The following is a 56965-nucleotide window of genomic DNA, read 5'->3' on the forward strand; positions in this document are numbered from 1 at the left end:
ACCGACGTGCGCCTGATCGCGGCGACCAATCGCGACCCCGAACAGGCCGTGGCCGACGGCAAGCTGCGTCTGGACCTTTACCACCGCCTGAACGTGTTTCCGATCAGCCTGCCGCCGCTGCGCGAGCGCGGCAAGGACGTCGAGCTGTTGGCCCAGGCGTTTCTCGACGAACTGAACGAGCGCCACGGCACGAAAAAGCAGTTTCCGGCCGCCGTGCGCGAGATGCTGGCGGCCTACCCGTGGCCCGGCAACGTGCGCGAGCTCAAGAACTACGTACAGCGCGCGCATATCATGTCGGGCAACGACGGCGATTTCGCAGCGAAGGTGCCGCTGCAGATCTCGCTCACCAAACCCATTGTGGGAACGGCGGTGACGATCCCCTTTGGCACCTCGCTTGCCGACGCCGAACGCCAATTGATCCTTGCGACTCTTGACGAATGTAAAGGAGCGAAGACGCGCGCGGCGGAAATACTTGGCATTAGCCTCAAGACGCTTTACAACCGGCTCGTTGAATACGGCAACGAAGCGACGGCTTGATGTGGGTCAGACGGAACCCCCGGCATTCAGGATTTCGCCCCGGCGACGCTCAGCGAGGTGGCCATTAATGCGAGGAGTGGCGTCACAATGGGCAAACGAATGCCGCCGTCGAGGCCCTGCGAGTGATGACGCACCATTGACTTGATACCGGAGTGTCAAAAACTGCATCGTCGCCGACGAGTCGTAACGGAAGTCACATTTCCTTCGTTGAAGTGTCGCGCGAAGAGCGAACATCGGCCGGCCGATGTCCTAAGAGGAATTGCAGTTACTGCCACGCCTTGGATCTCCGTGCTGTGGGCCTCGAAATGCCCCTCCAGCTCTACTGGCGAGATTTCGCACATCACGTCCACCAGCGCACGGAGCAGTGATGCCTGTTGTTATGCAAGTCGCTAGTTGCCCGGGAAAATGAACTTCGATGTCTTCGCTCCAGTTCGAACGATAGACGTCTCTTCTGTTCTGGGTTCGTCGGTGCTCTGCAAATGCCCAGCCCACTGACATGGCAAACCCGCGCGATTTTAGGCGGGCTTGCGCGTCAACAATCTCCCCTGACTCTCGATTGCATTGGCGAAGTCAACCGACCGCTTGAATTCGAAAACTTCAACGTAAAAAGGCAAGCCGTATCGCCTAGCGGATTGCCCACCGGCGGGCAGCGTCACGGTCGCGAGAGGCAACCCGCCGCCCGCCCGTGGACGACCGCGACTCAAAACTCAACGGAGGTTGCCCCGGTTTGACGGGCGCATTTGCAGCCAGGCGATTTGATGCGATCTGATGCCGTGTGTCATACGCGCCCGGTGATCGGCGGAATGCGGCGGATTCGGGAGAGCCCGATTGCGCGTGCAGAACCGGCGTGCAATGCTCTTTAGCAATCGTAATCAGACACGCTGGATTGCAAACATGGGAGAAGATAACCGGTTTCGTGGGCCGCCGTGGACAAACCGGCGGCTTATCGCCGCGGAAATGCTTGACAGGGGACAAAGCATCCAGCAGGTTGCGGCGGCACTTGGACTTGGGCCGGCAACTGCTCGCCGTTATGGTGCGTTGTTCAAGGCCGGTGGTAAGCAATCGCTTTTGCAGGTAAACGACGTCGGACGCCGCAGTCACCTCCCGGCAGATGGGCTAACCCGGCTGGTCGCTGCCATAAGACATAAGCCGGTGCTCTATGGATTTCCTGGTGACTGCTGGACGAGAGCTGCGGTTGGCGAACTCGTCCAGCGGGAATTCGGTGTCCATTACTCGCGTTCGCATATCAACCGGTTGATTCGAGATTACGGGTTACAAGGCTACTTTCGTTGATGAGATGCATCGCTGCTGCGTGACCTAGATCTCGGCCTGAGCGGTAACGGCCGTGCCTCACGGCCGATCGATCGCAACGATATGAGAGAAGCCGCCGCGTCTGCTGGAATGCGGCGGCCATCTGATGCGGGAGCCGTTGTCATGGCGTCCGGCGGCGGCCGCATCGGCTGCGCGCCTGCTGACCGCTTTGAGTTGCAGAGTCGACGTTCGAGTGTCATTGCGAAGATACGACGCGATGACGGAAGCTGGCCGACCGCTGCCTGATGCGGTCAGCTGTAATCAAATAGTTCGAGCCATTCATCGGAATACCGCGAGAATGGCTGTAATGACACACACATAAGGCATCGGGAAGCACGTTGCCGAACACGCGATTCCGTCAGCCTACCTCCGGGGCGACTGTCATCGCGATGTGGAACCGGTTGAACGCGTCCTTTCCACAACTACCGGGTTCTATGTCTCGAGAGCACATATGGATTTGCGGCCAATGATCTGAGCAAATCGCGTGGCGTCATGAACGCGCGCCCGTACGGACGCGTCGAAAAAAGCCGGCCAGACGCGGGACGCGATGGGTATATCCATTGTGATATTCTGACCCGACTGTCGCATAACTGTTGACAGGGTGCCATGAGAAGCGCGACTGCCCCGACCGACACCACGCTTGCCACGCCCCACCCGGGGCTATTCCTGCGCGCGCACGTTCTGCCTGCGATGAATCTGTCAGTGAGCCAGGCCGCCCGCGATCTGCGGATCTCGCGGCAAACGCTGCACCGCATCCTCGAAGGCGCGACGGCGATCACGCCGGCCATGGCGGTGCGGCTGGAAAGATTGTCAGGTCTGCCCTCCATGTTCTGGTTGTGCCGTCAATGCGAGTACGATCTTTGCACTGCACGAGCCGCACTAGCCGAAGTTTTGACGCAGATCCCGCTCCGAACGCTTTCACCAAAACTATTGAAACAGTTAGGAGTACATGATGGACGTTGAGACGAACGCCCCGCCGATCGTACGCACTGGCGTTCCCGGGCTGGACGATGTCCTTGCGGGAGGTCTCACGCAGGGAAACCTTTTCCTTCTCGAGGGCAGCCCTGGCACCGGGAAAACCACAATTGCCCTCCGGTTTCTGCTCGAAGGCGCCAAGGTGGGCGATCAGGGCCTGTACATCACCTTGTCCGAAACAGAGCAAGAATTGCGCGAAGGAGCTGCCTCGCACGGCTGGCAACTGGGTGATCGCGTGGCCGTGTTTGAAGTGGTGCCCCCGGAGAGTCTCCTCGACGCTGATCAGCAGCAAAGCCTGCTGTATTCATCTGACCTCGAACTCGGTGAGACGACGCGGCTGATCTTTAGTGCCTTTGAACGGGTCCGGCCCAGCCGCGTCGTACTCGACAGCCTGTCGGAAATCCGTCTGCTCGCGCAGAGCTCGCTGCGTTACCGCCGCCAGGTACTTGCCATCAAACATTACTTCTCGCGGCAGGGAGCAACCGTCCTCCTGCTTGACGACCTGACCGCAGATGCTGCGGACAAAACCGTACATAGCGTTGCCCACGGCGTGATCAAACTCGAGGAACTCGCTCCCGACTATGGCGCCGAGCGGCGCAGGCTGAGGATTTCCAAATACCGGGGACAGGCATTTCGCGGCGGATACCACGATTTCTCAATCAAGCGGGGAGGGGTCTCCGTGTTTCCCCGGCTCGTTGCAGCGGAACATCGCACCCGATTTACGCGCGCGCAGACCAGGAGCGATGTTCCGGAACTGGATGCACTCCTCGGCGGCGGTATCGAACAGGGATCAAGTACCCTGGTGCTCGGACCAGCAGGCACTGGCAAAAGCATATTTGTTCTTCAGTTCATTGCGGCGGCGGTCGCTCGGGGCGAGAAAGCAGCCCTGTTCGCGTTTGATGAAGAGCTTGGACTACTCTTCGACAGGACCCGGGCGTTGGGCTTCGACCTCGAGGCCATGCGTGACGCCGGAAAGTTGTATGTTGAGCAGGTCGATGCCGCCGAGCTCTCGCCTGGCGAATTCGCCCAGCGCGTGCGCAATTGCGTTGACCATGCCCAGGCAAAAACGGTCGCCATCGACAGCCTCAACGGCTACCAGGCGGCCATGCCGCAAGAAAATGCGCTGGTGCTTCACATCCACGAACTGCTGCAGTACCTCAACAGACAGGGTGCGACGACGTTCCTGACCGTGGCGCAGCATGGTCTTGTGGGCGACATGAAGGCGCCCGTTGACGTCACGTACCTTGCCGACACTGTCATCCTGCTGCGCTATTTCGAGGCACTTGGAAGCGTTCGACGTGCGGTGTCGATCATCAAGAAGCGCACCGGGTATCACGAGGAGACCATCCGTGAGTTTCGCATCGGGCGGTCCGGCCTGAGTGTTGGCGCACCGCTCGACAGTTTCCAGGGCATCCTGCGCGGCGTTCCCACGTTTGTGGGTAACAAGGGACCGCTCATGTCGACAGGCGCCGCGGATGATGAAAGTGCCTGATTTCAGCCGTTGCCCTGCGCTGGTTTTTACACCGATGGGGCGGGATGCCGCGGTTGCCGTGGCTCTCCTGAAGGAGACGGGTGCCCTCGCGCACGTCTGTCGGGATGTCGTGCATTTCGTTGCAATGCTGGGCGAGGGAATCTGCTGTGCGATCGTGACCGATGAGGGGTTACGGGATGCCGACCTGAAGCCACTGGAAAACTGGGTTTCGGCGCAGCCCACATGGTCCGACTTTCCGTTCATCATCCTTACGCAGCGTGGTGGGGCGCCCGACCGGGATCCGGAGCTGGCCCGACTGGCTGCGACGCTGGGAAACGTGACGTTCCTTGAGCGCCCGTTTCATCCGCGCACGTTCATCAGCGCGGTCGGGACAGCGCTTCGTGGTCGGGCACGCCAGTTTGAAGCACGTCTGCGTATCGATGAACTGCATGAAGGCGAGGCGCGCCTGCAAACCGCCCTGACGGCCGGAAAGCTGGGGACCTGGGAACTGGAGCTTTCGGCATTGGCGCTCAAGGCTTCGCCTGCGTGTCCGCCAGTTTTCGGGTATGCGCCGGGCGAGTCCTTCACCTACACCGATCTCATTGCCAGCATCAGTCCAGGTGACCGGTCCCGGATGGCAGATGCGATTAGTCGCAGCCATGAAACCGGCTGCGATCTCGCCATCGAACTGTGTACGATCTGGCCAGACGGGACGTTTCACTGGGCCGACATGCACGCGCGGCTGCTTCGTGACCACGCACAGAAGACAGCACGACTGGTCGGGGTGGCGTCCGATATCACCTTGCGCAGGATGACCGAGGATAGCATGCAGCGCGACTACGACTTGCTCGAAGCACGGGTCGCCCAGCGCACTGCGGAGCTCGAGCGTACCCACCAGCTGGTGCTGGAGGAGATCCGGCAGCGGCAGCGAGCGGAAGAACTGCTACGTCAGGCCCATAAGATGGAAATGATAGGACAACTGACGGGTGGTGTCGCCCACGATTTCAACAACCTGCTGATGGCCATCATGGCCAATCTCGAACTGCTGCGCAAGGAGCCGCAGGACGGAGTCCGGGCAACCCGGCTGATCGACGGCGCGCTTCGGGGAGCGCAGCGCGGCGCCGCACTTACACAGCGGCTTCTGGCGTTCGCGCGGCAGCAGGATCTCAAGGTCGAGCCAACACACCTTCCGGCACTGGTCCGGGGCATGACCGATCTCCTTGAGCGGTCAGTCGGCCCGCGGGTAGCACTGGAGCTGAATTTGCCGGACGATATTCCGCTTACCCTCGCCGATGGCAACCAGGTTGAACTCGCGCTCCTGAATCTCGCGGTCAATGCCCGAGATGCGATGCCAGAGGGCGGGGCGCTATCAATAGCGGTCGAGGAGGTTCACTCATGCGGCGAGGATGGACTGGCTGCTGGCAGTTATGTACGCCTTATCGTCCGCGATACCGGGAAGGGTATGGATCTGGATACCCTCGCGAAAGCTACCGAACCCTTCTTTACAACGAAGGAGCCTGGCAAGGGAACCGGCCTTGGTCTTTCGATGATTCACGGACTGGCGCTGCAGCTGAACGGTGCTCTGCGCCTCCAGAGTGAGCCGGGACGTGGTACGCGGGCAGAATTATCGCTTCCGGTGACCGCGCAACGCTTGACTCCCGAGAGCCCAAAGGAAGACGAGCAGGCAGAGGGCATTGCAAACGGTCCGACCCAGGCGAGCATTCTTCTCGTCGATGACGACGCCCTGATCGCAACAAGCACCGCCTATCTTTTACAGGATATGGGACATGAGGTGATCGAAGTCGACTCGGGCGCCGCCGCACTGGAGATCCTCAAGGGAGGACAGTGGATTGACCTCATGATCACGGACTATTCCATGCCTCAGATGACGGGACTGGAGCTGGCTTTGGCCGCGCGGGAACTGCGGCCTGGACTTCCCGTTATCCTAGCGACTGGTTACGCGGAGCTTCCGCAGGGAACCGGCATCGAAATCCTGAGACTACGCAAACCCTATCGGCAGCACCAGCTTGCCGCGGAGATAACGAGAGCCCTTCGCTACGCTCGCCCGACTCATCGTTCTCCGTGATGCGATTCACGTCGCGCTGCGAGATCCCGCCTACCACCTGGGGATGGTCAACCGAAGCTCCAGTTCCTGTAGAACCTGATCTCGATGTTTAGCCGTCGGCAGCGCCGACGAACTGGACAAGTGGAAACCATCTGATCCGTGCGTGCGTGTGGCTCCTCATATGCTTTATGCACATTCTTTACTTTTTCAAAACGCGAACGCACTCAGATCGACTCGCGGCGCACCGAACTTTACGGGTTGGCCATTGCTCTGCACGTCGGTTTCCTGCGAATGACCAGTCGGCCGCTTGATTCATACAGGCAGATCCCAACCATTCTTTGGCGACACCTTGGCCGGCAGCTTGATGTCCAGCCGCCGGACGTTGGGACGCTGCGCTCGATCTACGATGGTAACTTCAAGACGCTGTCGGACCACCAGGGCTTCGCAAAAGCCATCGTAAATTTCCGGTCGCGCAGCCTGAAGACGTCGAAACCGATTGACTGCGACGCTCCATTTTTGAAGCCCATCCGTGCGGCCAGCTACCAGAGATCATCCTCGAAATTGACAGCGCAACGCGCTTCAGCTGGATCCTGCCTGGGCGCGAACGTCGATCGCGGATCGAACTGCTCATGGTGTATTCGGCTGTACTGGCGCACGGCACCTCGCTCTCGGCATCGGATATCTCCCGGATGGTCCCTGAGATTTCGCCGACCGCCATCCGCCAGATGATGAACCGACTTGAGGATGAGAGAGTGCTTCGGCTTTCGGCTTGCAGCTGGTGTACAGTAGCTGCGGCCACCTGGTTGGTTTACAGGAACTGGGCAGGTGGGTAAATTGACCGGAGAGGAGGAGCTGAATGAACAAGCTAGAACTGATTGATGCCGTGGCGTCCGTAACGGGCGCGAGCAAGGCTGCCACCGCAGAGGCTCTTGATGCTGTCGTCGATGCAATCACGAATGCGGTGATCAAGGGCGATACGGTGCAGCTCATTGGATTCGGCTCCTTCAGTCGGGGCGATCGCGCAGCGCGCACAGGACGCAATCCGGCGACTGGCGCGGAGATCCAGATTGCGGCGGCAAAAACCGTCAAATTCACAGCAGGCAAGGCGTTTAAGGACGCGGTCAACGGCAGTCACAAGTGAGCGACCGTGCGTTCGTTCGCGACGAGCACAATGAGCGCCGCGGCGAGCCACGGACGCTCTGGAGTGCCTGTGTGCTGTGACCCGTCTAAGCTTGCGGCCATCAGTGAAGGTCACCGGAGGTGCGTAATGGCCGCGCGCGTCCCGCGTGTCACCGAACTTGAATAATGGCGGAGAGGATATACAACGTTTATTCGGTTTATCCATGTATGGTGCCGATGCAGGTTACAAATGGGGAATAGCCTTGCAGTCCGATTGCCTGCGAGTGTCGTCGACGCACCGGGTTTGAAGGAGGACGACGACACCGAGATCCATGCCGATCAAGCCGACGCGTTCTAGCAAAAAGCCCCCACCGCGAAACGCTCGCGGTGAATATCGAACCCTAAGCCCCGAACCTTGGCGAGATTGCTCAAGATTTCCCCGGTCGGATACCGAGGCAATCTCCCGCTCTCGCTCTATGCCTGCCTATACTGGATTTCGTCATTCATCGCTCGAACCAGCGCAGAAGAAGAGGGGTGCCATGTCGATAACAAGCAAATATCTGCTTGGCCGAATTGCATTGATCTGCATTTTGAGCTGTCTCGCCACTGCAGGACGCGCGCAGGTGACGCGAATGGAGGTAATCCCGATTCCGTCCGTAACGCTCACTGACCAGGAATTCCTGAACGGTCGCGAGGATGGCAAACCTATTACGGTTGCAGGCGAACTTCGACTTCCCCGAAACGGCACCGACCAGCTTCCGCTTGTCATCCTGTTGCACGCGTCTGGAGGCATTGGCAGCAGCATTGCCGACTGGGAGGACTACTTTCTCTCACTCGGTGTCGCTACGTTTGTGATCGACAGCTTTTCCGGTCGAGGTATCGCCAACACGATCAACGATCAATCGCAATTGGGCCGCTTGGCGCAAACCGAGGATGCCTATCGAGCGATTGCAATTCTTTCGAAACACCCGAGAATCGACGCGAACAGGATAATCCTTATGGGGTTCTCGCGTGGGGGACAGAATGCGCTTTATGCAAGCTTGAACCGGTTCCAGAGGATGCACGCCCGAGCCGACACCCAGTTCGCGGCATACATCGCGTTCTATCCTGACTGTACCTCCACTTATCTCGAAGACGAGGATGTCGTTGGTAAGCCAGTCCGCATTTTCCAGGGGACGGAGGACAATTACAATCCTGTTGCTCCATGCCGTGCTTATGTGGAACGTCTGAAAACAAAAGCTCACGACCTTCAGTTGATCGAGTACACCGGCGCCAGTCACTTCTTTGACGCGCGTGCACTCAAGCAAGCTCAGCAGCTATCGCAAGCACAGACGACGCGAAACTGCCGGATTGTTGAGGTTGAAAACGGGCTGCTCGTCGATGCCAAAACGAAGCAACCTTTCAGCTACAACGATTCGTGTGTTGAACGCGGAACAACCATCGCATATGACGAGAACGCGGCGACCAAGGCCAAAGAAGCGGTTGGCGAGATCATTAAAGCTGTGCTGAAGCCATAGTTTCACTGTGACGGCAGTGAAGGGCTGCGTCCGCTGAAGCTAGCACGATATAAGGAGGATGCCTGCTGCATCGCAAATCGGCGTGCGGTATCAAGCCGCAAATCTATATTAGGGTCGCACCCTATAAAGTTGATAATTTGATTTATGTTAAATAATTGAGCACCCTCAGAATGTGAAGTTGTCGACAGTCTGAAAATAGTCTATATTCAGTCCTGCCCAACCAGTTGCGGAGCGCATGATGCATCTTGCCGATCACGTGAAGCCGATAAGCTATCTCAAGAGCGAAGCGGCACAAATCGTTAAGGACCTGGCCGACTCGGGAGAGCCGCTTATCATCACGCAGAACGGTGAAGCGAAGCTCGTCGTCCAAGACGTTCGCACCTTCGAATCAACGCAGCAGACAATTGCGCTTCTGAAAATCCTAGCCATCGGCCAGAAACAGATCGAGCGCGAAGATCATGCTGACGGCGAGGCATTCTTTGCTGAGCTCAACGAACTCGACCGCCAAGAAAAGCTCCGTTGATGCCGGTCCCGCTTTTGAAGTATCGCGTCCTGCCAACCGCCCGTATCGGCATCGACGAGCTGCGGAGCTATATTGTCCGCACATTTGGATGGGATACCTGGCGCCAAACGTCAGCACGACTTCAGGAAACGATCGCGCACATTCGGCAGTTTCCTGAGAGCGGTCACGTGCCCGTGGAGCTTGAGGGCTTCTTCGAGGACAGTTTCCGTCAGGTCCTCTCCGGCAACAACAGGATTCTCTACCAGGTACGAGGCGACACCGTTTTCTTGCATCTCGTAGTTGATGTCCGACGCGATCTGCCGTCCCTCCTTCAGAGAATTGTGCTCCGACTCATGTAGGGGACGCGTTACGTTTCGGGGCTAAACCGCAACAGCACCGCCCCATCGGACATGTCGCAATCCCCTCGCGCTGATTTTTCTCCGCCTCGCGGGTAGCCGTCTTAGCGCTCCGCTCTGGCCACGACTGGGTTTCTATTCCTAAGAACTATTCGCTTTTCGTGGGATGTTAATGGCCGACCGGAATGCTGAACCGCTCATGATCATCGAGGTTCAATCAAGGCGGTAGTTGCCGTGTAAGCCGATTGGTCGGCAACCGTGTTCTGGATCCACGTCATCGAAAGCGCACCAAGGCCCCCACGAGGCGGCCGGCCTTCGCGCTCCGGTTCCGGCCCGAGATAGCCAACACATCGTGATCTAGTCCAGCTTGCTTCAAACGCATTGGCGTCATGGCGAGCAGGAACATGATGAATGCGACGATCAGATGAGGAGCTTCAGTCACCGTCGCATTAGGCCCATGACGAGCGTCACAAGGAAAATAACGAGGAAAACCACAAAGAGCACTTTTGCGATACTTGCTGCGCCGACGGCGATGCCCCCAAAGCCGAGCGCAGCGGCAATGATTGCGATGATGAAGAAGACCAAAGCGTAGTAAAGCATGATGTTTCTCCCTCGAACCTTAAACGTTCGTGCCATGCGAACGGCATTGCGATGCGCAAATTTCGTTCCCCCTCCTTTCACGCAGCTTTGTGTGTCATGGCATGGAGAATCCGCGCGGCTCCCTTCCTATGAATGACAACAATGGTAACGCGGGCGAATAGCAACCATCCCTGATGCAAAAATGCCGAGGCGATCGACGCTGAATCTCACGGCCGGATTCGTGCCGCATGCAGCGTATTGCCGAAACGGAGCGAGGATCGAGCGAGCAGCACAACGCGATCGTGCAGGCAGAATCTGACGGCCCTCGACAGGAGTCACCGGCAGCCCCGTATTTCTGCCTCACTCCAAGCGCATACCGCATGATCGTCTGGATAGCCCCTGCGGCGAGCGGCACGTCGCTTGCGGAGGTTTCGTGGCAGCCCGAAATAGTTCGCTACCCGTACCAAAGCGGTCAAAGGAGGAAGCTATGTCACGCATCGTTGCAGCGCGGTTCACGACGTTCGCCGCCGCGGATTCGGCAAAGGAACGGCTTTTGAGTGGCGGCTTCATCGCTGAGGATCTAACGGAGTTCTTCGTAAACCCCAGTGGCCAACATGCACGATTCCCCATCGGCGGCGATGAATATGCTGACCCGCAGGCTCGTGGCGCTGGCATGGGCGCAACAGGTGGTGTGGCAATCGGTGCCGTGGTGGGCGTGCTTCTGGCTGGACTTCTCACGCTGTGGCTTTTTCGTTCGCTGCTGATTCTCACCGTAGCTACTGCGGTGGGCGCTTATGTGGGGTCGCTGGCCGGAGCAGTACTGATGACGCGCGGAGGGGGAAAGACGGGAGCATCCGCGTCTCCGCAGCCACGTGAGCGTGAATCCGGCGTACTAGTCGCTGTCCACGTGAATCCGGAAGTTCAGTCTCATGCGATTGAAGCCCTCCGTCGATCACGAGGTGAAGATATCGAAGTCGCGTCAGGGCACTGGCAGAACGGCCGTTGGGTCGATTTTGACCCGACGCGGGCGGTGAACCTTGTAGACGAACGTTCAATAAGAACAACTGCTAACTAAGCTACCTAGGTTCATAGCTACTCGAAGCGTTGCGCCATCGATTAATCCGCAGGGTACTTTTGCGATTGCCGCCGCGGCGACCCATCAGTGCTCACCGTACATCCGCAGATAGCCGCTATGGAGCGTAATCGAGGCGCCGCCCGTTTCCTGGATGAGCCTAGAGGCGGCTGACTCGATCAGTGGTCTATGTTCGAAAAATGCCTTGCGTAGGTCGGCTTCGCGAGCAGACACCGCACCGTAGTGGTCCTCAAGCGCCTCCGCCGTAATCGCACATTGGACCTGACCCGAATCTGCCAATGCAGGGAAGGTAACCGCAAGTTGATCCGCGTCATATGCGATCGGGCCTTCGGGGAAAGTAATCTTCATAATGCGCTCCAGGATGCTGTGGTACAGGCCGCTTCCGCAACCGCCGTGCCCTATGCATGGCACGCAGTCCGTCCTTGCGGCCGCGAGTGCCATGATGATCCGCGAGACGAAACTCTAGATTCATAGGATCACTAAAAACAGAGCAGCGATACCGTCGACAAACCACCTTGCGCTGCCCGCTCTGTGCATCCATAAGGAAGCGCAACCGCACGCCCGGGCGTCAGCCGTTTGCGATCGCAAGGCATGAATTGACCTTGAGCGGCGGCCCATCGTCGCGATAAGGAGGCTGGGGATCGAAGGCGCGGATTACGCCTGGCTGGAGAACAAGGCAGTAGGTGCTCCCGCCGTACTGAAAGAATCCGATCGCGTCGCCCTTCTCGACGCGCTGCCCAGGCAGCGCGACTATGCGACATGAGGAAACCTCCGCCATGCCGACAAAGATGCAGGCCACGGCACCCAAGGCACTCTCATCGCAATCGATCACGATCACGGCCCGCGCAGCCACAGCCGTCGTGTAGCCCTGCGAGTCGTTGAGCCCCCGCGCGTCAGCGCCCTCCCCCTCTATTTCAGAGAAGTACGTGCCGTCGACGTTATAGGCTTCCCGGATCTGCCCAGACACCGGCGCATGCCAGCGATGGTAGTTGAAAGCGCTTAGGTAGCCCTGGTAAAGCTTACCGCCTGCGAAGCTTTGCGCCGTCTCCACCGCACTGCCCGCAAGCATTTCTCGCAACGAATATGGTTGTGATTTGAGCCAAAAGCGGTCATGCAACTGACAGTTTTCGCTGACGTCATAGGGGGACGCTTCGCACGCGTGGGCGATTACGGACGCGTCTTCCGGCGAGGCGATGGGACGCACCCCCGGACGCAGTCGGCGCGTGAAAAATGCATTCCACGATTCGAAACCTCAATGCGGCGCTGAAGGCTCGCAAACGAATTCCTCAAACGCCATCTTTTCCGTGCGCCCTCGCTGAACCAGCCATGCGGCTCGTCGCTCGTGAGGTGCGTGCGCGAATGCGGGCCGCTGAGGAAAGCGCACCAGGCGTCGAGGACGCGCCGCAACTGTGCATTGAAGGCCGGGTCGCGAAAAGCCGCATAGCCGGATGGCATGCACATCGGCCAGTCGAGAACGAGGTTCAACGGCGTAGCAATGGGTACCGACGCGTTGAAGGGCGGCGCATAACTGACGAGATAGTCGACAATCACCATCAGCTCGTCGATTGAACCTTAGCCAAGTTCGAAGCCAGCCTGCTGCGCCTCGTCGATCGCGCGCGAGAGGTTCATTCGAAGCACTGAATCGCCATGAATGAGGTCCGAGAGTTCCCGCACCACGTTGGTCATTTGTTCTTCGCTCGGTCACGGGCGGCGTGCGCGATCCGCCTGCGAAATTCGACCGCGGTTTCTTCCTGCGTCGGTATCCAGTTGCCCAGCCGGCGTTTCGCCCGAATGCCCGACTCCACCCGGGTGATCGATTTCGTCGCAGCATCCATGCTTCATGCCCTCCTTGCCACGAAGGCGAGCAAATCTCTTGCCGCGCTTCCTTAGCACCGCCAGTTGCGAATCGCCCTCGATTTTCCCCCGCCTATTGTCCACGGCCTGGCCGGTTCCCGGACTGCACCCGCGGCACAGCGCGTGCGGAGGAGGAATGGTCGAACTTCATGGGAGAAACTCGATGAGGATAATCAAACGTATCGCGGCCGCCGCGCTCCTCGCTGCTCCTGTCGTGGTGCTCGCCCAGTCGGCCGCGCCGTCAGACGAAGCGCTCACGCGGGCGCAGGTTAGACAGGACCAGATCCAGGTCGAGCAGCAAGGCTATAACCCGTCGATCGGCGATCAGGCGTCGTATCCGCGCGACGCCCAAGCCGCCGAGGCCCGCGTCGGCGCGCAGCAGGTCGACCAGGCAGCCAACGGCGGGTATGGCGGCGCCATGCCGGGCAGTTCGGCAGCAGGCGAACCGGTTGGCATGGCCCAACCAGCGCAAGCTGCTCATACGGCGAGGGTGCCCGACGAGAAGTCCGTGTATTTTGGACAGTGAATCAGCCGGACACGTCATGAGTTATGTGAATGCGTGTTGAAAGGTCGGACTGAATCGCACGCGTAGATTGATTTAACGGAGGTCATCATGCCACTCAGCAAGGGAAAATCGCGTGAAGCAATATCGAAAAACATCAAGACGGAGGTGAAGCAAGGAAAATCGCAGAAGCAGGCGGTTGCCATTGCGCTGAATCAAGCGCGCAAGTCCGGCGCGAAAATCCCGAAGAAGAACCATAAGTAAGGACGCAAATGCGCGCTGCTCCCGCAGCGCGCACTCGATTCGTCATCCACACAGGTACGCCAGATATGCCGCACCCATCCACCGCTAAAGCTGAACCGCTCACAGAGGCGTACGCCGATTGTGCGGCCTACTGCCCTTTAGTGTCGCTGCTGGCGTCGGCGCCGGGAGTGTTGATCGTATCGTTCATTGTCTTCTTCGCGTGCTTCTTGTGATGAGCACTCGACTTGGACTTCGAACCGGTAACGGCGGGATTCTGTTCGGCTCCCTGAGCCTGCGAAGGATAGACACCACTTGCGCCGCCGGTTGCGTCGCCGGGTCCGGTGCTACTGCTACCTCCGCCTGAGCCTTGAGCGAGCGCAGCGCCAGATGTGGCAAGGGTGACGCTCACGAATGTCGATATCAAGTAGTAGTGTGGCTTCATGATTGAATTTCCTCATCATCGTGTTGAAAGACGCGCGTACGACATCACCGCTCGCTGCGCTCCTCCCGCACACGCCGTGCCACCTATCCTTGGAATGATCGCATTTCGGCATGGAATTTGCGCGCCTGGCATTCATGAACCCTATGCCCCTCGTCATTACCTGGCCAGATTTCACCATGCGGCTGGTCATCGCAGTCGTTGCCGGCACGTTGGTTGGCCTGAATCGCGGCGAGTCGGGCAATGCGGCGGGACTGCGCACTACCTTGCTTGTATGCCTTGCGGCTTGCCTCGCGATGCTGCAAGTGAACGTCCTGCTGGTTCAGCAAGGCAAAACTCAGGATTCCTTCGTGACACTTGACCTGATGCGGCTCCCGCTAGGCATCCTATCTGGTATGGGCTTCATCGGCGCGGGCTCGATTCTGCGAAAGGACGGGCTCGTGCAAGGTGTGACCACGGCGGCAACCATGTGGTACGTCACAGTGATCGGGCTTTGTGCCGGAGGGGGCCAATATGTGCTCGCCCTGGCTGGCACCGTACTTGGCCTCGTGGTATTGCAGTCACTGGAACACGTCGAGAATCGACTGCCGCGCGGTCGCCGCGCCCATGTCACGCTGGGACACGACGCCGGCCACGATGCGTGCAAGCTCATCGATGAGGCATTGCATGGCCGAAAATGCCGCGTGCTGTTGCTCGGCGTAACGCATCACACCGCGGAGACTGCCGCACACCGGCGTCTCGATGCGTCTTTCGAAGTCCGCTGGCAGGCCCGCACGGGCGATGACAGTGTAGAAGCCGCGCTCTCCACACTGGTCGCCAGCCTGCATGAAGAAAGTTCATGGTCGCTCGAGCGCTGAATCCGTCCCGTGCATGAGCTGGCCATAGCGAAATGGAAAGCTGTCGTGGGAGGACCCTTGTGCGGGGGCTCACGGGCACATCAATTGCTATGAGCAAACGCCAGTCTAATCCGAGAGACGCCATCCGGCCGGCATGCTGCTGCCGTTGCCTCACGATTTTGACTGCTTTTCAAGCGAAAGCGCATCCAAGCGGGCGGCGCATGACTTCTCTTCCAATTTCGGCCGATTTGAGCGACGAGCGTGGAGCCCCGCATGGCTGAGCGTGAAGCACCGGAAAGCATTGGCACGTGGTCGCGCGTGCACAGGGGCAAACCGCGTCGCACCGACACGGCAAAAACGCGCGACGGCGCGATGAACGACGCCGCAAAGCAAAGCAAACGCCGTCGCAAGCATCCCGGGAAAAAGCCCCTCATTGTGCTGGGCATCGTTCTGCTGGTGATTGCTGTCGCGGCTCTGCTGTGGTGGTTCGTCACGCGCAACGAGGTCAGTACCGATGACGCCTATACGGACGGTAACGCGGTCACGATCGCGCCCAAAGTGTCGGGCTACGTCACTCGGCTCGCGATCAACGACAACGTTTATGTTCACAAGGGCGACCTGATGGTCGAAATCGACCGGCGCGACTACGAGGCCCAGGTCGATCAGGCGCGCGCGCAGCTAGGTCTGGCGAAGGCACAGCTTCTATCCGCACAGGCACAGCTTGACATCGCGCGCGTACAGTACCCGGCTCAATACGAACAGGCGCGCGCACAGATCGAAACGGCGAGCGCTAACTACGCCCGCGCGCAGGCGGACTATGAGCGCCAGCACGGCGTCGATCCGCGCGCGACGACGCAGCAAAACATCGATACCAGCACCGATCAGCAGCGCGTGACGCACGCCGACGTCATGAGTGCACAGGCGCAATTGAGAACCGCTAGCCTCGTCCCGCAGCAGATCCGCCAGGCGGTCGCGGCCGTGGAGGCTCGCCGCGAGCAGGTTGCACAAGCCGAGGCACAACTGGAAACGGCGCAGCTCAACCTCGCCTGGTGCGATCTGCGCGCGCCCTCCGACGGATGGATCACGCTGCGCAACGTGCAATTCGGCAGCTTCCTTCAAGCGGGCACCGTGCTGTTCACCATCGTTACTCCACAGGAGTGGATCACCGCGAATTTTAAGGAGTCCCAACTCACGCGTATGCGGCCCGGCGACAAGGTCAAGATCAGCGTGGACGCGTACCCGAAGCTGGAACTGCACGGCCATGTGGACAGCATCCAGCTCGGCAGCGGTTCGCGCTTTTCGGCGTTCCCGGCCGAGAACGCGACGGGTAACTTCGTCAAGATCGTTCAGCGTGTACCGGTCAAGATCGTGATCGACGATGGGCTCCCGGCCAATCGGCCGCTGCCGCTCGGCATCTCGGTCGAGCCGACGGTCTACCTGAGCGACTGAGCGCAACGATGAGCGAATCGCAAAGCAACTGGAGGCCCGACGGCAACCCTTGGATGATCGCCATCGCAGTTACGCTTGCGGCATTCATGGAGGTACTCGACACGACCATTGTGAACGTCGCCTTGCCGCACATCGCCGGCACGATGTCCGCGAGCTACGACGAGGCCACCTGGGTGCTCACCTCCTACCTCGTCGCCAACGGCATTGTGCTGCCAATCTCGGCGTTCTTTGGCCGCGTGCTCGGGCGCAAGCGATACTTCATGGTCTGCATTGTCGCGTTCACAGTCTGCTCGTTCCTCTGCGGCGTCGCCACGAGTCTTGGCCAGCTCGTGGTGTTCCGCATCGCACAAGGGTTCTTCGGCGGCGGCCTCCAGCCGAACCAGCAATCGATCATTCTCGACACCTTCGAGCCCAGTCAGCGTGGGCGTGCGTTCTCTATCTCGGCCGTGGCCATTGTCGTGGCGCCCGTACTCGGCCCGACGCTAGGAGGCTGGATCACTGACAACTTTTCGTGGCGCTGGGTATTTCTCCTCAACGTGCCCGTGGGCATCCTGACCACGCTCGCCGTGCTCCAGCTCGTTGAAGATCCGCCGTGGGTCAAGCGCGAAACGCAGCGGCGCATGAACTGGCGCAGCGTCGATTTTCCGGGCATTGCGCTCATTGCAGTAGGGCTGGGCTGCCTTCAGGTCATGCTCGATCGCGGCGAAGACGACGACTGGTTCTCGTCGCCCTTCATCGTCATCTTTGCGGTGCTTGCGGTGCTCGGTATCATTGGCGCGATCTTGCGGCTGGTCTATGCGAAGCATCCCGTGGTGGATCCGCGCTGCCTCGGCGATCGCAACTTCGCGCTCGGCTGCTGCATGATCGCCGCGTTCGCCACTGTGCTCTATGGCAGCGCCGTGATCGTGCCGCAGCTCGCGCAGCAGCAACTCGGCTACACGGCCACACTCGCGGGCCTTGTACTCTCGCCCGGCGCGCTGCTCATCACGCTGGAAATTCCCATCATCAGCCGGCTAATGCCCCACATTCAGACGCGCATGCTTGTCGCGATGGGCTTCATCCTGCTGACTGTGGCGCTCATCTATGCCCGCACGCTTACGCCTGATATCGATTACGAGACGCTCGTGAAACTGCGTAGTGCCCAGTCGCTCGCCATCGGCTTCCTGTTCGTGCCCGTCACGACGCTCGCCTATCTCACGGTGCCAAAGGAGCTGAACAACGACGCGTCCGCGCTCTTCACGATGTTCCGGAACGTAGCCGGTTCGATCGGCATTTCGGTTTCCACGGCGCTGATCCGCGAGCGCTCACAGGCATGGATGGCTCATCTCTCGACGCATATGTCGCCGTTCTCGCAGAACTATCAGGACACGCTTGCCCGCGACGCGCAGACCATCGTGCAGAGCACCGGCGCGCCGCTCGCGCAGGCCATGCAGACTGCCAACGGCCACCTCTACGAGACGCTCGTTTCCCAGGCCACGATCCTTGCCTATATCGACGTGTTCGGAATTCTCGCGTGCTTCTGCGTGATTTTCGCGCCGCTCGCGCTGTTCTTCTCGCCTGTGAAAGCTTCTGGGTCGGGAGGGCATTAAAATGCGCGGTCGTTCTTCACTTAGTGGCACGCGTGTGAGACCCGCGCCGAAGTGGCTCGCGCGAACATCCGCTGCAACGCTCGTAGCCACGTTTTGTGCCTGTACTGTTGGCCCCGACTTCAAGGCGCCGCAGGCGAATGCGCCCACAGACTGGCACGCCATGGACCGAAGCATGGGGGGCGCAAGCGGGCAAATTCCACAGTCAGCGGCCACTTCGGGTTCCACATCGGCGCCAACCGTCGAATCCGATCCCGACCCGCATTGGTGGCGAGGCTTCGGAGACGCAACGCTCAATGCGCTGATCGAGCGCGCATTGCGCGGCAACCCTGACCTGCGCATTGCCGTTGTGCGAATTGCGCAAGCGCGCGAACAGACCCGGCAGGCGGCGGCTCAAGGCTTGCCGGATGTGCGCGCGAGCGCCAGCTATAAGCGCGAGCAACTGGGAGCAAAGGGTTTTCTGGAGTCGGCGGGCGTGTACAACAAGGTCGACGCGCTCGGCGCGCCCAACTCGCCAGTCAACCAGATCGCGCCGGGCGCGGGAGTGAACGTGGAGCGCGGCGTGCAAAGCGCGCTGGACCAGATCACGGCACCCGTGAACCTGTGGCAGGTCGGTTTCGACGCTTCGTGGGAAATCGACCTGTTCGGACGCGTTCGCCGCTCGGTCGAAGCGGCGAATGCGCAAACCGACGTCGCCCTCGAATCGCAACGTGACGCGCAGGTTTCGCTCGAGGCCGAAGTCGCGGAAACCTACCTGCAACTTCGCGGCGCGCAAATGTTACGGGTGACCGCCGCGGACCTCGTCACACAGCAGAAGGACACGGTTGAACTCGCTCGCAGTGCTGCGAAACATGGCCTTGAAAGCGAGCTCGACGTGGAGCGTGCACAAGCCCAGCGCGCGCAAACGGAAGCTCTGCTGCCGCAGTACGATCAGCAGATAGATCAGTCGCTCAATGCACTCGCGGTACTCGCGGGCGAGGCACCGGGCGCGCTCGACGCCGACCTAACGCCGGCGGGCGCGCTGCCGGCCACGCCGCCCACCGTGCCAGTCGGGCTGCCAGCAACGCTCGCGCGTCGCCGGCCCGACATTCGCCGCGCCGAAGCCTCACTACATGCGGCAACGGCCAATGTTGGCGTGGCCGTCGCGCAATTCTTCCCGGACATTTCGCTCACCGGGCAGGCCGGCACGCGCGCGACTTCCCCACACGATCTCACGCACTGGGCGAGCGTATTCTGGTCGTGGGGTCCGAGCGTCTCGCTGCCAGTGTTTCAGGGCGGCGCCCTCGTGGCGAACCTGCGGCTATCGAAGCTCCAGCAGGTCGAAGCCGCGCTCGACTATCGCAAGACCGTGCTTGTTGCGTTGCGCGATGTGAATAATGCCCTCGACGTCTATCGCACCGATCAGGCGCGACTCGTGTCGCTCGACGAAAGCGTCGGCGCACAGCGGCGCGCGGACGAACTCGCGCGCGACAGCTATCGCAAGGGTATTGTGTCGTTCATCGACGTGCTCGATGCCGATCGCCAATTGAGCAGTGCCGCACGGAACGCCCAGCAGGCGGAATTGCAGGTCTGCACCGACCTCGTTTCGCTCTACAAGGCGCTCGGCGGCGGATGGGAGGACGCCGGGCCGCTCGCTGCCTCGCATGCTGTGCCCGCCGCTACACGTTAGCCGAGCAACTCGCGCGCGGCACGACGGCGGCGCTTTCGCTCGCGCTTGAGCGCAGCGAGCGCGGCATCTGCCGTTGCGGCGTCGGCGAACACTTCACGGTGTTGCCCGAGCAGATGTTCCGTAGCCACCGCGTCATTGAGCGCGCCGAATCGATCCTGAAGCCTCCTGAGCGACTTGACGCGCCGGGACTCGCGTCGCCGTAGCACAGGTTGGAAGAATTCAAGCAGATAGCGCAGCCGCTTTGCGCCTTTGCGTACCTCGTGCCAAGGAGCGTAATCGCCGCGATTCGCCCGCTGAGCACGCCTCATCCGCTTGCGTAACGCGCGGCGCGCCGCCCGCACTCGCTCGCGCGCAAGGCATTTGATCGGCGTCCTCCGTGGGGACGTGTTCAACTCGCGGTTCACCCTACGCAGCATCTCGCGTAGTGCGTGTTTGAGATCGGCAGCGGCCAGCGTAGACGATGCTCGTGCACGGGCATCGCGCCGCGCGGTCTGCAAGCGCTCGGTGTCCGGCTTCGTTTGCTCGTCGCCCAGGAGCGAAATCGCAATATCCCAGTCACGCGCCTCGCCGGCGGCCGCTGCCGGGCGCTTGAGATACGCGCGCTCCAGATCCGCGAACTTTCGTCCCAACAGGGGCCGCCATGCCCATATCAATGTACGTAGCCGCCGCAGGGCAACGCGAAGCTTATGAAAATCATCGGGGCTGGGCTCTCCTTGCGCGGCGTGCGCAAGCGCCTCGTCGACAAGGGGCTTCGCAAAGCGGGAGAACTCCGCTTGTGCATTTTTGCACCCACTTTTCGATTGACTCATTTGTCTCTCCACGACTCACGCTTGCGAGCGCCAAGCGGCGCACGTCGCTTGCGCTCCCATCATTACGTTCAGGCCGGAACCGTTTGCGCTTGCGCTGCTCGCGACCACACCCGATGCTGCGCCGTCGATTCGATAAATTCCTTGAGTACGCGCTTGAGATCGCCGTCGTCTCCGGTTACTACGCCGTCGGCCCGATCGGGCAGGTGCGACGCAGCGAGCACGAGCCGGCCCGTGTCGACTGCACCGAGCGCCTTCAGATGCTTGAAAGCCTCGAGCACGAAGTGACGCGCATCGCCCGACTGCGTGAGCGCATCAGCAGCCTTCTCTCCGCCTGGCACGAACACGGCGTCGAACATGACCGACGGCATGCCCGTTATCGTCGCATCGGGGGCAAGGTCCCCGATCAGCGCCAGCGTGGGCGCGATCACGAGCGCCGTCGCGCCTTCCTTCGCGAATGCGTCGCGCAACTGCTTTAGCATGGCGGTGTCGGCACCCGGCGCGGTGAGCAAGGCGATCTTGCGCGTCTTGATGCCGGGCTTCATGCGATTGAGCAGGCTGAGCGCAGGCGATCTGGCCGTTTTTGGCTTACCCGTTTTGCTGCCCGCCTTGGGTTTCGGCAGCCCAAGGGCCTGCGCCACGTTCGCGGCAAGTTCGGCGTCGATGTTCGCGAGAATTTCGCTCACCTCGCGTTCGCGTATTTCGGGCTTTGTGACCTTGCCCAGTTCGAACGTATAGGCGGCCTGGATATGCGCCTTCTCGGGCTCCGACATGCTGTTGTAGAACATCGTCGCCTGCGAAAAGTGGTCCGCGAACGACTCGCTGCGTACGCGGATCTTCACGCCGTCCGTGCGCTCCTGGTAGCTTTCGAAGCCGCCGTCCTTCGGCGCCGTTTCCTTCGGCCAGCCGCCGCTCACGGAATTGGGCTCATACGAAGCTTGCCCAACGTTGATCGTCTGGCGATGCATGGCGTCGCGCTGGTTGTTCTGAAACGGACAGACCGGGCGGTTGATCGGAATCTCGTGAAAGTTCGGACCGCCAAGGCGGCTGATCTGCGTGTCGGTATAGGAGAACAGGCGCCCTTGCAGCAGCGGGTCATTCGTAAAGTCGATGCCCGGCACGAGATGGCCTGGATGGAACGCTACCTGCTCTGTTTCGGCGAAGAAGTTGTCCGGGTTACGGTTGAGCGTCATTTTGCCGATGATCTTCACCGGTACGACTTCTTCGGGAATCAGCTTGGTTGGATCGAGCAGATCGAAGTCGAAAGCGTGCTCGTCGCTCTCTTCTACCACTTGCACGCCCAGTTCGAACTCGGGAAAGTCGCCGCGCTCGATCGCCTCCCACAGGTCACGCCTGTGAAAATCGGGGTCCTTGCCGGCAATCTTCTGTGCCTCGTCCCAAACCAGCGAATACGAGCCGAGCACCGGCCGCCAGTGCCATTTGATGAAGCGCGCGCGGCCCTCGGCATTGATGAGGCGGAACGTATGCACTCCGAATCCTTCCATCGTGCGCAGGCTGCGCGGAATGGCACGATCGGACATGGCCCACATCACCATGTGCGCGCTTTCGGGCACGAGCGAAACAAAGTCCCAGAACGTGTCGTGCGCACTGCCGCCCGTAGGCATTTCGTCAGGCGCTTCGGGTTTTACGGCGTGCACGAAATCGGGAAACTTGATGGCGTCCTGAATGAAAAAGACTGGCATATTGTTGCCGACCAGATCGAAATTTCCTTCTTCCGTGTAGAACTTCGTGGCGAAGCCGCGCACATCCCGCACGGTGTCCGATGAGCCGCGCGGCCCCTGAACTGTCGAAAAGCGCACGTAAACCGGCGTTTCCTTGGAGGGGTCTTGCAGGAAAGCGGCGCGCGTAAGATCTGCTTGGGACTCGTACACGCGAAATACGCCATGCGCAGCGGAACCGCGTGCGTGCACGATGCGCTCCGGAATGCGTTCATGATCGAAGTGCGTGATTTTTTCACGCATGATGAAATCTTCAAGCAAGGATGGGCCACGAGGCCCGGCACGCAGGGTGTTCTGGTTGTCGGCGATCTTCACGCCCTGGTTGGTGCGCAGCGCTTCGTCAGCCGCATGGGCGCGCAACGGCTCGAGACTCCGCAATTTTGCGTCGGTGGGCAGATGTTTGCCGTGAGGGCGATTCCGATGTGACATGAGGTGCTCCTTGTTGTTCATGCTCGCGCTTTAGATAACTGGTTAGGTCAAGCGCAAGCGATGTGCCACCGTCACGGGGGATGTGGCGCGGAAAATCGGCGTCATCGCCACGGTCCGGCACGCTGTTTGCGCCTTCGCGACCAAAGCTCGAACGATCAGGAGCGCGCGATGACAGGATGGATTAAGGCGATCAACGTGGCGACATTGAACGCGCCAGGCATGCAACGCGTCGAACTCGCAGGCGCAGCGGTGCTGCTTGTGAATACCGGTAGTGCGATCCGCGCGTTTGCCGCAGAGTGTCCCCATGCGGGTGCGCCGCTCGAACAGGGCGCGCTGTGCGACGGGCGCATTGTGTGCCCGTGGCACAAGGCGTCGTTTGACGTCGAGAGCGGCGAGTGGCTCGAACCGCCCGCTCTCGAAGGCCTCACTTCATACCCGGTACGTGTCGAAGCTGACGTCGTGTTCGTCGAACTCGAGCCGCAACCCGCGGTTCAGCCGCAAAGGGTATCAACTGAGAGCCAAACGGGGCAGCGCGCGTTCCCGCGCCTCGCAATCATCGGCGGCGGTGCGGCGGGAGCTGCTGCTGCGGCCACACTACTGGAGAACGATTTCGGCGGCGAAGTGACGATGTTCGCCGCCGAGCCGCAAGCGCCTTATGACCGCACCTGTCTGAGCAAATTCGTGCCCGCGGGTGAAATGCCGCCCGACGAAGTCCCGCCGATCCTGCCTGAATCCGTTGCGCGCAATGCGCGCCTGCGCATCGAACACAGCGAGGTGCAGCGTCTCGATGCGCCCTCAAGGCGGGTCACACTTGCCGATGGCCACCAGTTTACTTTCGACGGGGTGCTGATTGCGAGCGGTTCGATCGCGAAACGCCCTGAGATCCCCGGTGGCGACCTCGGCCGGATCTACACGCTTCGCACAGTGGGCGATGCAGGGGCCATCCTCAATGCGCTTTCGTCGGGCGAGCGAGCCGTGATTCTTGGCGAGAGCTTTATCGGCCTGGAAGTGGCATCGGCGCTGCGCAAGCGCAACGTCGATGTGACGGTCGTCGCGCCGGGTGGCGTACCATTGCAGCGACCGCTTGGTGCGCGCGTTGGTGGCTTGTTCCGCGAGTGGCATGAAGCCAATGGCGTGACGTTCCTGCGCGCGAAAGCGCTGCGCTTCACTGGCGTGGACAATGTCGAAACCGTCGAGCTCGACGATGGCACCACTTTGCGGACGAAAGCCGTGATCGCAGGTATCGGAGTGCGCCCGGCGACACGGTTTATTAGTGGCCTCGATCTCGAGGAGGATGGCGGCATCACGGTGGATACGGCGATGCGCGCTGCACCGGACATTTACGCTGTAGGCGATATCGCACACGTTCTGACGGCTGACGGCAAGTTGAATACGGCTCGCATCGAGCATTGGCGCGTCGCACAACAACAGGCGCGCATCGCAGCCTTGAACATGATGGGAGAGCATGCGCGCTATGAAAGCGTGCCGTTCTTCTGGACCGAGCACTATGGCAAACGCCTCGACTATCTGGGGCACGTTGAACACCGAGACGAACCGGTGATATCAGGCAAACCCGGAGAGACTCGCTTTTTCGCCCTGTACGTACATCTCGGCCATGTGGAGGCCGTCCTCGCCTGCGGCTACGAACGCGAAATGGCGCAGCTTAGCGAGCGCATGCGCAAACGCATGTCCATCGAAGTCGTGCGTGAGATATTGGGGGCCTGATGCATCAACCCATGATTGGCATGTATCTCGATGCCTGCGGCGGGATGTGTCGCGGTTAAGAGTGCGCATGCCATCTCGCCATGCCTGCCACCGTTCCGCGCGCCGTATATTACGCACTCGCCTCGAACGTCGCGGTGGCGATCTGCAAGTTCGCCGCGGCGCTGTACACGAATTCTGGTGCAACTCTCGCTGAGGCAGCCCACTCGAGCGCCGACTGCCTGAACCAGATCCTGCTCATCGCTGGGCGGCGCGCGGCCCACAATCGCCCCGACGAACAACATCCGCTCGGATTCGGTCGTGAGACGCACTTCTACGCCATGCTCGTGGCCTTGCAGTTCTTCATGGTGGGCGGCGGCGTCTCCGTGGCGATTGGCGTGTGGCGTCTCTGGCATCACAGTGGCCTGGATCGTCCCGAAGTCGCGGTGGGCGTGTTGCTCCTGTCCGCCCTTGTCGAGGGCATTGCCTTGCGCGCCTCGATCCACTCAATCGATCGCAGGCGCCGCGCCGGCGGGCTATGGCGCTGGTTTCGCGAGACCGGTGAACTGGAAAACATGCTCTCGATCGTCGAGGACGCAGCGGCCCTCGTGGGCGTGCTCGTCTCGGTCGCCGGCACCGGGCTCGCCGCTCTCACCGGCTGGGCGGGATTCGACGCGCTTGGCAGCATCGGCGTAGGTTGCGTGATGATGGCAACGGCCGTGTTCTCGCTTCGTGAGATCAAATCGCTCATCGTGGGCGAAGCGGCGCGGGCCAGCGTGCGTCAGGAGATGCGTGCATGGCTCGACACGCGCCCCGAAATTCGGCACGTTGTGAGCCTGGTCGTGCTGCGCTGGTCGGACAACCTGCTCGTTGCGGTCCAGGCGCAACTGACCGAGTGTTGCAACGCGGAGGAACTCGTGCGCACCATCGACCGCGTCGAGAACGACCTCCACGGAGCATTTCCCAAGGTGCGCTGGGTGTTCTTTGAACCGGAACTGCGCGAGCATGGCGAACACCCCGTGTGAGCGTCTCGCCTACCGAGCCATATCTCCTGTTATCCCGGGCATACGACACGATCCGCCGGGACACCAGAGGCATCAGACTGCATCAGGCAAGCGCATTGCGCATACCGAAGCCGTACCTCTCGCGAGGGTCTGCGGGCTTTTGCCACGCCTGCGCTTCGCGTCGAGTCCTCATCGATTCTTGCCCGACAACGAGGCCGCCATGCACACAGCCCCCAGCACCCGCGCGCCGCGCCCGCACTCCACGGCGCGCAAACACGCCGACACGGAGCCACGGTCTGACACGGAGAGCCTGCCCGACGCTGTACCCGTCGAACTCACTGTCAATGGCACGCACCACGCATTGCGCGTTGAACCATGGACCAGCCTCCTCGACCTTCTGCGCGAGCAGCTTCAACTCACTGGCACCAAGAAAGGTTGCGATCACGGTCAATGCGGCGCATGCACTGTGCTAGTGAACGGCACGCGAATTAACGCGTGCCTGGCACTCGCGGTGTCACACGACGGCGCGGACGTCACGACGGTCGAGGGACTGGCGCAGGACGGCGCGCTACACCCGGTACAGCAGGCGTTCATCGAGCACGATGCGTTTCAGTGCGGCTATTGCACGCCGGGGCAGGTCTGCTCGGCCGTGGGGCTGCTAGCCGAAGGCCACGCGCAGTGCCGCGACGACGTGCGCGAACAGATGAGCGGCAACCTGTGCCGCTGCGGCGCTTACGTGAACATCGCGAACGCAGTGGAAGCCGTGCGCCGCGTGGAATGCCTACGCAACCGCGAAGGAGACGACGTATGAACCGCTTCTCCTACACACGCGCCAAAAGCGTCGCCGACGCAGTACGTCTGCATGCGGTAACACCCAACGCCGAATTCCTTGCCGGCGGCACGAATCTGGTCGATTTGATGCGCGAGAACGTCATGCGTCCCGCCGCGATCATCGACATCACGCGGCTGCCGCTTCGCGAGATCGAGGCAACGCAATACGGTGCACTGCGCATCGGCGCGCTCGTGTCTAATAGCACGCTTGCTTGGGACACGCGCGTAATCGAGCGCTATCCGCTGCTCGCCGCAGCCCTTCTGGCAGGCGCCTGCGCCCAGATCCGTAACGCGGCGACTGTCGGTGGCAACCTGCTTCAGCGCACACGCTGCCTTTACTTCTATGATCCAGCCACGAGCTGCAACAAGCGAGTTCCCGGCACCGGTTGCGCCGCGCTCGATGGAGTGAATCGCATGCACGCGATTTTTGGTGCGAGCGAGGATTGCATCGCCACGCACCCCTCTGATATGTGTGTGGCATTGGCAGCACTCGATGCGTCGCTCCATGTGGCAGGCCGGCGCGGCATACGCACATTGCCGTTCGACGACCTGCACCGCCTGCCGGGCCACACGCCGCACCGTGAAACGACGCTCGCCGACGAAGAGCTCATCACGGCCATCGAAGTGCCAAGTGAAGGATACGCACAGCACTTCTCGTATCTGAAGCTGCGCGACCGGCAGTCGTACGCGTTCGCGCTCGTTTCGGTCGCGCTGGGCGTGCGGGTCGAGAAAGGCGCGATTCGCGCATTGGGCTGCGCGCTGGGCGGAGTGGCCCACAAACCGTGGCGCGATCGCGACGCGGAAACGTTGCTGATCGGCCGGGCAGCCGACGATATCTCCGCGATCGAGCGCTACGCCGACGGCGTCGTGGCACACGCGGACCCTCGCCCGGGCAACGAGTTCAAGGTCGACCTCGCGCGTCGAGCCATCGTACGCGCATTCGAGCGGGCGCTTGCGCCCGATTCTGCGCCGCTGGCCGGGCGCGACCCAGGGGAGCAACCAGCATGAGCGCCGCTTTCGAAACCCGCCCGATACACAGCGCGCGTATTGGGGAGCCGCTATCCCGCGTGGACGGCCACGCAAAGGTTACCGGCGCCGCACGCTACGCCGCCGAATTCGCCGCTACCGGACTTGTGCATGGCGTAGTCGTCAACGCGACGATCGCGCGCGGCGAGATCGTCGCGATCGACGCCTCAGCGGCGCAAGCGCTGCCCGGCGTGCTGCATGTCCTGACGCATGAGAACCGCATCGCGCTCGCCACGGAGGACGCCGACTGGAAGGACCAGATCGCGCCCGGTGGAACACCGTTTCGCCCCCTCGCCGACGCACGCGTGCGATTTGCTGGCCAACCGATCGCGCTCGTGGTCGCAGAAACCCCAGAACTCGCGCAATACGCGGCCACGCTCCTACGCGTGCGCTACCGTAGCGAACCGCATCAGACCGAGCTGGCAAAGGTGGTGCAGGATGCCGTCATACCATCCACCGAAAAGGGCGGCTTCGAGCCGCCGCCCGCTCCGCGCGGCGACGCCTACCGGGCACTCCAGCGCGCTCACGCACGCTCCGATGCGTTTTATGCCACTCCTGTAGAGTTCCATCAGCCCATGGAGATGCACGGTTGCACCGTTGTGCCATCTGCGGATGGCCGCTTTACGGTCTACGAGAAGACCCAAGGCGTCGCCAACACACAGCAATATCTGATGAAGGTTTTTGGCCTCCAGCAGGAGCGCGTGCATGTGATTTCGCCATTCGTGGGCGGCGCCTTCGGCTCCGGCCTGCGCCCGCAATATCATCTGCCGCTCGCGATGATGGCCGCGCGCGCCCTGCGCCGTCCGATACGCGTCGTACTCACACGCGCACAGATGTTCACCTTCGGTCATCGACCCGCGTCGATCCAGCACGTCGCGCTTGGCGCGCGACGCGACGGCAGGCTCGACGCGATCGTTCACGAGGCGGTAGGCGAGACCTCCCAGTTTGAGGACTTTACCGATGTAGTCGTGAATTGGACCGGGCGGCTCTACCGTGCGCCGAACGTCCAACTCGGCTACAAGCTGGCGCGGCTCGATGTGTACACTCCACTCGACATGCGCGCACCGGGCGCTGCGCAAGGTCTCTTCGCGCTCGAATCCGCGATGGACGAACTTGCCGTCGCACTGGAAATGGACCCACTCGAATTGCGTATCCGCAACTACGCGGACGACGACGCGAGCAAGCAACTGCCGTATTCGAGCAAGGCCCTGCTCGACTGCTACGCGCAAGGCGCGGAACGCTTCGGATGGGGCGCGCGCATCGCGACGCCACGCTCGATGCGCGACGGCCACGAACTGGTCGGCTACGGCATGGCGACAGGCATGTGGGAAGCCATGCAGACCGAAGCCAGCGTGCGTGCGGTGCTGAATGCTCAGGGACGCCTCGATCTGTCGAGCGCCACTGCGGACATCGGAACGGGCACGTACACCGCCATTTCGCAGATCGCCGCCGACGCCCTGCGCATGAGCATCGACGATGTGGACTTCACACTCGGAGATACATCGCTGCCGCCAGCGCCGATTGAGGGCGGCTCATGGACGGTGTCGTCCGTGGGCAGTGCCGCCTCGGTCGCTTGCACGGAACTGCGTTCAAGACTAGCGCAACTGCTGCCCGCGCACGGCGGTATCGCCTTCGCCAATCTCGACCCGGCCGTGCTCGACGACGCGCTCATGATTGAGCACGGCGAAATCGTCCTGCCCCAAGAAGTGGGGCTGGGCAGCGCGCGCGTTCGCATCGCCGACGTGCTTGCAGACGCGGGTATGAAATCGCTGGCAGCCCAGGTCACGCTCAAGCCCGACGATATCCAGAAGCGCTACTCGATGGCTACACACTCGGCCGTGTTCACAGAAGTGCGCGTGGACGAGGAGCTCGGCCAGGTTCGCGTCACGCGCGTGGTGAGCGCTGTCGCTGCGGGCCGCATCGTCAATCCGAAAACGGCATCAAACCAGATTGCTGGCGGCGTGGTGTGGGGAATCGGCATGGCTCTGCACGAGCATGCACAATTCGACCATACGCTCGGGCGCATCATGAATCACAACCTCGCGGAGTATCACGTGCCCGTCAATCGCGATATCGGCGAGATCGACGTGCTTTTCGTGGACGAACACGACGAGGTAGTGAATCCGCTCGGCGCCAAGGGCGTGGGAGAGATTGGCGTGGTAGGCGTCGCCGCTGCCGTCGCCAATGCGATTTACAACGCCACGGGCAAGCGTGTGCGTGAACTGCCCATCACGCTCGACAAGCTGCTCTGATCTGCCACCACCGCTCCCGACGCGTGGGCGCCCCTAGACGTGCGCCCACGCCAACATCGCGACAACGTATGTCACAGGATGGCCAAAGAGATAACACGCATGTCCAACCTGCGGAGATGGGCCATCGCAAGCCAGCAGATTGCCCGGCAACTCCTATTCCCAAGGCCAGCTGGCACAATCGGGGGGCGGGCGCCGGGCGGCGCCCGTTAAATCGATGGCCGCAACACTCCATGCCCTGATGGCCATCGATCAACGCATGTGCCGTAACCGGAAGTCGCGCGCAATCCAACCAGGCAAGCCGGAACGCAGGACAACGCGGAAGACTCGCCGAGGGCCGATCAGCAGTGTGCTGAGCAAGATAGAGCCGAGCAGGGTCACATGGGGCGCCGAGGCGAACGCGGTCACGACGTTAGCAATGCTCAGCGGATTTGCTCGGACTGAGTCGAACTCGACTGCGCGCGAGCCGACGTTTTCCGCAAGCAACTGCACGCGTGTAAGCTCCATATGACTGAGCAGGATCGCCTCAGATGCCTGCCGGCTCAGCGGTGCGCGACGCCTCATTTAAGCGCCTCCTTGAGCGTCTCGAGGTCGGCGCGCAGTTCGCTTTTGAGTATAGCGAACGACCGCACCGGCCTCTGAGCGCGGAAGACAAACAATGCCGCCACAGAAGCCACTAGCCAGAGCGCCGCGATGCTCCATACGACAACAATAAAATAGCGCGTGTTCCAGGCAGATGCTATCAGTGCGATGCAGAAAAACGAGAGCGTAAACAAGCCGCTCACAGCGAGTGCCACGAGCGCGATGATCTCGCGTGTCACGTAGGCCCGAGCCTCGGACAGTTCGAGCGAAAGCAGGTGCCCGTAGTCCGCCGTGCGTAGGGTGACGAACCGCAATACGTTGTGCCAGCGGTCGAGCTTCGCATGTATCGTCATGGCCCACCTCGCACATGGGGCTGCTCAACATAGCCGTCGGATGCACGTCGCTCATTCGCGGTTCGCCGCCCATAAGGCACCCAAGGCGAAGCCGAATCCCAAAGCGATTCCCAGCATTGCCAGGGGGTTGTCCGCAACCGCCTCGCGCGTCGCCCCGGCCGCGTCGGTCGCAAGCTGCTGTGATTTACCGCATAGCGCCCTTGCTTTGCCCGATACTTGCATGCTGGTTCGCCCGAGCATGTCTCCCACAGCCTCCTGTGCTGTGCCGGCGAGTTCACGCATGGTGCCTTCGGCCTTCGTCGTTCCCATTTTCATGTCTCTCTCCTGTCGATTTGCCGGCGCAATGCGCGAAACCCGCGCAAATCCCATGTCCAGCACCGGCCTATGCGCAACGCGCGTGCCACGAGGCGAGCGCAGGGTGTGAGCGCGTCTGGAAAACCTAGAGGACTTGCACAATGGCATGCGCAGCCAAGGCAGCACAAATGACGACCGTGGCGAGCCAGCACAATGCGCGTGTCAACCAGTGCGCTTTCATCTCGCCCACCGCATCACGGCGCGCGCTCAGAAGTACCAGCAGGATCAGTACCGGGGAAACGGTCATCCCATTGGTCAATGCACTCCAGTAACAAGCCCGCAGCGGATCAACGCCGAATGCGTAGAACAGCAATGCGATGATCGCGCTCACCATCATGAGCAGCACCAGTACGCCGGCGATCCGGCGGTCGCGCTGCTCGCCTTGCGGCCACCCGAACGAACTGGCCGCGGCGTGCGCAGCGGAACCGGCGAGCGGCGGGAGGGCTAACAGAGCGGTGCCGAGGAGCGCGAAGCCGAGCACGCTTTGAGCATAGCCGCCCGCGACCGGGGCGATCGCCTGCGCCGCCGCCCGCGCCTGCCCGAACGGCGAGAGTGACGGATGTGCCGCATGCAGCGTCACAGCCGCGGCACATAGAATGAATGCGCTGCATAAGTTGGAGAGAAGGCAGCGGACCAGCGTGTCGCGCCGCATGTCTCGTAGCTGCTGCCGCAAATCCTTCGAGGACGTACGGCGACTATTGCGTTGCGCCTGACCACCCGAACGCTCTTCGACTTCCTGCTCCGCCTGGGAGAACAACAGATACGGGCTGACCGTTGTGCCGAGCACCGCGAGCAGCATCGCCAGGAAATCCTCTGACCAGGCCACATGAGGGACGAGCGCCCCCGCCACGGTGCGCCACGGCACGTCCGCTATGAACAGGACGCCGGCATAGCAGAAAAGTGAAAGAGCAAGCCACTTGAGGTAACTGGCGTAACGCGCATAAGGCATGCACCACTGGAGGGCGAGTGAGGTACCAGCAAAAATAATCGTAAAGAACGGGACCGATCCCTGGAAAATCAGATGCGCCGCTTCGCCCATTGCCAGCATGTCGGCTGCAATGTTGACGGTATTGGCGCCGAGGAAACGCGCGACCGCGAGCAGAAACAACCAACGCGAATAGTGTTCCCGCATGTTCTCAGTAAGGCCACTGCCCGTCACGGCCGCAACGCGCGCGGCCACCAACTGGAGCGCAACCATCGACGGGTAGGAAAGCACGCAGACCCACAGCAGATCGAAGCCGTACTGCGCGCCGGCTAACGAATACGTCAGAATGCCGCCGGGATCGTTGTCAGTGGCTATCGTACCGAGGCCGGGGCCGATGTCCGCCGCCCAGCCGTGCGCTGGCAGGCCGCTACGGCTTCGTCGTTGGGTTCGGTTCGCGAGAAGGCGTCGCGAATGTCGGGGCTCGCCGGTTTTCATGACAAGAGGCAGATGGCTCGTTCGGCACGCACTCGCACGCCCGCGCAGACGGCATACCCGCGCACCCGCGTTGCCGCCAATCGCATTCAGGACGCGGCATCCCATTTGCTATGTCCAGACAGGGAAGCAACCCGGTCTTTTCATCGTGGCATCTGCTGGGCACAACCAGGAGGAAATCGCAATGGCTAACATTCTCGACAACTGCAAGGTTGCAATTCTTGCGGTGGATGGATTCGAAGAAGTTGAATTAACCGAGCCGCTTAGAGCGCTGATGGAAGCTGGCGCAAAAGTCGACGTGATCTCAGAGAAAGCCGGTGAAATTCAGGGGTTTCGACATGTCGAAAAGGGAAGCAAAATCCGCGTCGACCGGACTTTTGACGGCGTAAAGGCCGACGACTACGACGCGATCGTGCTCCCCGGCGGCGTGGTGAATGGCGACGCCATCCGGCTCATCCCTGAGGCGCAGGCATTCGTGCGCGCGGCCAACGACGCGCACAAGCCAATAGCCGTGATCTGTCATGGTGGCTGGCTGCCGGTGTCCGCAGGCATCGTTGAGGGACACACGATGACGAGTTGGCCGTCACTGCAGGATGACATTCGCAATGCAGGCGGCAAATGGGTCGACGAGAGCATAGTCCACGACGGCAACTTCATTACGAGTCGTAAGCCCGATGACCTACCCGCCTTCAATGCGGAGCTGATCTCAACGCTCTCGGCCGCAGCGGGCACCGCATGATGCGGATGGCCCGCTGAACCTGCTGAACCCACCCGTAACCCAGAGCTGTCACGCAGGAGCGCCAATGACACAAAGCACCCGGATCGCCGCCGGCATCGCCAGCGTCACAGTAGGCGCCGCACTCGCGCTCTGGTCAACGCGCGATCTACGTGAGGCGAAACGCGCCTCGGCACCCGGCAAGCACATCGCAGCTGCGCGCGCGTTCAATCACGGCTCCGCCCTGCTCGCGCTCTCCGTGCTGGCCGATAGCGCCATGGAGCATTACCGCGGCTCATTCGAGAATTGCGCAATGTACTTGCCGCCCGTGGTTGCGTTCTGCTCGCTGGGCGCAGCCCTGCATGGCGGCGCCGATGCGCGCGCGGAGTCGCACCGGTTGCGTCATGCAATTCAGATATGTGGCGCGGCCACGGGTACAGCAGGCACCGCGTTCCATCTCTATAACGTGACGAAGCGGCCCGGCGGGCTCTCCTGGCAAAACCTATTCTATGGCGCCCCAGCGGGGGCGCCATTCGCGCTGGTGCTTTCCGGCGTACTCGGCTCGATCGCCGAGCAGCTACGCGATGAGCCCGAGCACGATCCGCAGCTTTTCGGCATGCCCGCCGGCAAAGCACTCGCCCTGGTCGCGGGTGCGGGGCTGATCGGCACGGCGGCGGAGGCTGCGTTGCTGCACTTTCGCGGCTCGTTTCAGCACCCAGCCATGTACGCGCCAGTGACCGTCGTGCCCGTGGGTGGCGTGCTGCTGGCTCATGCGGCGTTCGCCTCGCCCCGGCATGCGGCTCGCGCAAGTGTCTTCGCGCGACTGTGGCTGCGCCTTACCGCAGCGCTCGGCTTTGCGGGACTCGGCTTTCACGTGAACGGCGTAGTGCGCGCGCACGGCGGCTGGCACAACTGGTCGCAGAACCTGTTCGCGGGGCCGCCCCTACCGGCGCCGCCCGCGTTCAGTGCACTCGCGCTCGCGGGCCTCGCTGCGTTGCGTATGCGGGAGACGGAGCGATGAAGCGCACACCGAAGTACCCCGGCTACGATGTGCTCGCCAAGCGCGAGACGCCTTCGTGGGATGTGCCCACCCGCGCGGTGATAGCCGCGCGCCTGAACACACCAGACAAGGCTCGCTATCTCGCGCCTTCGCGTTGGCAAACATTGAAAGCGCTGTGCGCCACGATCGTCCCTCAAGCGGGCTCCGGCGACCACGAAAATCGCTGCGTGCCCCTCGCCGCGCTCGTGGAAGAAAAACTGCTCGACGATCGCCGCGACGGCTATCGCGACGCACGCCTGCCGCCGTTACGCGAAGCGTGGGAAATGGGACTCGCGGCTCTCGATGCGGAAAGCAGAGCCGCCTTCCGCTCGCCCTTCGCGAGTCTCGACGACGAACAGCGGCGCCTACTCGTCACGCGCATGCAGCAAGGCAAGCTGCGCGGCAGCGCATGGCGCGGCGTTCCGTGCGACGTGTTCTTCCAGAAGCGCGTGCTGCACGATCTGGCATCCGCCTACTGGTCGCACCCCACCGCCTGGAACGCAATGGGCTTCGGCGGCCCGGCGAACCCGCGTGGCTATGTGCGCCTCTACACGAACCGCCGCGACCCGTGGGAAGCCGTCGAGGCCGACGAGAGCGAGAGCGCACAACTGGCGGCGCGCCTGGAGAATAAGCATGTGCGCTGACCGCAACGTGGACGCTCGGGAGGCTCCACGCGGCAGACACGGCCGCGCACCGGACGTGTTCCGGCCCGGCGGCTGGTTACCGATGCGAGAATACGCGCTGGAAGACGCCGTGGACTTCGCGATCGTTGGGACCGGCGCCGGCGGTGCCACGCTCGCGTGCCGCCTCGCAGAAGCCGGCTTTCGCGTCATCGCATTCGACGCAGGAGCTTGGTGGAGACCGCTTGAAGAATTCGCGTCTGACGAGACGCACCAGGCGAAGCTCTACTGGACGGACGAGCGCATATGCGACGGCGAGAATCCGCTACAACTCGGTAGCAACAACAGCGGCAAGGCGGTGGGCGGCAGCACCGTGCACTTCGCGATGGTCTCGCTACGCTTTCGGCCCGAATGGTTTCAGTCGCGCACGAAACTCGGATACGGCGCTGACTGGCCGATCGACTGGCGCGAGATGTGGCGCTACTACACTGAAGTCGAGCGCGCGCTGTGCATTTCCGGACCCGTGCGCTACCCGTGGGGCCCGAAGCGGCCGCGGTATCCGTATCGCGCGCATGAGGTCAACGCCGCCGGACTCGTGCTCGCGCGCGGTTGCGAGGCGTTGGGCATTCCGTGGTGCCCCACGCCGCTCGCGACGCTCTCCGCACCGCGCGGCGACGCGCATCAATGCGTCTATCGCGGCTTTTGCGTAACGGGCTGCGCGACCAACGCCAAGCAAAGCGCACTCGTCACGTGGATTCCGCGAGCCGTGCGTGCGGGGGCCGAGATTCGCGATCTCGCGATGGTGGGCCGCATCGAGACCGACGCGGTGGGCCGTGCGAGCGGCGTGCACTTTCACCGCGAGGGACACTGGCATTTCCAGCGCGCGCGCAACGTGGTCGTGGCCGGTTACGCCATCGAGACACCGCGCCTGCTGCTGCTCTCCGCGAATGAACGTTTTCCCGATGGGCTGGCGAACCGTTCAGGTCTCGTCGGCAAGAACCTGATGGTGCAGACCAACCAAGCGGCATGGGGCACGTTCGAAGACGAAATCCGCTGGTACAAGGGGCCGCCTTCGCTCGCGCTAACCGAGCACTGGAACTATGAGGACAAGGGCAAGGATTTTCACGGCGGCTATTGCTACATGAGCCAGGGACCGCTACCGCTCGTGTGGGCGGCGACGCAGACGAGCCGCGGCCTGTGGGGCGATGCGCTCATGCGCGAAATGACGAAATACAACCACCAGGCCGGCCTCAAGATGGTGGGCGAAACGCTGCCGCAGGAGCGCAACCGCGTGACGCTCGCCGACGAGAAGGACGCGCTCGGCCTGCGCGTTGCACGCGTGACCTGGTCGATGTGCGACAACGACCGGCAGCTTGTGCGCCACGGCCTTGACTACATGAGCCGCGCGCTCGCCGCAGCGGGCGCGGCCGAAATCTGGACGCAGGACGACGACACCTGCCACCTGAACGGCACCGCGCGCATGGGCAGCGATGCCCAGACGAGCGTCGTGAATGCCGACTGCCGCTCGTGGGACATTCCGAATCTCTGGATCTGCGACGGCTCCGTTTTTCCAACCGTTGGCGGCGTGAACCCTTCGCTGACCATTCAGGCGATCGCCTGTCGCACAGCCGACCGCATTCGGGTACTCGCCGCACGTGGGGAGCTTTGATGCCCAGGCACGGTCCCGCGAGACGGACCGGGCACATCTCGTGCGCGCTCAAGGTGCAAGCGCAGCGCGCGCGACCGAGGAGCCGAATCATGTCCCGTGACCAGCCTGCAATTGCCGCGCGGGCGCGTTCGATGCGGGAGTTGCAGCCATGATGCCAGGCACGCCGCGCCAACCGTTTCGCGCGTTTGCCTCGGTGGGGCTCGTCGCTTGCATAAGTCTCGGCAGTTTCTCCTTAGACTGCCGCGCCGAAACTCCGCTTGCTTATTTTCTCCACAGTGCCGGCCCGGCGTCCCGGCCCGTGCAAATTCTCGACTGGGCTCTCGCCGCGCTCTGCGTGGGGGTGTGCATTGTGATCGCGGCGCTGCTCTACGCTGCGATCCACCGCAAGCACCGCGCAAGGATCTCAGCCGATTCACACTTGTCGCAGGCGCACGTCGCCGACGAACGCGGCGAACGTCTCGCAAACCGCATCGTCGCGATCGGCACGGCGATCTCCTCGGTGCTGCTGCTGGCTGCGCTCGTTGGCATGCTGCGCGTGCTGGCCGCCGTGGCCGATCCGCCGGTCGCGCCCGCCCTCATCGTAACCGTCACGGCTTATGACTGGTGGTGGAAAGTGACCTACGAGACGCCCGACGGCGCGCGCTTCGCAACGGCAAACGAAATCCATATGCCCGCCAGCGAGCCCGTGCGCATCGATCTGCAAAGCGCCGACGTCGTGCACGCATTCTGGGTGCCGGCGCTCGCGGGCAAGACCCAGGCGATTCCCGGCCAGGTCAATCATCAATGGCTCGATGCGGACGCGCCCGGCGTGTGGCGTGGGCAATGCACGCAGTTCTGCGGTCCACAGCACGCGCACATGGCCATGGAAGTGGTGGCACAAGCGCCCGACGACTTCGCGCGCTGGCTAGCCTCCCAGGCGAGGCCCGCCGCACCCGCGCAAGAAGGAGGCGCGGCGCAGCGCGGCGAAAAGCTCTTCGTGGCGCTCTGCGCTGGCTGTCACGCCATTCGCGGTACGCAGGCGAACGGCGCGCAGGGGCCCGATCTCACGCACCTCGCCTCGCGTCGTCTGATCGCGGCGGGCACGCTCGCCAATACGCCCGCCAACCGGCTCGATTGGGTCGCGCATGCCCAGCAACTCAAACCCGAATCGCTGATGCCCGACATTGCCCTCACCCCCGCCGAGGCGAGCGACCTCGGCGCGTGGCTCGACACGCTCCAGTGACATGAACGACATCCCGGTCTCCTCTTCCGCTGATAGCGCCCCGGAACGCCCGGCACATCTGCCTGGCACGCGAATTCCGGGACGCCCGCGCGCGGGCCGCCTGTCGCGCGTGCCCGAAACAGGCGTCGCGCCGCTGGACGAAGAAACGTTGCGCCGCCTCAAAGAGACATGGGAGACGCGCCCCGGCTGGCGCGGCTGGCTCTCGACGGTGGACCACAAGACCATAGGCTTGCGCTACCTCGTCACGGCATTTGTGTTCCTCGTGCTGGGCGGTGTGGAGGCCCTCATCATGCGCATGCAACTCGCGCGCCCCAACGAAACACTCCTCACACCTCAGCAATACGATCAGCTCTTCACGATGCACGGCGTAACGATGATTTTTCTCTACGCGCTGCCCGTACTAAGCGGATTTTCGAACTACCTCTGGCCGCTCGTGCTTGGCTCCCGCGACATGGCGTTCCCGCGCCTGAACGCACTCTCATACTGGGTATTTCTCGGCGCGGGCCTCCTGCTGTATGCGAGCTTTCCCGCGGGCCAGGCCGCCAATGCCGGCTGGTTCAACTATGTGCCGCTTTCCACTGCTGCCTACGACCCAGGGCCCAATATCGACGTCTACGCGCTAGGCATGGTGCTGCTCGGCGTCTCCACGACGGTTGGCGCGGCCAACTTCGTCATCACCTTCTTGCGCATGCGCGCCAGTGGCATGTCGATCGCGCGCCTGCCCATACTCGTCTGGGGCACGCTCACGGCCTCCGGCGCCAACCTGCTCGCGGTGCCATCAGTAAGCCTCGCGTTCTTCATGCTCTGGCTCGACCGCAATGCCGGCACGCACTTCTTCGACACCAGCGCCGATGGCCGTCCGCTGCTCTGGCAGCATCTCTTCTGGATTTTCGCGCACCCATGGGTCTATGTGGTCGTGCTGCCCGCCATGGGCATCGTCTCCGACGCACTGCCCACCTTCTGCCGACGCCCCATCGTCGCATATACAGCCGTTGCGCTCTCAACTGTCGCGACCATGCTGGTGGGCTTCGAAGTCTGGCTCCATCACATGTTCGCGACTGGGCTGTCGCCGCTCGCGCTGGCATTCTTCGGCGCGGCCAGCATGGTAATTTCGGTGCCTAGCGCCATCGCCGTATTCGCGTGGATCGCCACCATCTGGACCGGCAAACCAGTATTCAAGACGCCGTTCTATTACTTCGCGGGCTTCGTGCTGATGTTCACGGTGGGTGGCGTGTCGGGCGTGATGACCGCCGCTGTGCCGCTCGACTGGCAACTCACTGACACCTACTTCGTCGTGGCCCACCTTCACTACGTGCTGCTGGGGATCAACGTGTTTCCCGTGCTCGGCGGCGTTTCCTACTGGTTCCCAAAGTTCACCGGTCGGCTCATGAACGAGCGCTTCGGCAAATGGACTTTCTGGATAACCTTCATCGGCTTCAATCTCGGCTTCTTTCCCATGCATATCTCGGGGCTGCTCGGCATGCCGCGCCGCGTCTACACCTATCCCGAGGGTATGGGTTGGGACACAGCCAACCTGCTCACGAGCGTCGGCGCCTTCGTGTTCGCAACCGGTATAGCCATGTTCATCGGCAATGCGCTCGTAAGCGCCAGACGCGGCGCGCGCGCCGGCGCGAACCCGTGGAACGCCGCAGGTCTGGAATGGTCCACTTCATCGCCACCACCGCCCTACAATTTCGCGATCCTTCCGAGCGTACGCTCGCGCGATCCTCTCTGGCAGCCTGACGCCAATATCCCGAGGCGGGGCTACCTGCTCCACCGGGGCCGCGAAGCGTTGGGCGTGACGCCGCTCATGGGCGATCCCGACGTCATCCTCAAGATGCCCGAGGACAGCTATGCGCCCTTCGTGCTGGGCGTGGCCTCAACCCTCGTGTTCGTAGGCCTGCTGTTGCATTCCGGTTCAATCACGGCGCTCGCCGGCGCGATCTGCGCGCTCTCCCTGATCGCGTGGCTGTGGCCGCAACGCTCGCTTGGCCAGCGCGAACCGTTCTCACCGCAAAGCGCGGTGGCCGCCGAATCAGGTGCCACGCAAAGCGAAGACGAAACCCTAGCGCTGCCTGTGGGCAGCGCGGGCGAACATGCTGGCGGGTGGTGGGGCGTCTTCACGCTCATCATCACGGAAACCGCACTGTTCGGTTTCCTGATCTTCTCGTATCTCTACCTCGCCTCACAAAGCGCGCAGCCGTGGCCGCCTGAAGGGCCGCCGAAGCTCGGCATGAGCAGCCTGAACACCGTATTGCTGCTGTTGAGCAGCGTGTTCGTGTGGCTCGCGGGCGCTTTCGTACGGCGTGCACGGTCATGGCCCGCGTTCTGGTCGATGTTCGTCGGCATCGCGCTCGGCGTGGCATTCGTGATCATCCAGTTCTTCGAGTGGCACGACAGGCCCTATGGCCTGGCTACGAATCTCTATGGTTCACTCTACTTTACGATCACGGGCTTTCACATGGCGCACGTGATGGCCGGTCTAATAATGCTCACCTGCCTCGCCGTCTGGGTGGCACGCGGCTATTTCGATGGCAGACGCGACGCCGCGCTCACCATTGGCGGCCTGTACTGGCACTTCGTCGACGTGGTGTGGCTGTTCATTTTTTCCGTGCTCTATCTCTCGCCGTACTGGATGCGGGGTCGATGATGCCGCTTGCCGCTCAACCGCCCGCCACCACGCCCACGCTCGCCCAGCACGTGGCGATGTGGTACGGCCTGCTCGGCGTGCCGCTCGTTTGGGCGGGGCATGTGCTGCTTTGCCAGACGCTCGTCGAGACCGCATGCTTCGGCGGCGTTGCACAGATCAATGCCCAGCCGTGGCACTCCGTACGTTGGGTACTCCCGCTGGTTTCCGGCGCGGCATTCGCGCTCGCGCTCGGCGGATCGCTGCTGGCACGGCGCGTCTGGCACGCGAGCGCGGCGCTGCATTCGCCGCAGCACGACACGTTCCGCTTTCTTGCGTGGAGCAGCACCGCCGTTGCGGTGGCGTTCACGATCGCCCTGGTCTTCACGATTTCGGTGCTCTTCGTGTTGCCGCTTGAGCGCCTGTGCGGAGTGCTGCAATGAAGGCGCCCGCATACAGGAAAACGGTGCTGACTGCGCATCTCGCGGCATACGCAGCCATGTTCGCCCTGCTTGCCGGCTGCCACCAAGACAGTGAGCTCGCTACGACGAAGCCCCTTCCTGACGCCGCACAAATCTCCCTCGGCGAAAGACTCGCCAAGGCTGGCGATTGCGCGTCCTGCCACGACTCCGCGAAGCGCGAGCCGTTTGCCGGCGGGCTCGCCGTGAACTCGCCGTTTGGGCCTATTTACGCGAGCAACATCACGCCGGACACTACGTATGGCATCGGCAACTACACGCCCGAGCAGTTTGCGGCGGCGTTGCAACGCGGTGCGGCGCCTGGCGGCAAGCGCCTTTATCCGGCCATGCCTTATCCTTCGTTCGCAGCGCTCGATCCGCGCGACGTCAACGCGCTCTACCAGTACTTCATGTACGGCGTGAAGCCCGTGGCGAACGCCGCGCCGCAAACGCATCTGCCGTTTCCGTTCAACCAGCGCTGGGTGATGATGTTCTGGCGTCTCGCCTTCGCGCAGCACGGCCTCTTCAAGCCCGATCCCGAACGCTCTGCGCAGTGGAATCGCGGTGCGTGGCTCGTGCAGGGACTCGGGCACTGCGGCGCGTGCCACACGCCGCGCGGGCCAGCCTTCAACGAAATGGGCTATACCGAACGCAGCCCGCTTTACCTTACAGGCGGCGTGATCGATCACTGGTATGCGCCAAACCTCACGGGCGACCCCGGGGGCGGCCTCGGCCGCTGGAGCGCCAACGAAATCGCGGCCTTCCTGCGCGACGGCCATAACGACCGCGCTTACGCGTTCGGCGCAATGGCGCCCGTGGTGGGCGCCAGCACTCAATACATGAGCGACGACGACCTGCACGCCATCGCCACCTATCTGAAGTCGCTCCCCGTGCACGAAGCAAGCGGGCAGTATGCGGATTCGGCGGCTGCGCGCGCCTCAACCATGGCGGCCCTGCGCGGCGGCATGCCGGAACGGCCGGGCGCGGGGCTTTATCTCTCGTACTGCGCAAAATGCCACGCCGCGGACGGCTCCGGCACGCAGAACAAGGCGCCGCCGCTTGCGGGCAGCTCGATTGCACTCTCCTCCAATCCGACGAGCCTGCTGCGCCTTATCGTTGAAGGCAGCGAGAGTCCGCAGACAAACGGCGCCGCCGAGCCACTCAAGATGCCCGCGTTTCGCGCGCACTTCACGGACAGCGAGGTCGCCCAGGTGGCCAGCTTCGTGCGCGGTGCATGGGGCAACAACGCCTCGCCGGTGGCCCCCGCCGAGGTCACACGCCTACGCGAGGCAATTCATCGCTAGAGGCGCGCGACGGGTATCTTGCAACGACGCTACCGCCGCTGCCGCGCGCCCTCAAATGCTTACTGCCCCTTGGTGTCGCTGCTAGCGTCCGCGCCAGGCGTGTTGGTCGTATCGTTCATCGACTTCTTCGCGTGTGTCTTTTTCTGAGTATGATGCATGGGCTTAGGCGCGGTACCCATGCTGGCGGAATTCGCCCCGGCGTCCGGAGGCTGAGTGCCGGTCGCCCCAGCGTTTCCCGTGCCGCTGCCGCCTCCCCCCCCACCGGCCGAACCTTGCGCGAGCGCGAAACCTGACGCAGCAAGCGCGACGCTAACGAGCACAGGCTTGAGATATTGACGTGACTTCATGATGGACTCCTCGTCGTGTGGAAGAGAATGCGGCCAGCGGGTCTGGGATCCTCCGTACGCAGTGCTCCTACAGCGCACGTGACGTGCCAGACGTTCGCGTGGCGTCCCTGTTGCTGGACCTGTTAGCCTCCGCTGCGATGACCCTTTGTCGAGCCGCTCAGCAGCAATGCTGTCTTGACGACGGCGAGATGACTGAGCGCCTGCGGGAAGTTGCCCGCCAGCGTGCGCGCGCGGACGTCGTATTCTTCCGCGAACAAACCCACGTCGTTAGCGACGGCGAGCACGCGCTCGAACTGGGCGCGGGCGTCGCTCTCGTCTCCGCGCAGATACAGGCAATCCGCCATCCAGCAGGAGCAGGCGAGAAACGCGCCTTCTTCCGGCGCTTCGCCCTCGCCGCGTCGCCAGCGACGAATCAGTCCGTCTTCGCCCAGTTCGGCGCGAACCGCATCGATCGTCGCTGACATACGCGGGTCATCGACCCGCATGAAGCCCATCAACGGCATGAGCAGCAGGCTCGAATCGAGCCCGGTCTCGCCGTAGCTACGTATGAATGCACCGCGCCGGGCGTCCCAGCCGCGTGTGCAGACTTCCTCATAAAGCGTGCGCTGCAAGCGCTCCGCGCGTTGCACCATCGCGTCGCCTGCGCCTGGCCCGTCTTCACACCAATGCTTGATGAACCGGTCGAGCGCGACCCAGATCATCACGCGCGAAGTCGTGTAGTGGCGCGGTTCGCCGCGGGTCTCCCAGATCCCGGAGCCTTGCCTTTCGCTGTGATCGAGTAGCCAGCTGACAATACGCTCCTCGAGCACGGCTTCTTCGGGCGCCGCCCGGATGCCCGCCCGACGCGTGAGATAGAGGCAATCGAGCGCTTCGCCGAAGACGTCCGGCTGATACTGCGTGGCAGCGGCGTTGCCAAAGCGAACGGGACGCGCACCGTGCCAGCCTGCAAGCGACTTGATATTGCGTTCGGCGGGCACGCGCCGCCCGTCCACGTCATACATGATATGAATGTGCGAGCGCGAAGCGCCTAGCGTACGCAACAACCAGTCGCGCCACGCTCGCGCCTCCTCGTGGAAACCCGCTTCGAGCAGCGCTTCCAGCGCGAAGCTCGCGTCGCGCAGCCAGCAGTAACGATAGTCCCAATTCAGGCAGCCACCGGGCAGCTCCGGCAGCGAAGTCGTCGGCGCCGCGACCATTGCGCCGCTTGGGCGATAGATCAGCGACTTGAGCGTGAGCAGCGAGCGCCGCACGGGTTGCGGCCACAGCGTGCGGCTGTCGTCGAAGCGCTCGATCCAGCGCCGCCAGTGACGCTGCGCGTCGTGTAGCGCCGGAATTGCCGATGCGGGATCGACCACTGCGGTATCGCCGTGGCTTAGGCTGAAAGCCACACGTTCGCCTGCATGAACCGTGAACACGGCTTCGATGAGGCACTCGTCCCGGCTTTCGAGCTTGGCGTCGCTGCGCAGGTTCATTGCGCCACAACCTGTTTGCAACATTACTGAGGTCGTCTGGCCGCCGCGATCATGCGCAACCGCATTGCCATCGCCATACGGGCGCAGCAGCAAGCGCATATGCATTGCGACGCTGCCTTCGCAACCTTCAATGATGCGCACGAGGCACGGCGTCGTAGTCTCGACCGCCATGAAGTCGATTGCAAGCACGCTGCCGCCTTCACATTCGAAGCTGGTTTCGACAACGAGCGTATCCGCTTGATAACATCGGCTCGCGCGACGCGGCGGCTCGGCCGACGCAATGCGCCAGAGACCATCGCCCTCGCAACCCAGCATCGAGGCAAAGCAGGGATCGCTGTCGAAGCGCGGCCAGCATAACCAGTCTATCGAGCCATCGCGGCCCAGGAGCGCGGCACAACGACCGTCTGCAAGGAGCGCGTAATCTTCGATGCTGCGTGTCATGGTCATACGCGTGAACTGTGCGCCCCGCCGCCAACGCGCTCAAAGCACATCGAGAGCGGGCATCGCACTCAGGACTTCTTACCGGGAATGACGCTCGCCATCACCTGGCGTGCCGTGTTCGCAATCATGCTGCGCTCGGCCGGGTCGCCCTCCATCAAGGTCCGTGCGAAGTGGCGCGCCTGCTCGAGCGTCACATGCGGCGGCAGCGGCGGCACTTCGGGGTCCGTCTTGACTTCGATTACGACAGGTCGGGACGCCGTCAGCGCCTGCTCCCACGCTTCGCCAAGACGCTCCGGATCGTCGACATAAATGCCGGTGAGCCCCACTAGCTCGGCAAAACGGTGGTAAGGGACGTTGGGAATATCCTGCGAAGCCTCGAATTTCGGGTCGCCTTGCATAACGCGCTGTTCCCACGTCACCTGATTCAGATCTTCGTTGTTGAACACCACGCAGATCCAGCACGGGTTTTCCCACTGGCGCCAGTATTTCGCGACCGTCACAAGCTCTGCCATATTGTTCATCTGCATCGCGCCGTCGCCCACCAATGCGATGACCGGCCGCTGTGGATGCGCGAACTTGGCCGCAATAGCATAGGGAACCGCCGCACCCATCGATGCGAGGCCGCCGGAGAGCGAGCACATCATGCCACGGCGGATCTGGAGGTCCCGCGCGTACCAGTTTGCGCATGATCCGGAATCACTTGTAACTATCGCGCCGTCTGGCAGCCGCGGAGAAAGTTCTGTCACCACACGCTGCGGATTGACCTTGCCACCCGTTGCCGCGCGCGCGCGCTCTTCGAGGACACGTTGCCAGCGCTCGCCCGCATGGATAATACGGTTGCGCCAGCTGGCGGCCTCCTTCTGTTCAAGCAGCGGCAACAGCGCGCGTAGCGTCGCCGCGCTGTCGCCCACCAGGCTCACGTCCATCGGATAGCGCAAGCTGAGCATGCCCGCGTCGATGTCGATCTGTACCGCCCGCGCCTCGCCCTCCTTCGGCAGGAATTCCGAGTAGGGGAAGCCGGAGCCGACCATCAGCAAAGTGTCGCAGGCCGACATCATCTCGTCCGTCGGCTTCGTACCAAGCAAACCGATGCTGCCCGTCACCCATGGAATATCGTCAGGGACGGCCGCCTTGCCGAGCAGTGCTTTCGCCACGCCTGCGTGCAGGCGCTCGGCAACGGCGATGACCTCGTCGGTTGCGTGCAGGGCGCCCGCGCCGACAAGCATGGCCACACGATGTCCAGCGTTGAGAACCTCAGCGGCACGCCGCAGGTCTGCCTCGCGGGGCACGACTTCAGGCGCGGCGTATCCCACGCCCGAGTGCGCGGTGCCATGCTTGCGCGCAGGCGGCTCGTATTCAAGCTCCTGCAAGTCATTGGGCAGCACCATGGCGGTTACAGTGCGCCGGGAAAGCGCGATACGCACTGCGCGATCCACGACGTGTCTCACCTGCCCCGGCACGCTCGGCTGCTGTATATACGAGCCCGCCACGTCCTTAAACATCGAAACGAGATCGAGCTCCTGCTGGTAATGCGCACCGAGTGCGGCGCGCGCCTGCTGACCCGCAATGGCGAGCACTGGCATATGGTCCATGCGTGCATCGTACAAGCCGGTGAGCAGATGGCTCGCGCCGGGGCCGGAAGTGGCGATGCACACACCCAATTCGCCAGTGAATTTGGCGTGTGCGCTCGCCATGAACGCCGCCATTTCCTCGTGACGGGCCTGCACGAACTCGATCTTGCCGCGCGCACGCTGAAGCGCGCCGAACATGCCGTTGATGCCATCGCCAGGATAGCCGAAGATGCGTCGCACGCCCCATTCATATAGACGCTCGATAATGAAGTCGCTTACCGTGTTCGTCGCCATTTGCCTTTCTCCCGTATATGATGGGCCCGAATCCGACACTATCGACAGGTCCACCTGAAGCCTGCCGCGCAAACGCCGCACCCGGTTCAGAATCTGACCATCAGGGCGAGCAAACACCAAAGGCGCGTGACAACTATCGATTCAAAGATGGACACGCAACACCGGCTTACACCAATCGAACCGCCGGCCGTCGAGGCTGCGGCGCGGCATCAAAGCGGTCGGAACGCAACGCCCTGTTCATCGGCGCGAGCGCCGAATACGAGTGCCGACTGGGCTTCTGGCTTGCCGCCCTAGGCAGCACCGCGTGCGGGTACGTGCGCGGCGGCGGGCTAGCCGGGCACATATGCGTCAGTGCGACGCGAACTGACGCCTGGTGCGCGCCGCATCGGGGAGCGATTTGGATGCTGCGTCGCCTGCTCGCCCGGCCTCGGCTCATGACCGCTGCGCCCCGCGCAAGAACGCTATGCCCGGGTTACGCGCCAGTAGCGCTCGGGTTTTGCCAGATCGGCCGGAAAACGTGCGTCAAAAGCGCGTAGCTGACTTGCATACTCAAGGATGGCCAGGCGCTTGGCCGTGAGCGCGCGTGCGGCGAGCCGTGCCGGGCGCCAGGTTTCGTCAAGTGGTGTGACGTGCAGCCCTGCTGCTTCGAGTTCGGCCAACCGCTTTGCCACCACGCCGCGCGTCGTGCGATGAATTGCCTCCTCGTAAGCGATACAGGACTCCAACCCGCCAGTGCACAGCAGGAGTTCCCACGCCTTGCCCACGCACATGTGGTCCGGGTGACGCACGCCCAGCGGCGCCACGAACGCTTCGTCGCCCGCACGCATAGATTCGCAGTGCTTTTTAACTTCCTCTGCAAGCGTGGCGACATCAGGCAGTCGACCATATTGACCGTCCAGGAACGGCAACCGCAGCGCTCGCGCGCCGCAGTGCTCAAGGGCACGATTGTCCTCGCGACAGCGTTCGTCCAATGCTTGCGTCGAATTGCCGAAGCCCGCCGCGCGATCCCACTCCGTATGCTGTGGATGGTCTGGAGCCCCAGCGAATACGGTACAGACGCATGCTCCCGGATACCCAGCGAGCAGCGCGGCACAGCCAAAGACTGCGTCGTCGAGATGGGGAGAGACGACGAACAGCGCAGAACTTGCGCCCGCCATTGCGCCTCGCTGACGATCAAAAGACATTGCGGCCTCCTCTTTCCGCCCCGCCAAACACCACTGTCAGGGCCGCCCGCTCTCAGACAACTTCTTCGCCATACCCCGGTATCGCGACTCCGAGCATGCATACCCAGCGTAGAGTTCGGTGCCCGTCGCGCCGCACGTGACACGCGCAACTCTGGTGCCCATGGGCGCTCTCCCCGGGTATTGGAGCCCAGGCATGGGGCATGCGCGACGGAAGCCGCCCGTCGCGCTGCAATATTCACGAACCTGCGCAGAGGAGCTAAGACCATGAGGACGATCATTACCCTACGGGCGCGCTGCACGGTGCAGGCGAGGCCGGGCATCGGAACGTGCGGCCCGGACTCGCAGATCCAGCGCATTCGCGCGAACTCGTCAAGTTGCGAGAGGCAAGCGCGACCTGACGCCGCCGATGAGGGCCACCGTGCGAGCCACTTCCATGTTTTGCAAGACAAGCCATGGGCGGTGGCGTGAACGCGTCGCGTGTTACCAGGCTCGAAGCCCGCGCCTTTGCGATCCCCACTGACAGCCCCGAGGCTGACGGCACCATCGCGTGGCGCTCGACCACTCTCGTGCTCTGCGAGATCGACGCGATCGGCTTCACGGGTATCGGCTACACCTATGCGCATGCGAGTGCCGCGTCGCTAATAGGCACTGTGCTGGCCGACGCGGTGCACCGCTACGACGTTTTCGACATTGCTCGCATCAACCTTCAGATGCAGCGCGAAGTGCGAAACATCGGCCGTCGGGGTCTCGCTGCCTGCGCAATTTCCGCCGTCGATTCCGCGCTCTGGGACCTCAAGGCGAAAGCGCTTGGCTTGCCGTTGTGCGTGCTGCTCGGCATGCAGCGCGAAAGCGTGCCTGTCTATGGTAGTGGCGGATTCACAACCTACGACATCGATACATTGCAGCGCCAATTGGGCGGTTGGGTGAATGACGACGGCTGCGAGTGGGTCAAGATGAAAGTCGGATCGAGCCCACGCAACGACCCTGCGCGCGTGGAAGCAGCGCGCCAGGCGATTGGCAGCGCCGGTCTGTTCGTCGATGCCAACGGCGCATACGAGTTCAAGGAGGCGCAACGTCTTGCCGAATACTTTGCGACTCAGGGTGTGCAGTGGTTCGAAGAACCGGTGTCCTCGGACGACCACAGCGGCCTAGCCGCACTGCGAGCCGGGCTTCCTCCGGGCATGGCACTCGCGGCGGGCGAGTACGGCTATACCGCGGACGATTTCCGCGCGTTGCTCGATATGCGCGCCGTAGACGTGCTGCAGGTCGACGCAACGCGCTGTTGCGGCATCAGCGGATTTCTCCAGGCCGACGCGCTGTGCGATGCCTGGCATGCGCCGCTTTCTGCCCACTGCGCTCCCGCATTGCATTTGCATGTGGCATGCGCGGCACGACGCCTGCAACACATCGAATGGTTCCACGACCACGCGAGAATCGAGGGCATGTTATTCGATGGCGCACCGCAACTGCGTGGTGGCCAGATTGCGCCCGACCTTACACGGCTGGGCAACGGACTCGCATTCCGGCATGCCGATGGTCAACGCTTTGCCCTTAACTGAACAGGTGCTAACCTTTCATCGAAGGCACGCCCGCACCTGCCTGCGCAGGCGTCCGAACGCCATCGCGAGTCCTAAGAGGCCGAGCGCCACCCCGCCCATTACAGCATGAACGTGCCGCTCAGTGAAAAGCGGTACGAACCCGTCTTGTGCTTCGTCGTCGAAGCGCCCGTGCGCGCCAAAGTCTCCCGCGACGGGCATGTATAGATTCTCCGGCGCATCCGCCGGGCGCGGCGCATCAGTGAGCTGACCGCGGTATCCGGCTCGCGCGAGATAGTGATCGACAAGACCCGGTGCCAGAAGGTCGGCGACAATCGCGCGCGACGTAGACCAGCCGAGCCAAAGCGTACGCCGACGATGCTCTGCCGCGAAGCGTATCGCGCGGGCAGCCACCTCCGGTTGGTAGACGGGTGCGACCGGCCGCGCGCGCCGCCCGGTGCGATTAGCTGCCCAATCAAACTGCGGCGTATTGATAGCCGGCAGATCAACGAGCGAAAGCCGTATTTCGAGTCCGTCGTGGATCAGTTCCGAGCGCAAGGCATCCGTGAAACCGCGTACTGCGAACTTCGCACCGCAATAAGCGGATTGCAGAGGCACAGCGCGCGATGCGAGTGCCGATCCAACGTTGACGATGGCGCCACGATTGCGCTGGCGCATACGTGCTAGCGCCGCCATCGTGCCATAGACCTGGCCCAGATAGGTCACCTGCGTTGCTCGCTCGAAATCGCGGGCAGACAGCGCTGAGACCGGGGCGAATACTGTCGCCATTGCTACATTGACCCATACATCGATCTCACCGAGTTCGCGTTCAATGCGCCCTGCTGCCGCATCGACGGCCTGTGCATCGGCCATGTCAACCGGCACCGCCAGGGCGCCAACGCCTCGTAGCGCCTCCAGCTGCTCGGCAAGACGCACGACGCGCTCAGGCTCACGCGAGAGCAGCGCCACGTCATAGCCGGCGCGCGCGAACTCTTCGGCGCAGGCGCGGCCGACACCCGCGCCTGCGCCCGTAACGACGACGACCCTGCGGGCCGGCGCCTTGGGCATGAGATGCGTTCCCACGGGACCTCCAGAATGACTAAGGGCAGAGAACACTGCGACGCATCGTGCATGCCTGGATGGCTCGCGCCTGGCAACTTAAAGCGAAGCTGCCTGGGATAGGACAGCAAATGCTCCCCTCAACAGGGCAACTCAAACGGCTGTCACTGCTGTCCGCGAGCGCACCCGAGCTAGCTTCTTCGCCGCAGAGGGCCGCGCGGGCTGGGACAATGTGCCGCTCGCTTCGGGCTCCTGCGTCTTGGCCGCTTTACCTTGCACTCCGTGCCTTGGTCCGCTAGCCCGCGCTTTCCGCCTCGACTGCTCCAGCAAAGCTGCGAGGCTCGCACCACCCCGCTCGTCTTTGTTCTCCTGGCGCAATGCCTTGCGCGCGCGGCGTCTTGCATCTCTATTGAGAAAAACGACCAACGCGGCTTCGTCAGCACTGAGCCTACTGCGATGCACGGAACGGAGCGCCTGCGCCAAGGCGCCCGCTTCGAATGCTTCGAGCACCGCCGGATGGACATAGCACTTGCGGCAGACCGACGGCGTATTACGCAGAAGTTGTGAGACCTGTTTGATGGTTTCCACGACGTGTGCGCGGGCCTGTGTCACCGTCGTCCATTCCAGCTTGCTCAGGGCCGAGAGCGCGAACACGCTGCCAGCCCATGTGCGATAGTCCTTCGCAGTAAATTCGGCAGCCGTGATCTCATGCAGATAGTCGTTGATGTCCGACGAATTGACAGTATGTGCGGCCCGATCGGCATCAAGATACTGGAAAAGGTCCCGACCGGGCAGTTCCATACAGTGTCGAACGACCCTCGCAATGCGCGCATCACTGACAGCGACGTCGTGCTCGATACCGCTCTTGCCGCGAAACTTGAAGCGCAGTTGCTCAGATGAAACTTTCAGATGACACTTCCGCAGTGTCGTCAGGCCATACGAGCGATTTTCCCGCGCGTACTCCTCACTGCCCACGCGAATCAGAGTGATATCGAGAAGGCGGACGACCGCAGCCAATACCTTGTCTCGCGGCATGCCGTCGAGCATGAGGTCGCGCGCCACCCGCGCGCGCAATTTCGGCAACGCAGCGCCAAATGCCAGCATGCGCTCGAACTTGGTCGCGTCGCGCGTTTCACGCCAGCGCGGATGATAGCGGTACTGCTTGCGCCCACGGGCATCACGGCCCGTCGCCTGCAAATGACCGCGCGCATCGGGACAGATCCAGACGTCCGTGTACGCAGGCGGGATGGCCAGCGCATTGATGCGGCGAATCTCTGCGTCGTCCTGAATGCGGGCGCCTTGTGTGTTGTAGTAAGCGAAGGTGTCGCCGACGCGTTCGCGTCTATAACCCGGACGCGAATCGTCGACGTAGCGCAGACCCGGGGGCGCGGACTCCGTGCGCGATATGGCGACCCCGCTCCCCGTGCTGTGACGTTTTCGGCTTACTGATCTTGTACGAACTGTCGCCACGACTCGCCCCGAGAGAGCCTTATTGCGATCCGATGCGCAATCGCCGTGCCGATAGCCTTGCTACGTGCAGTATCGGCGTATCGGCGTTTGCCGGACTCCACGCTTCTACCCGCTTGCTGGATTTCGATGTGGTACTTACGGCATTGGGCATCCGTTGTGCGCTTTCCATGGTTCCTGCTTCGTCACGAATAAGCCCAATGAACCTCGACCGGATCTACACGCAGATGTGGTTGTATCTCACTACCGCTGCCAGCGAAGACGATCAGCCATTCAAGCTAATGCAGGCGGCAACGATTAGCTTGGATGGCGCTCCCAATGTTCGAACCGTCGAGCTTCGGCGCGTGAACGAACAGCAGAACGTGATCGCATTCCACACCGACTTGCGTTCCCCAACACCACATCAAGCCTTCCGTTGTCGCGCTGGATACGATCGTAGAGTCGATCAAGGTCGGCGAGATTGCTCGCGTCCCCCTGCACGCCGACGGCACCGTTCCCGATTTCTTCGACCGCCTCGTCCAGACGAGTTTGTCTACGTCCGGTGATATAAACCTTCGCGCCTTCGTCTGCGAAGAGTCTGGCGCTGGCAAGGCCAATGCCTTCGCTGCCGCCGGTGATTGCCACAACCTTGTTCTCGAATCGTCTTGCCATATTCGTTCTGATTCCCGTGCCGCCAACCCGGGCAAGGCCACGCAAAGCCTTGTCAAGCAAGGAGTTGCGGGGGATTTTCATATTTCGCTGGATGGGCAGAAATAACCAACACCACATCGGCCCGTTTGGGATGGGCCAGGATGAATCCTCGAGGCTTGCATGTCTCGCAGAGTTGGTCCGGCCGTGCGCCGAACGAAGGATGGAAGCGAACCACCTTCATCCCTAACGTACGAAAAAATCCGCTTCTTGACGGCACCCCGAAAGCGTCACAGCGACAGTCATCATTCGTTTGCTTGCTCTCATGCGACCCCGCATAAATTCTCAGGATCCGCGTCAGATAGACCCGTCTCGCGCCGCGTCGGCGGGAGCGAGCGGGTAAAGATACTCATCGAATTCGTCGAGCGAACGGAACGAAAGCGTTTGACGCGTCTGCCAGTTCTTGACGTCCTGCTCGAATCGCTTCAGCACATCGGCGCGCTCCAGTTCGCTGATGTAAGGAACGTGGTAGCCGAAGAACGGCTTCAACACGTCGAATCCCACATAGGCCAACGTGCCGCGAAACAGATGCGTCAGCATGATGTCGATTTCATCATGCACGGCGTCCTTGCCGAACATATGCGGACGACCGCCGAGCGTCGCGGTCACCCACGCACGCTTGCCCTTCAAGCCACCGCGATCGTAAAAGCGCATGCCGCCATAAAACTGGCCCGAGAGAAATACGCGGTCGATCCAGCCCTTCAGGATCGCGGGCGTCGAGAACCAGAAGATAGGGAAATTCAGGATCACGAGGTCCGCCCACAGGACGTTTTCGACTTCCTCGATGATGTCCGGCGACAGCGTTCCGCCTATGCGTCCCGCACGCTGCTCCTTAGCGTACACAAGATAGCCCGGATCCTCACGCGTACCGAAGTCTGTTGAACTTGCAACGGGATTGAATCCCTTCGCATATAGATCGGATGTGCGCACCTCGTGGCCCAAATCGATCAGGACCTTCTGCGCTGCATGAAACATCGACGAAGTGAACGACTTGGGCTCCGGATGCGCATGTACCAGGAGCACCCGTCGCCGCGTTCCTTCTTCCTGCATAGACATAATTTTCCTCATCTATGAATAACTACGGATACCGAATTGAAATTATGAAAAGGAGGGATCGCTTCATTCACTTCACCTCCCGGATGTGCTGCGCTATTGGCAACCGCCGATGTGAAGCATGTGCCTATGGTCAGCCCCCCCAATCCTGATAAAACAGGACCGGATCGCCCATTTTGTCCACCGTCGCCGAAGTCAGCGCCGAGCGATCCTCACGCTGCTGGACCTTCAACCACTTCCCGGCCGCGCCATTCGTCAACACGAGGCCATCGAGGCCAACCTCAAGCAGGCGGTTACACGTATAGCATCATGACCGGTTCGCTTGCGGCCACCTCCTCGTCGTTAGACGCTGCCAGTACGCCCGCGTTACCCGCCGCGAGGTGCACGGTAATTCCCGGGGACGGATGCGTTTCACGATAAGCCTTTACGTCGTCGAGAATCAGGTTGATCGTCGTGGCCTTGTAGCCGGTCGGGAACAGATGAACCGCCGTCATGCTGCATTCCGCTTTTATGAAGTCCTTCATACGGTCCACGTCGACCGACACCGCACCGTAGTTCTCGGAGTCGATCGGAACGACGTTCATCTTCGGATAGTGCGCGTCGTATCCATGGTTAGCGGCGTCGCGCAGTTCGATTGGACCGACACCATTGACCCGTATAAGCGCCTATAGTCCGGCGGATTGCCGCGATGCTGATCCGGGGAGAGTGAGGTATAGGTGTGCAACGAGCAAAACCCTGGCGTTTCAGGCCTCCTTCTGCAGCAGCCGATGATAAGCGCGCCCGTGATACACCAGCCCCGATCTCGAGGAACCAAGATGCACCGCCTGCACGGCGCAGAAGAAAACCGTGTGTGTGCCGATGTCGATGCTTCGGTCCACCGTGCAGTCGAGACTCGCAGCCGCAGTTGCCAGCACCGGCGCACCTGTGACGAGACGGATCCACTTGGCGTACGTGAAGCGCTCGGTCATCTGGACATCCCCTTTGCCCGCGAAGATCGGTGCAAGCTCCTCATGCTCATGGGAAAGAACGTTGATGCAGATGATGCCCGCCGTGCTGAAGTGGCCATATTGACGGCTGGACCGGCCTATGCAAACGAGCACCGTAGCAGGGTCGTCGGTCACGGAGCAGACTGCGGACACCGTCATGCCGACATCGCCCGAAGGTGTCGTAGTGGTGATGATATTCACCGCAGCTCCGATACGGGCCATGGCCTCCCGGAAGGTAGTGCGGTCAGGGGAAAGTGCTATCACGGCTGTATCTCTCTCGGTTGACGCAACGGTGCTGCGGCTTCATGACCGCAGCGCCACAGGGACTTCCATGCAGCAACGCAGTGAAGTACTCGTGGCGTTGCACCAGTCATGGCCAGCGCCGCACCGTCAGTGGGTTCTCGCTGCCAGTTGCGCTGCTGGCGCCTCTTATTGCTGGTGAACAGAAGCTGCCGGCCCTGAACCGGCAAGCTGCTCTTTGATCAACTGCTCTTCGGCATCGTCGTAAAGACCGGCAATAATGCTCTCGTAGCGTGCCATCAGCGGCTTGCGGCGCTTCTTGCGCGTTGCGGTCATCACCCCGTTTTCCGGTGTGAGTTCCTCGGGCAATATCCTGAATGCCTTGATCTGCTCTGCCCGCGCCAACTTCGCATTGGCTTTTTCCACTTCTGCGCGGATCAGGTCGATAACGATCGCCGAGGTGGCCAGGTCAGCGTAGCGTGTGACCGAAGCGTCGCGCGTCCTGGCCCAGTCCATGGTGAGCGTGCCGTCGACTTCGATCAACGCCGTCAGATACTTGCGCCCTTCGCCAATCACCATCGCCTCCGTAATGTATGGGCTCTCGCGAAGTTCGTTTTCGATCTGAACCGGGCTAATGGATTTGCCGGCGGCGGTGTTAATAAGCTCTTTCTTTCGGTCGATCAGCTTGTATGAACCGTCCGCGCCCACGTCCACGATGTCGCCGGTATGCAGCCAACCGTCCCGCAACGCGGAGTTCGTTTCAGCTTCCTTATTCCAGTAGCCGATGAACAGTCCCGGACCCCGAACGATCATTTCCCCGTCCGGCAACACGCGTGTTTCCCATGCGGCGTCGTCAAGCGGCACACCGGAGTTTCCAGGCCTCGACCAGTCACTCACCTGCGCGAGGTTTCCGCCGACCATCTCCGTTTGCCCGTAATTCTCTTTCAGGTTGACGCCCCACAATTGGAACAGCGTGACGACCTCGGGTGGCACTGGAGCGGACGCCGTATACGGATAGCGTAAATCGTCGAAGCCGATTCTGGCCAGCAAGGGCTTGAAAATAAGCTCGCGGCAGATGGTGTAGAGCTGTTCCTTGAATGGGTCGCTGCTGCCTGCGTCCAATCGATCGGCCAGTACTTCCCGAGCTATGCCAAGTGCGAGCTTGTAGTTTCTCTGCTCGGCTTCAGAGCAGCCATTCACATGGTTGATGATCTGGGTCGCGAACTTCTGATAGAAGCGCGGCGGCGCCATATAGGAGGTCGGTCTGACTTCCTGAATGCACTTCGCGAAATCGGCCGACACGTCGACGAAGTAAGATACCGTCTTCGCCATCAACGGCAGCGTCATGGCCTGAATGCGCGCCACCGTGTGCGAAAGCGGTAGATGGATCACCATGCGCTGCGGTTCGGACAGTATCGCCGGACAGAAGGTTGGCCAAGTGAACGCGCCCGCCAGCATCGACAGATGCGTCAGCATCGCACCTTTGGGCGCCCCCGTGGTACCCGAGGTGTAACCCAGGCTCACCAGGTCTGTCGACTTCGCAAGCTCGGACTGCTCACGCAGATAAGCGACTTCGTCCCCAGCAAAATGCAAGGCGAACTCGGCAAGGGAAACGACATTCGTACCGGTTTCGCCAGGCGTGCTCTTCCAGCCCGGATCGAGCACCACGATTTTGAGGAGCCTGCGGGACGTATCGGCCGCTTCCAAAATCCGAAGCTGTTCAGCGCTTCCGGCAAAAGCGAGTCTTGCCCCTGAATCCTCCAGATAGTAGCGGACCTCCTCGACCGACGCGGTGAAATAAACGCCTACCGTGACCGCTCCCGAGCAGATCGTCGCCATATCGGCGATGACCCACTCCTGGGATACGTCGCCCATGATGGCAATCCGTTCGCCTCTTGCTACACCGGCCTCCCTGAGCGCGGCAGATACGGAACAGACTGCGTTCGCATAGCCTTTCCAGGTAGTTGGTATCCACTCTCCGGCACGCCTCTGAAAGAAGGCGTTTGCCTCGGCGTTGTTCTTCACCCGCTCGATCAGCAAAGCCGGAATAGTGGTGGTGGCGAACTGACTGCCCGAAGTCCACGGTGCCACGGTCATTTGTAGTTGTCTCCAAAGCGCTTGCGCTTTTCAGCGAACGAAGCCACCGCTTCGCGGCGCTCGGGGGAATTGAAAGTTAACGTTTCCAGAGCGGTCGACGTATCGAGAAGCAGGTGGGCATTCTGCTTGACGAGCTTGTTGACGCAGTATTTCGTCCAGACGACCGCATCGCGCGGACCGCTCGCGAGCAGTTCCGCGTAATCGATCGTCGCCTCCAGCAGCTTGTCGCTTTCGACGATCTTGTTGATCATGCCCATCGCCAGTGCCTCCTCGGCACTGACGAAG

Annotated in this window: 51 protein-coding genes and 4 pseudogenes (1 of these 55 cut by a window edge); 33 read left to right on the plus strand and 22 right to left on the minus strand. The window is 62.0% G+C overall.

The annotated features are described in order from the left end of the window. The 11 genes and pseudogenes from C7401_RS41135 to C7401_RS46215 all read left to right on the plus strand — a co-directional run. Positions 1 to 537, plus strand: a 537-nt coding sequence (locus C7401_RS41135) for an AAA-type ATPase lid domain-containing protein (protein WP_146758083.1), incomplete at its 5' end; no start/stop codon positions are given. 834 nt (positions 538 to 1371) lie between these two features. Beyond that, complete coding sequence (locus tag C7401_RS41140) at positions 1372 to 1830, plus strand: winged helix-turn-helix domain-containing protein (RefSeq protein WP_244315084.1); 459 nt, start codon at positions 1372 to 1374, stop codon at positions 1828 to 1830. 624 nt (positions 1831 to 2454) lie between these two features. Further along, entirely contained in the window at positions 2455 to 2811 is a 357-nt protein-coding gene (locus tag C7401_RS41145; RefSeq protein ID WP_112177800.1) for a HigA family addiction module antitoxin, read from the plus strand. Further along, complete coding sequence (locus tag C7401_RS41150; protein WP_112177801.1) at positions 2798 to 4315, plus strand: ATPase domain-containing protein; 1518 nt, start codon at positions 2798 to 2800, stop codon at positions 4313 to 4315. Before C7401_RS41145 ends, C7401_RS41150 begins: the two co-directional genes overlap by 14 nt. Beyond that, on the plus strand, positions 4299 to 6380 hold the full coding sequence (locus C7401_RS41155; protein WP_112177802.1) for an ATP-binding protein: 2082 nt from the start codon (positions 4299 to 4301) through the stop codon (positions 6378 to 6380). Before C7401_RS41150 ends, C7401_RS41155 begins: the two co-directional genes overlap by 17 nt. A 138-nt stretch (positions 6381 to 6518) precedes the next feature. Next, a pseudogene (locus C7401_RS41160) lies at positions 6519 to 6830 on the plus strand (DUF4158 domain-containing protein); the annotation flags it as partial. A 29-nt stretch (positions 6831 to 6859) separates the two neighbouring features. After that, positions 6860 to 7129, plus strand: a pseudogene (locus C7401_RS41165) (Tn3 family transposase); the annotation flags it as partial. Between the two features lie 86 nt (positions 7130 to 7215). Further along, on the plus strand, positions 7216 to 7500 hold the full coding sequence (locus C7401_RS41170) for an HU family DNA-binding protein (RefSeq protein ID WP_112177803.1): 285 nt from the start codon (positions 7216 to 7218) through the stop codon (positions 7498 to 7500). A 517-nt stretch (positions 7501 to 8017) separates the two neighbouring features. After that, positions 8018 to 8995 (plus strand): dienelactone hydrolase family protein, encoded by a 978-nt coding sequence (locus C7401_RS41180; RefSeq protein ID WP_112177804.1) that lies wholly within the window; start codon positions 8018 to 8020, stop codon positions 8993 to 8995. A 238-nt stretch (positions 8996 to 9233) separates the two neighbouring features. After that, the gene (locus tag C7401_RS41185; protein ID WP_112177846.1) at positions 9234 to 9518 is read left to right on the plus strand and encodes a type II toxin-antitoxin system Phd/YefM family antitoxin; all 285 of its coding nucleotides are present in this window, start codon (positions 9234 to 9236) and stop codon (positions 9516 to 9518) included. After that, the gene (locus tag C7401_RS46215; RefSeq protein WP_341869289.1) at positions 9518 to 9856 is read left to right on the plus strand and encodes a type II toxin-antitoxin system RelE/ParE family toxin; all 339 of its coding nucleotides are present in this window, start codon (positions 9518 to 9520) and stop codon (positions 9854 to 9856) included. Before C7401_RS41185 ends, C7401_RS46215 begins: the two co-directional genes overlap by 1 nt. Before the next feature lie 435 nt (positions 9857 to 10291). Here C7401_RS46215 and C7401_RS41195 read toward each other — a convergent pair whose 3' ends face one another. After that, entirely contained in the window at positions 10292 to 10453 is a 162-nt protein-coding gene (locus C7401_RS41195; protein ID WP_112177805.1) for a DUF1328 domain-containing protein, read from the minus strand. 466 nt (positions 10454 to 10919) lie between these two features. Between C7401_RS41195 and C7401_RS41200 the strand changes: the two genes are divergently transcribed. Then, the gene (locus tag C7401_RS41200; protein ID WP_112177806.1) at positions 10920 to 11507 is read left to right on the plus strand and encodes a hypothetical protein; all 588 of its coding nucleotides are present in this window, start codon (positions 10920 to 10922) and stop codon (positions 11505 to 11507) included. 84 nt (positions 11508 to 11591) lie between these two features. Here the strand turns inward: C7401_RS41200 and C7401_RS41205 are convergent, their stop codons facing one another. Together C7401_RS41205 and C7401_RS46220 are read right to left on the minus strand one after the other, a co-directional pair. Continuing rightward, complete coding sequence (locus C7401_RS41205) at positions 11592 to 11873, minus strand: DUF1488 family protein (protein WP_112177807.1); 282 nt, start codon at positions 11871 to 11873, stop codon at positions 11592 to 11594. Positions 11874 to 12093: 220 nt separating this feature from the next. Continuing rightward, positions 12094 to 13360, minus strand: a pseudogene (locus tag C7401_RS46220) (phosphatidylserine decarboxylase family protein). 182 nt (positions 13361 to 13542) lie between these two features. Between C7401_RS46220 and C7401_RS41215 the strand changes: the two are divergent. Together C7401_RS41215 and C7401_RS45260 are read left to right on the plus strand one after the other, a co-directional pair. Then, positions 13543 to 13905: a DUF4148 domain-containing protein gene (locus C7401_RS41215; RefSeq protein WP_112177848.1), complete on the plus strand. Its 363-nt coding sequence runs from the start codon at positions 13543 to 13545 to the stop codon at positions 13903 to 13905. An 87-nt stretch (positions 13906 to 13992) separates the two neighbouring features. Next, positions 13993 to 14145: a DUF6496 domain-containing protein gene (locus C7401_RS45260; RefSeq protein ID WP_165842125.1), complete on the plus strand. Its 153-nt coding sequence runs from the start codon at positions 13993 to 13995 to the stop codon at positions 14143 to 14145. Positions 14146 to 14272: 127 nt separating this feature from the next. Here the strand turns inward: C7401_RS45260 and C7401_RS41220 are convergent, their stop codons facing one another. Beyond that, complete coding sequence (locus C7401_RS41220) at positions 14273 to 14566, minus strand: hypothetical protein (protein ID WP_112177808.1); 294 nt, start codon at positions 14564 to 14566, stop codon at positions 14273 to 14275. Positions 14567 to 14676: 110 nt separating this feature from the next. On the opposite strand from C7401_RS41220, the gene C7401_RS41225 reads away from it, so the two are divergent. From C7401_RS41225 to C7401_RS41240, 4 genes are all read left to right on the plus strand, one after another. Then, a complete protein-coding gene (locus tag C7401_RS41225) occupies positions 14677 to 15420 on the plus strand; it encodes an MgtC/SapB family protein (protein ID WP_373864492.1) in 744 nt (247 codons plus the stop codon). A gap of 252 nt (positions 15421 to 15672) precedes the next feature. Continuing rightward, the gene (locus tag C7401_RS41230; RefSeq protein WP_112177809.1) at positions 15673 to 16848 is read left to right on the plus strand and encodes an HlyD family secretion protein; all 1176 of its coding nucleotides are present in this window, start codon (positions 15673 to 15675) and stop codon (positions 16846 to 16848) included. A gap of 8 nt (positions 16849 to 16856) precedes the next feature. Then, positions 16857 to 18437 carry a DHA2 family efflux MFS transporter permease subunit gene (locus C7401_RS41235; RefSeq protein WP_112177810.1) on the plus strand — a complete coding sequence of 527 codons (1581 nt, stop codon included), beginning with the start codon at positions 16857 to 16859 and terminating at the stop codon, positions 18435 to 18437. Position 18438: 1 nt separating this feature from the next. Next, positions 18439 to 20103: an efflux transporter outer membrane subunit gene (locus C7401_RS41240; RefSeq protein ID WP_112177811.1), complete on the plus strand. Its 1665-nt coding sequence runs from the start codon at positions 18439 to 18441 to the stop codon at positions 20101 to 20103. On the opposite strand, the gene C7401_RS41245 is transcribed toward C7401_RS41240, so the two are convergent. Both C7401_RS41245 and katE read right to left on the minus strand, forming a co-directional pair. Continuing rightward, the gene (locus C7401_RS41245; protein WP_112177812.1) at positions 20100 to 20912 is read right to left on the minus strand and encodes a CHAD domain-containing protein; all 813 of its coding nucleotides are present in this window, start codon (positions 20910 to 20912) and stop codon (positions 20100 to 20102) included. The genes C7401_RS41240 and C7401_RS41245 overlap by 4 nt on opposite strands. A 68-nt stretch (positions 20913 to 20980) precedes the next feature. Next, positions 20981 to 23077 carry a catalase HPII gene (gene katE, locus C7401_RS41250; protein WP_165842126.1) on the minus strand — a complete coding sequence of 699 codons (2097 nt, stop codon included), beginning with the start codon at positions 23075 to 23077 and terminating at the stop codon, positions 20981 to 20983. Between the two features lie 168 nt (positions 23078 to 23245). On the opposite strand from katE, the gene C7401_RS41255 reads away from it, so the two are divergent. From C7401_RS41255 to C7401_RS41275, 5 genes are all read left to right on the plus strand, one after another. Then, the gene (locus C7401_RS41255; RefSeq protein ID WP_112177850.1) at positions 23246 to 24802 is read left to right on the plus strand and encodes an FAD-dependent oxidoreductase; all 1557 of its coding nucleotides are present in this window, start codon (positions 23246 to 23248) and stop codon (positions 24800 to 24802) included. Between the two features lie 80 nt (positions 24803 to 24882). Further along, complete coding sequence (locus tag C7401_RS41260) at positions 24883 to 25803, plus strand: cation diffusion facilitator family transporter (protein ID WP_112177814.1); 921 nt, start codon at positions 24883 to 24885, stop codon at positions 25801 to 25803. Between the two features lie 199 nt (positions 25804 to 26002). Continuing rightward, complete coding sequence (locus C7401_RS41265) at positions 26003 to 26593, plus strand: (2Fe-2S)-binding protein (RefSeq protein WP_112177815.1); 591 nt, start codon at positions 26003 to 26005, stop codon at positions 26591 to 26593. Further along, entirely contained in the window at positions 26590 to 27621 is a 1032-nt protein-coding gene (locus tag C7401_RS41270) for an FAD binding domain-containing protein (RefSeq protein ID WP_112177816.1), read from the plus strand. The genes C7401_RS41265 and C7401_RS41270 overlap by 4 nt, the downstream gene beginning before the upstream one ends. Next, positions 27618 to 29891: a xanthine dehydrogenase family protein molybdopterin-binding subunit gene (locus C7401_RS41275; protein ID WP_112177817.1), complete on the plus strand. Its 2274-nt coding sequence runs from the start codon at positions 27618 to 27620 to the stop codon at positions 29889 to 29891. The genes C7401_RS41270 and C7401_RS41275 overlap by 4 nt, the downstream gene beginning before the upstream one ends. 249 nt (positions 29892 to 30140) lie before the next feature. Here C7401_RS41275 and C7401_RS41280 read toward each other — a convergent pair whose 3' ends face one another. The 4 genes from C7401_RS41280 to C7401_RS41295 form a co-directional block, all read right to left on the minus strand. Continuing rightward, on the minus strand, positions 30141 to 30452 hold the full coding sequence (locus C7401_RS41280; protein WP_112177818.1) for a hypothetical protein: 312 nt from the start codon (positions 30450 to 30452) through the stop codon (positions 30141 to 30143). After that, entirely contained in the window at positions 30449 to 30823 is a 375-nt protein-coding gene (locus C7401_RS41285; RefSeq protein WP_112177819.1) for a phage holin family protein, read from the minus strand. Before C7401_RS41285 ends, C7401_RS41280 begins: the two co-directional genes overlap by 4 nt. Positions 30824 to 30874: 51 nt before the next feature. Beyond that, positions 30875 to 31138, minus strand: a complete 264-nt coding sequence (locus tag C7401_RS41290) for a CsbD family protein (protein ID WP_244315080.1) — start codon at positions 31136 to 31138, stop codon at positions 30875 to 30877. A gap of 124 nt (positions 31139 to 31262) precedes the next feature. After that, positions 31263 to 32597, minus strand: a complete 1335-nt coding sequence (locus C7401_RS41295) for an NRAMP family divalent metal transporter (protein WP_112177820.1) — start codon at positions 32595 to 32597, stop codon at positions 31263 to 31265. 181 nt (positions 32598 to 32778) lie between these two features. On the opposite strand from C7401_RS41295, the gene C7401_RS41300 reads away from it, so the two are divergent. From C7401_RS41300 to C7401_RS41335, 8 genes are all read left to right on the plus strand, one after another. Further along, entirely contained in the window at positions 32779 to 33333 is a 555-nt protein-coding gene (locus tag C7401_RS41300; RefSeq protein WP_112177821.1) for a type 1 glutamine amidotransferase domain-containing protein, read from the plus strand. 64 nt (positions 33334 to 33397) lie between these two features. Then, positions 33398 to 34330, plus strand: a complete 933-nt coding sequence (locus tag C7401_RS41305; protein ID WP_112177822.1) for a hypothetical protein — start codon at positions 33398 to 33400, stop codon at positions 34328 to 34330. Beyond that, positions 34327 to 34992, plus strand: coding sequence for a gluconate 2-dehydrogenase subunit 3 family protein (locus C7401_RS41310; protein WP_112177823.1), 666 nt, complete (start codon positions 34327 to 34329; stop codon positions 34990 to 34992). Before C7401_RS41305 ends, C7401_RS41310 begins: the two co-directional genes overlap by 4 nt. Continuing rightward, positions 34982 to 36637 (plus strand): GMC family oxidoreductase, encoded by a 1656-nt coding sequence (locus C7401_RS41315; protein WP_112177824.1) that lies wholly within the window; start codon positions 34982 to 34984, stop codon positions 36635 to 36637. Before C7401_RS41310 ends, C7401_RS41315 begins: the two co-directional genes overlap by 11 nt. Positions 36638 to 36788: 151 nt before the next feature. Further along, a complete protein-coding gene (locus tag C7401_RS41320; RefSeq protein WP_181565821.1) occupies positions 36789 to 37859 on the plus strand; it encodes a cytochrome c oxidase subunit II in 1071 nt (356 codons plus the stop codon). Between the two features lies 1 nt (position 37860). Then, positions 37861 to 40509 (plus strand): cytochrome c oxidase subunit I, encoded by a 2649-nt coding sequence (gene ctaD / locus C7401_RS41325; RefSeq protein ID WP_112177826.1) that lies wholly within the window; start codon positions 37861 to 37863, stop codon positions 40507 to 40509. Further along, positions 40506 to 40928 (plus strand): cytochrome C oxidase subunit I, encoded by a 423-nt coding sequence (locus C7401_RS41330; protein ID WP_112177827.1) that lies wholly within the window; start codon positions 40506 to 40508, stop codon positions 40926 to 40928. The genes ctaD and C7401_RS41330 overlap by 4 nt, the downstream gene beginning before the upstream one ends. Beyond that, positions 40925 to 42247, plus strand: a complete 1323-nt coding sequence (locus C7401_RS41335; protein WP_244315081.1) for a c-type cytochrome — start codon at positions 40925 to 40927, stop codon at positions 42245 to 42247. The genes C7401_RS41330 and C7401_RS41335 overlap by 4 nt, the downstream gene beginning before the upstream one ends. Positions 42248 to 42306: 59 nt before the next feature. On the opposite strand, the gene C7401_RS41340 is transcribed toward C7401_RS41335, so the two are convergent. The 4 genes from C7401_RS41340 to C7401_RS41355 all read right to left on the minus strand — a co-directional run bounded on the left by C7401_RS41340 (position 42307) and on the right by C7401_RS41355 (position 47556). After that, positions 42307 to 42594 carry a hypothetical protein gene (locus tag C7401_RS41340; RefSeq protein ID WP_112177828.1) on the minus strand — a complete coding sequence of 96 codons (288 nt, stop codon included), beginning with the start codon at positions 42592 to 42594 and terminating at the stop codon, positions 42307 to 42309. Positions 42595 to 42716: 122 nt separating this feature from the next. Next, positions 42717 to 44507, minus strand: a complete 1791-nt coding sequence (locus tag C7401_RS41345) for a glycoside hydrolase family 15 protein (protein WP_112177829.1) — start codon at positions 44505 to 44507, stop codon at positions 42717 to 42719. A 68-nt stretch (positions 44508 to 44575) separates the two neighbouring features. Then, positions 44576 to 46372: a thiamine pyrophosphate-requiring protein gene (locus C7401_RS41350; RefSeq protein ID WP_112177830.1), complete on the minus strand. Its 1797-nt coding sequence runs from the start codon at positions 46370 to 46372 to the stop codon at positions 44576 to 44578. Between the two features lie 461 nt (positions 46373 to 46833). After that, a complete protein-coding gene (locus C7401_RS41355; RefSeq protein WP_112177831.1) occupies positions 46834 to 47556 on the minus strand; it encodes a PIG-L deacetylase family protein in 723 nt (240 codons plus the stop codon). A gap of 452 nt (positions 47557 to 48008) precedes the next feature. Between C7401_RS41355 and C7401_RS41365 the strand changes: the two genes are divergently transcribed. Then, positions 48009 to 49115: an enolase C-terminal domain-like protein gene (locus tag C7401_RS41365; protein WP_112177833.1), complete on the plus strand. Its 1107-nt coding sequence runs from the start codon at positions 48009 to 48011 to the stop codon at positions 49113 to 49115. Positions 49116 to 49130: 15 nt separating this feature from the next. On the opposite strand, the gene C7401_RS41370 is transcribed toward C7401_RS41365, so the two are convergent. Next, complete coding sequence (locus C7401_RS41370) at positions 49131 to 50159, minus strand: SDR family oxidoreductase (protein WP_112177834.1); 1029 nt, start codon at positions 50157 to 50159, stop codon at positions 49131 to 49133. A 144-nt stretch (positions 50160 to 50303) separates the two neighbouring features. Beyond that, positions 50304 to 51557 (minus strand): DNA topoisomerase IB, encoded by a 1254-nt coding sequence (locus C7401_RS41375; RefSeq protein ID WP_258397440.1) that lies wholly within the window; start codon positions 51555 to 51557, stop codon positions 50304 to 50306. A 287-nt stretch (positions 51558 to 51844) separates the two neighbouring features. Here C7401_RS41375 and C7401_RS46035 point away from each other — a divergent pair. Continuing rightward, a pseudogene (locus C7401_RS46035) lies at positions 51845 to 51955 on the plus strand (pyridoxamine 5'-phosphate oxidase family protein); the annotation flags it as partial. Here the strand turns inward: C7401_RS46035 and C7401_RS46040 are convergent. The 6 genes from C7401_RS46040 to C7401_RS41410 all read right to left on the minus strand — a co-directional run. Then, entirely contained in the window at positions 51915 to 52385 is a 471-nt protein-coding gene (locus tag C7401_RS46040) for an SDR family oxidoreductase (RefSeq protein WP_309252026.1), read from the minus strand. The pseudogene C7401_RS46035 and the gene C7401_RS46040 sit on opposite strands and share 41 nt — an antisense overlap. A 216-nt stretch (positions 52386 to 52601) precedes the next feature. Beyond that, the gene (locus C7401_RS41390; protein ID WP_112177836.1) at positions 52602 to 53354 is read right to left on the minus strand and encodes an NAD(P)H-dependent oxidoreductase; all 753 of its coding nucleotides are present in this window, start codon (positions 53352 to 53354) and stop codon (positions 52602 to 52604) included. A gap of 296 nt (positions 53355 to 53650) precedes the next feature. Continuing rightward, entirely contained in the window at positions 53651 to 53941 is a 291-nt protein-coding gene (locus C7401_RS41395) for a hypothetical protein (RefSeq protein WP_244315082.1), read from the minus strand. A gap of 159 nt (positions 53942 to 54100) precedes the next feature. Then, entirely contained in the window at positions 54101 to 54565 is a 465-nt protein-coding gene (locus C7401_RS41400; RefSeq protein WP_208949093.1) for a flavin reductase family protein, read from the minus strand. A gap of 207 nt (positions 54566 to 54772) precedes the next feature. Beyond that, a complete protein-coding gene (locus C7401_RS41405) occupies positions 54773 to 56680 on the minus strand; it encodes an AMP-dependent synthetase/ligase (protein WP_112177837.1) in 1908 nt (635 codons plus the stop codon). Then, positions 56677 to 56965, minus strand: the final stretch of a protein-coding gene (locus tag C7401_RS41410) for an enoyl-CoA hydratase/isomerase family protein (RefSeq protein WP_112177838.1). The gene runs 500 nt beyond the window's last position; 289 of the gene's 789 nt are visible here — the last part of the coding sequence; its start codon lies beyond the right edge, outside the window — the gene reads right to left on this strand; it ends in the stop codon at positions 56677 to 56679. Before C7401_RS41410 ends, C7401_RS41405 begins: the two co-directional genes overlap by 4 nt.

Source organism: Paraburkholderia unamae, assembly GCF_003268775.1.
Classification (GTDB): Bacteria; Pseudomonadota; Gammaproteobacteria; order Burkholderiales; family Burkholderiaceae; genus Paraburkholderia; species Paraburkholderia unamae.

What these genes read in the sequence shown, in the direction of transcription:
- C7401_RS41145 (WP_112177800.1), top strand. Translation starts at nt 2,455, where the DNA reads ATGAGAAGCGCGACTGCCCCGACCGACACCACGCTTGCCACGCCCCAC.
- C7401_RS41150 (WP_112177801.1), top strand. Translation starts at nt 2,798, where the DNA reads ATGATGGACGTTGAGACGAACGCCCCGCCGATCGTACGCACTGGCGTT.
- C7401_RS41155 (WP_112177802.1), top strand. Translation starts at nt 4,299, where the DNA reads ATGATGAAAGTGCCTGATTTCAGCCGTTGCCCTGCGCTGGTTTTTACA.
- C7401_RS41170 (WP_112177803.1), top strand. Translation starts at nt 7,216, where the DNA reads ATGAACAAGCTAGAACTGATTGATGCCGTGGCGTCCGTAACGGGCGCG.
- C7401_RS41180 (WP_112177804.1), top strand. Translation starts at nt 8,018, where the DNA reads ATGTCGATAACAAGCAAATATCTGCTTGGCCGAATTGCATTGATCTGC.
- C7401_RS41185 (WP_112177846.1), top strand. Translation starts at nt 9,234, where the DNA reads ATGCATCTTGCCGATCACGTGAAGCCGATAAGCTATCTCAAGAGCGAA.
- C7401_RS46215 (WP_341869289.1), top strand. Translation starts at nt 9,518, where the DNA reads ATGCCGGTCCCGCTTTTGAAGTATCGCGTCCTGCCAACCGCCCGTATC.
- C7401_RS41195 (WP_112177805.1), bottom strand. Translation starts at nt 10,453, where the DNA reads ATGCTTTACTACGCTTTGGTCTTCTTCATCATCGCAATCATTGCCGCT.
- C7401_RS41200 (WP_112177806.1), top strand. Translation starts at nt 10,920, where the DNA reads ATGTCACGCATCGTTGCAGCGCGGTTCACGACGTTCGCCGCCGCGGAT.
- C7401_RS41205 (WP_112177807.1), bottom strand. Translation starts at nt 11,873, where the DNA reads ATGAAGATTACTTTCCCCGAAGGCCCGATCGCATATGACGCGGATCAA.
- C7401_RS41215 (WP_112177848.1), top strand. Translation starts at nt 13,543, where the DNA reads ATGAGGATAATCAAACGTATCGCGGCCGCCGCGCTCCTCGCTGCTCCT.
- C7401_RS45260 (WP_165842125.1), top strand. Translation starts at nt 13,993, where the DNA reads ATGCCACTCAGCAAGGGAAAATCGCGTGAAGCAATATCGAAAAACATC.
- C7401_RS41220 (WP_112177808.1), bottom strand. Translation starts at nt 14,566, where the DNA reads ATGAAGCCACACTACTACTTGATATCGACATTCGTGAGCGTCACCCTT.
- C7401_RS41225 (WP_373864492.1), top strand. Translation starts at nt 14,677, where the DNA reads ATGGAATTTGCGCGCCTGGCATTCATGAACCCTATGCCCCTCGTCATT.
- C7401_RS41230 (WP_112177809.1), top strand. Translation starts at nt 15,673, where the DNA reads ATGGCTGAGCGTGAAGCACCGGAAAGCATTGGCACGTGGTCGCGCGTG.
- C7401_RS41235 (WP_112177810.1), top strand. Translation starts at nt 16,857, where the DNA reads ATGAGCGAATCGCAAAGCAACTGGAGGCCCGACGGCAACCCTTGGATG.
- C7401_RS41240 (WP_112177811.1), top strand. Translation starts at nt 18,439, where the DNA reads ATGCGCGGTCGTTCTTCACTTAGTGGCACGCGTGTGAGACCCGCGCCG.
- C7401_RS41245 (WP_112177812.1), bottom strand. Translation starts at nt 20,912, where the DNA reads ATGAGTCAATCGAAAAGTGGGTGCAAAAATGCACAAGCGGAGTTCTCC.
- katE (WP_165842126.1), bottom strand. Translation starts at nt 23,077, where the DNA reads ATGTCACATCGGAATCGCCCTCACGGCAAACATCTGCCCACCGACGCA.
- C7401_RS41255 (WP_112177850.1), top strand. Translation starts at nt 23,246, where the DNA reads ATGACAGGATGGATTAAGGCGATCAACGTGGCGACATTGAACGCGCCA.
- C7401_RS41260 (WP_112177814.1), top strand. Translation starts at nt 24,883, where the DNA reads ATGCCTGCCACCGTTCCGCGCGCCGTATATTACGCACTCGCCTCGAAC.
- C7401_RS41265 (WP_112177815.1), top strand. Translation starts at nt 26,003, where the DNA reads ATGCACACAGCCCCCAGCACCCGCGCGCCGCGCCCGCACTCCACGGCG.
- C7401_RS41270 (WP_112177816.1), top strand. Translation starts at nt 26,590, where the DNA reads ATGAACCGCTTCTCCTACACACGCGCCAAAAGCGTCGCCGACGCAGTA.
- C7401_RS41275 (WP_112177817.1), top strand. Translation starts at nt 27,618, where the DNA reads ATGAGCGCCGCTTTCGAAACCCGCCCGATACACAGCGCGCGTATTGGG.
- C7401_RS41280 (WP_112177818.1), bottom strand. Translation starts at nt 30,452, where the DNA reads ATGAGGCGTCGCGCACCGCTGAGCCGGCAGGCATCTGAGGCGATCCTG.
- C7401_RS41285 (WP_112177819.1), bottom strand. Translation starts at nt 30,823, where the DNA reads ATGACGATACATGCGAAGCTCGACCGCTGGCACAACGTATTGCGGTTC.
- C7401_RS41290 (WP_244315080.1), bottom strand. Translation starts at nt 31,138, where the DNA reads ATGAAAATGGGAACGACGAAGGCCGAAGGCACCATGCGTGAACTCGCC.
- C7401_RS41295 (WP_112177820.1), bottom strand. Translation starts at nt 32,597, where the DNA reads ATGAAAACCGGCGAGCCCCGACATTCGCGACGCCTTCTCGCGAACCGA.
- C7401_RS41300 (WP_112177821.1), top strand. Translation starts at nt 32,779, where the DNA reads ATGGCTAACATTCTCGACAACTGCAAGGTTGCAATTCTTGCGGTGGAT.
- C7401_RS41305 (WP_112177822.1), top strand. Translation starts at nt 33,398, where the DNA reads ATGACACAAAGCACCCGGATCGCCGCCGGCATCGCCAGCGTCACAGTA.
- C7401_RS41310 (WP_112177823.1), top strand. Translation starts at nt 34,327, where the DNA reads ATGAAGCGCACACCGAAGTACCCCGGCTACGATGTGCTCGCCAAGCGC.
- C7401_RS41315 (WP_112177824.1), top strand. Translation starts at nt 34,982, where the DNA reads ATGTGCGCTGACCGCAACGTGGACGCTCGGGAGGCTCCACGCGGCAGA.
- C7401_RS41320 (WP_181565821.1), top strand. Translation starts at nt 36,789, where the DNA reads ATGCCAGGCACGCCGCGCCAACCGTTTCGCGCGTTTGCCTCGGTGGGG.
- ctaD (WP_112177826.1), top strand. Translation starts at nt 37,861, where the DNA reads ATGAACGACATCCCGGTCTCCTCTTCCGCTGATAGCGCCCCGGAACGC.
- C7401_RS41330 (WP_112177827.1), top strand. Translation starts at nt 40,506, where the DNA reads ATGATGCCGCTTGCCGCTCAACCGCCCGCCACCACGCCCACGCTCGCC.
- C7401_RS41335 (WP_244315081.1), top strand. Translation starts at nt 40,925, where the DNA reads ATGAAGGCGCCCGCATACAGGAAAACGGTGCTGACTGCGCATCTCGCG.
- C7401_RS41340 (WP_112177828.1), bottom strand. Translation starts at nt 42,594, where the DNA reads ATGAAGTCACGTCAATATCTCAAGCCTGTGCTCGTTAGCGTCGCGCTT.
- C7401_RS41345 (WP_112177829.1), bottom strand. Translation starts at nt 44,507, where the DNA reads ATGACACGCAGCATCGAAGATTACGCGCTCCTTGCAGACGGTCGTTGT.
- C7401_RS41350 (WP_112177830.1), bottom strand. Translation starts at nt 46,372, where the DNA reads ATGGCGACGAACACGGTAAGCGACTTCATTATCGAGCGTCTATATGAA.
- C7401_RS41355 (WP_112177831.1), bottom strand. Translation starts at nt 47,556, where the DNA reads ATGTCTTTTGATCGTCAGCGAGGCGCAATGGCGGGCGCAAGTTCTGCG.
- C7401_RS41365 (WP_112177833.1), top strand. Translation starts at nt 48,009, where the DNA reads ATGGGCGGTGGCGTGAACGCGTCGCGTGTTACCAGGCTCGAAGCCCGC.
- C7401_RS41370 (WP_112177834.1), bottom strand. Translation starts at nt 50,159, where the DNA reads ATGCCCAAGGCGCCGGCCCGCAGGGTCGTCGTCGTTACGGGCGCAGGC.
- C7401_RS46040 (WP_309252026.1), bottom strand. Translation starts at nt 52,385, where the DNA reads ATGTGGTGTTGGTTATTTCTGCCCATCCAGCGAAATATGAAAATCCCC.
- C7401_RS41390 (WP_112177836.1), bottom strand. Translation starts at nt 53,354, where the DNA reads ATGCAGGAAGAAGGAACGCGGCGACGGGTGCTCCTGGTACATGCGCAT.
- C7401_RS41395 (WP_244315082.1), bottom strand. Translation starts at nt 53,941, where the DNA reads ATGAACGTCGTTCCGATCGACTCCGAGAACTACGGTGCGGTGTCGGTC.
- C7401_RS41400 (WP_208949093.1), bottom strand. Translation starts at nt 54,565, where the DNA reads ATGGCCCGTATCGGAGCTGCGGTGAATATCATCACCACTACGACACCT.
- C7401_RS41405 (WP_112177837.1), bottom strand. Translation starts at nt 56,680, where the DNA reads ATGACCGTGGCACCGTGGACTTCGGGCAGTCAGTTCGCCACCACCACT.